General features: G+C 70.3%; 50 protein-coding genes (2 of these 50 only partly in view). 24 read left to right on the top strand and 26 right to left on the bottom strand.

Annotation, left to right across the window (positions count from 1 at the left end; genetic code table 11):
* The 3 genes in view from WCE37_RS07960 to WCE37_RS07950 are tightly spaced (each overlapping or abutting the next) and all read left to right on the top strand, a layout consistent with a single transcriptional unit that may run on beyond the window.
* Nucleotides 1–118 carry the final stretch of a lauroyl acyltransferase gene (locus tag WCE37_RS07960; RefSeq protein WP_343278876.1) on the top strand. Its footprint begins 809 nt before the window's first position, so only the last 118 of its 927 coding nucleotides appear in the window; its start codon lies off the left edge, out of view; the stop codon is at nt 116–118.
* Nucleotides 115–651 carry a PH domain-containing protein gene (locus tag WCE37_RS07955; RefSeq protein ID WP_343278875.1) on the top strand — a complete coding sequence of 179 codons (537 nt, stop codon included), beginning with the start codon at nt 115–117 and terminating at the stop codon, nt 649–651. The genes WCE37_RS07960 and WCE37_RS07955 overlap by 4 nt, the downstream gene beginning before the upstream one ends.
* Nucleotides 635–2,164, top strand: coding sequence for a PH domain-containing protein (locus tag WCE37_RS07950; RefSeq protein ID WP_343278874.1), 1,530 nt, complete (start codon nt 635–637; stop codon nt 2,162–2,164). Before WCE37_RS07955 ends, WCE37_RS07950 begins: the two co-directional genes overlap by 17 nt.
* Here the strand turns inward: WCE37_RS07950 and WCE37_RS07945 are convergent.
* Both WCE37_RS07945 and WCE37_RS07940 read right to left on the bottom strand, forming a co-directional pair.
* Nucleotides 2,141–3,040 (bottom strand): glycosyltransferase family 2 protein, encoded by a 900-nt coding sequence (locus tag WCE37_RS07945; protein ID WP_343278873.1) that lies wholly within the window; start codon nt 3,038–3,040, stop codon nt 2,141–2,143. The two genes, WCE37_RS07950 and WCE37_RS07945, sit on opposite strands and share 24 nt — an antisense overlap.
* A 106-nt stretch (nt 3,041–3,146) precedes the next feature.
* Nucleotides 3,147–4,211, bottom strand: a complete 1,065-nt coding sequence (locus WCE37_RS07940; protein WP_343278872.1) for a CDP-glycerol glycerophosphotransferase family protein — start codon at nt 4,209–4,211, stop codon at nt 3,147–3,149.
* Here WCE37_RS07940 and WCE37_RS07935 point away from each other — a divergent pair.
* From WCE37_RS07935 to WCE37_RS07925, 3 genes are all read left to right on the top strand, one after another.
* Entirely contained in the window at nt 4,207–5,022 is an 816-nt protein-coding gene (locus WCE37_RS07935) for a glycosyltransferase family 2 protein (protein WP_343255602.1), read from the top strand. The two genes, WCE37_RS07940 and WCE37_RS07935, sit on opposite strands and share 5 nt — an antisense overlap.
* A gap of 9 nt (nt 5,023–5,031) precedes the next feature.
* Nucleotides 5,032–6,966, top strand: coding sequence for an asparagine synthase (glutamine-hydrolyzing) (gene asnB, locus WCE37_RS07930; protein ID WP_343278871.1), 1,935 nt, complete (start codon nt 5,032–5,034; stop codon nt 6,964–6,966).
* An 89-nt stretch (nt 6,967–7,055) separates the two neighbouring features.
* Entirely contained in the window at nt 7,056–7,979 is a 924-nt protein-coding gene (locus tag WCE37_RS07925) for a glycosyltransferase family 2 protein (RefSeq protein ID WP_343276482.1), read from the top strand.
* Here WCE37_RS07925 and rsmB read toward each other — a convergent pair.
* Nucleotides 7,976–9,295, bottom strand: a complete 1,320-nt coding sequence (gene rsmB / locus WCE37_RS07920; protein ID WP_343276481.1) for a 16S rRNA (cytosine(967)-C(5))-methyltransferase RsmB — start codon at nt 9,293–9,295, stop codon at nt 7,976–7,978. The two genes, WCE37_RS07925 and rsmB, sit on opposite strands and share 4 nt — an antisense overlap.
* 83 nt (nt 9,296–9,378) lie before the next feature.
* Here rsmB and WCE37_RS07915 point away from each other — a divergent pair, with 83 nt between their 5' ends.
* Nucleotides 9,379–10,134, top strand: a complete 756-nt coding sequence (locus WCE37_RS07915) for a class I SAM-dependent methyltransferase (protein WP_343278870.1) — start codon at nt 9,379–9,381, stop codon at nt 10,132–10,134.
* On the opposite strand, the gene fmt is transcribed toward WCE37_RS07915, so the two are convergent.
* Both fmt and def read right to left on the bottom strand, forming a co-directional pair.
* Entirely contained in the window at nt 10,131–11,057 is a 927-nt protein-coding gene (gene fmt, locus WCE37_RS07910; RefSeq protein WP_343278869.1) for a methionyl-tRNA formyltransferase, read from the bottom strand. The two genes, WCE37_RS07915 and fmt, sit on opposite strands and share 4 nt — an antisense overlap.
* A 24-nt stretch (nt 11,058–11,081) precedes the next feature.
* Nucleotides 11,082–11,597: a peptide deformylase gene (gene def, locus WCE37_RS07905; RefSeq protein ID WP_343278868.1), complete on the bottom strand. Its 516-nt coding sequence runs from the start codon at nt 11,595–11,597 to the stop codon at nt 11,082–11,084.
* A gap of 140 nt (nt 11,598–11,737) precedes the next feature.
* On the opposite strand from def, the gene WCE37_RS07900 reads away from it, so the two are divergent.
* The 9 genes from WCE37_RS07900 (at nt 11,738) to WCE37_RS07860 (ending at nt 21,849) form a co-directional block, all read left to right on the top strand.
* The gene (locus WCE37_RS07900; protein WP_343278867.1) at nt 11,738–12,916 is read left to right on the top strand and encodes a LysM domain-containing protein; all 1,179 of its coding nucleotides are present in this window, start codon (nt 11,738–11,740) and stop codon (nt 12,914–12,916) included.
* 75 nt (nt 12,917–12,991) lie between these two features.
* Nucleotides 12,992–14,140 carry a DNA-processing protein DprA gene (dprA, locus tag WCE37_RS07895; protein WP_343278866.1) on the top strand — a complete coding sequence of 383 codons (1,149 nt, stop codon included), beginning with the start codon at nt 12,992–12,994 and terminating at the stop codon, nt 14,138–14,140.
* Nucleotides 14,141–14,167: 27 nt separating this feature from the next.
* Nucleotides 14,168–14,641: a DUF494 family protein gene (locus WCE37_RS07890; RefSeq protein ID WP_343255590.1), complete on the top strand. Its 474-nt coding sequence runs from the start codon at nt 14,168–14,170 to the stop codon at nt 14,639–14,641.
* Between the two features lie 217 nt (nt 14,642–14,858).
* On the top strand, nt 14,859–17,378 hold the full coding sequence (locus WCE37_RS07885) for a DNA topoisomerase I (RefSeq protein WP_343278865.1): 2,520 nt from the start codon (nt 14,859–14,861) through the stop codon (nt 17,376–17,378).
* Nucleotides 17,379–17,441: 63 nt separating this feature from the next.
* On the top strand, nt 17,442–18,212 hold the full coding sequence (locus WCE37_RS07880) for a hypothetical protein (RefSeq protein WP_343278864.1): 771 nt from the start codon (nt 17,442–17,444) through the stop codon (nt 18,210–18,212).
* A 30-nt stretch (nt 18,213–18,242) separates the two neighbouring features.
* Nucleotides 18,243–19,691 (top strand): peptidoglycan-binding protein, encoded by a 1,449-nt coding sequence (locus WCE37_RS07875; protein ID WP_343278861.1) that lies wholly within the window; start codon nt 18,243–18,245, stop codon nt 19,689–19,691.
* A gap of 59 nt (nt 19,692–19,750) precedes the next feature.
* Nucleotides 19,751–20,314 (top strand): Sua5/YciO/YrdC/YwlC family protein, encoded by a 564-nt coding sequence (locus WCE37_RS07870; RefSeq protein ID WP_343278860.1) that lies wholly within the window; start codon nt 19,751–19,753, stop codon nt 20,312–20,314.
* A gap of 48 nt (nt 20,315–20,362) precedes the next feature.
* Nucleotides 20,363–21,169 carry a DUF4124 domain-containing protein gene (locus WCE37_RS07865; RefSeq protein ID WP_343278859.1) on the top strand — a complete coding sequence of 269 codons (807 nt, stop codon included), beginning with the start codon at nt 20,363–20,365 and terminating at the stop codon, nt 21,167–21,169.
* Nucleotides 21,169–21,849: a DUF4124 domain-containing protein gene (locus WCE37_RS07860; protein WP_343278858.1), complete on the top strand. Its 681-nt coding sequence runs from the start codon at nt 21,169–21,171 to the stop codon at nt 21,847–21,849. The genes WCE37_RS07865 and WCE37_RS07860 overlap by 1 nt, the downstream gene beginning before the upstream one ends.
* On the opposite strand, the gene WCE37_RS07855 is transcribed toward WCE37_RS07860, so the two are convergent.
* The 3 genes from WCE37_RS07855 to WCE37_RS07845 form a co-directional block, all read right to left on the bottom strand.
* Nucleotides 21,846–23,399: an XVIPCD domain-containing protein gene (locus WCE37_RS07855; RefSeq protein ID WP_343278857.1), complete on the bottom strand. Its 1,554-nt coding sequence runs from the start codon at nt 23,397–23,399 to the stop codon at nt 21,846–21,848. The two genes, WCE37_RS07860 and WCE37_RS07855, sit on opposite strands and share 4 nt — an antisense overlap.
* Before the next feature lie 28 nt (nt 23,400–23,427).
* Nucleotides 23,428–24,057: a hypothetical protein gene (locus tag WCE37_RS07850; RefSeq protein WP_343278856.1), complete on the bottom strand. Its 630-nt coding sequence runs from the start codon at nt 24,055–24,057 to the stop codon at nt 23,428–23,430.
* Between the two features lie 85 nt (nt 24,058–24,142).
* The gene (locus WCE37_RS07845) at nt 24,143–24,952 is read right to left on the bottom strand and encodes a DNA-formamidopyrimidine glycosylase family protein (RefSeq protein ID WP_343278855.1); all 810 of its coding nucleotides are present in this window, start codon (nt 24,950–24,952) and stop codon (nt 24,143–24,145) included.
* A 180-nt stretch (nt 24,953–25,132) separates the two neighbouring features.
* On the opposite strand from WCE37_RS07845, the gene WCE37_RS07840 reads away from it, so the two are divergent.
* Nucleotides 25,133–25,861, top strand: a complete 729-nt coding sequence (locus WCE37_RS07840; RefSeq protein ID WP_343278854.1) for a DUF72 domain-containing protein — start codon at nt 25,133–25,135, stop codon at nt 25,859–25,861.
* 69 nt (nt 25,862–25,930) lie between these two features.
* On the top strand, nt 25,931–26,182 hold the full coding sequence (locus WCE37_RS07835; protein ID WP_343255579.1) for a hypothetical protein: 252 nt from the start codon (nt 25,931–25,933) through the stop codon (nt 26,180–26,182).
* Between the two features lie 111 nt (nt 26,183–26,293).
* On the opposite strand, the gene WCE37_RS07830 is transcribed toward WCE37_RS07835, so the two are convergent.
* From WCE37_RS07830 to WCE37_RS07805, 6 genes are all read right to left on the bottom strand, one after another.
* Nucleotides 26,294–26,857 (bottom strand): hypothetical protein, encoded by a 564-nt coding sequence (locus WCE37_RS07830; RefSeq protein ID WP_343278853.1) that lies wholly within the window; start codon nt 26,855–26,857, stop codon nt 26,294–26,296.
* Between the two features lie 20 nt (nt 26,858–26,877).
* A complete protein-coding gene (locus WCE37_RS07825; RefSeq protein WP_343278852.1) occupies nt 26,878–28,620 on the bottom strand; it encodes a VWA domain-containing protein in 1,743 nt (580 codons plus the stop codon).
* Nucleotides 28,621–28,846: 226 nt separating this feature from the next.
* Nucleotides 28,847–29,623 carry an SDR family oxidoreductase gene (locus WCE37_RS07820; RefSeq protein WP_343278851.1) on the bottom strand — a complete coding sequence of 259 codons (777 nt, stop codon included), beginning with the start codon at nt 29,621–29,623 and terminating at the stop codon, nt 28,847–28,849.
* A gap of 5 nt (nt 29,624–29,628) precedes the next feature.
* Nucleotides 29,629–31,521: a signal peptide peptidase SppA gene (gene sppA, locus WCE37_RS07815; RefSeq protein WP_343278850.1), complete on the bottom strand. Its 1,893-nt coding sequence runs from the start codon at nt 31,519–31,521 to the stop codon at nt 29,629–29,631.
* 97 nt (nt 31,522–31,618) lie between these two features.
* Nucleotides 31,619–33,004, bottom strand: coding sequence for an MATE family efflux transporter (locus tag WCE37_RS07810; RefSeq protein WP_343278849.1), 1,386 nt, complete (start codon nt 33,002–33,004; stop codon nt 31,619–31,621).
* On the bottom strand, nt 33,001–34,494 hold the full coding sequence (locus WCE37_RS07805; RefSeq protein WP_343278848.1) for a DUF3106 domain-containing protein: 1,494 nt from the start codon (nt 34,492–34,494) through the stop codon (nt 33,001–33,003). Before WCE37_RS07805 ends, WCE37_RS07810 begins: the two co-directional genes overlap by 4 nt.
* Before the next feature lie 440 nt (nt 34,495–34,934).
* Between WCE37_RS07805 and WCE37_RS07800 the strand changes: the two genes are divergently transcribed.
* A complete protein-coding gene (locus tag WCE37_RS07800; RefSeq protein WP_343278847.1) occupies nt 34,935–37,157 on the top strand; it encodes a primosomal protein N' in 2,223 nt (740 codons plus the stop codon).
* Nucleotides 37,158–37,238: 81 nt separating this feature from the next.
* Here the strand turns inward: WCE37_RS07800 and WCE37_RS07795 are convergent, their stop codons facing one another.
* Nucleotides 37,239–38,093 (bottom strand): NYN domain-containing protein, encoded by an 855-nt coding sequence (locus WCE37_RS07795; RefSeq protein ID WP_343278846.1) that lies wholly within the window; start codon nt 38,091–38,093, stop codon nt 37,239–37,241.
* 167 nt (nt 38,094–38,260) lie between these two features.
* On the opposite strand from WCE37_RS07795, the gene zupT reads away from it, so the two are divergent.
* Complete coding sequence (gene zupT, locus WCE37_RS07790; protein ID WP_343278845.1) at nt 38,261–39,070, top strand: zinc transporter ZupT; 810 nt, start codon at nt 38,261–38,263, stop codon at nt 39,068–39,070.
* Nucleotides 39,071–39,163: 93 nt separating this feature from the next.
* Here the strand turns inward: zupT and rpoH are convergent, their stop codons facing one another.
* From rpoH to rhlB, 10 genes are all read right to left on the bottom strand, one after another.
* A complete protein-coding gene (rpoH, locus tag WCE37_RS07785) occupies nt 39,164–40,042 on the bottom strand; it encodes an RNA polymerase sigma factor RpoH (protein WP_343255569.1) in 879 nt (292 codons plus the stop codon).
* A 179-nt stretch (nt 40,043–40,221) separates the two neighbouring features.
* Complete coding sequence (locus WCE37_RS07780) at nt 40,222–40,737, bottom strand: hypothetical protein (RefSeq protein WP_343278844.1); 516 nt, start codon at nt 40,735–40,737, stop codon at nt 40,222–40,224.
* Nucleotides 40,738–40,770: 33 nt separating this feature from the next.
* Nucleotides 40,771–41,289 (bottom strand): hypothetical protein, encoded by a 519-nt coding sequence (locus tag WCE37_RS07775; protein ID WP_343278843.1) that lies wholly within the window; start codon nt 41,287–41,289, stop codon nt 40,771–40,773.
* A gap of 37 nt (nt 41,290–41,326) precedes the next feature.
* Nucleotides 41,327–41,842 (bottom strand): hypothetical protein, encoded by a 516-nt coding sequence (locus WCE37_RS07770; protein WP_343278842.1) that lies wholly within the window; start codon nt 41,840–41,842, stop codon nt 41,327–41,329.
* Between the two features lie 97 nt (nt 41,843–41,939).
* Entirely contained in the window at nt 41,940–42,620 is a 681-nt protein-coding gene (locus tag WCE37_RS07765; protein ID WP_343278841.1) for a hypothetical protein, read from the bottom strand.
* On the bottom strand, nt 42,620–43,333 hold the full coding sequence (gene ung / locus WCE37_RS07760) for a uracil-DNA glycosylase (protein ID WP_343278840.1): 714 nt from the start codon (nt 43,331–43,333) through the stop codon (nt 42,620–42,622). Before ung ends, WCE37_RS07765 begins: the two co-directional genes overlap by 1 nt.
* Nucleotides 43,330–44,175 (bottom strand): response regulator, encoded by an 846-nt coding sequence (locus WCE37_RS07755; protein WP_343278839.1) that lies wholly within the window; start codon nt 44,173–44,175, stop codon nt 43,330–43,332. The genes ung and WCE37_RS07755 overlap by 4 nt, the downstream gene beginning before the upstream one ends.
* Before the next feature lie 2 nt (nt 44,176–44,177).
* Entirely contained in the window at nt 44,178–45,125 is a 948-nt protein-coding gene (ftsX, locus tag WCE37_RS07750; protein WP_343278838.1) for a permease-like cell division protein FtsX, read from the bottom strand.
* On the bottom strand, nt 45,118–45,810 hold the full coding sequence (locus tag WCE37_RS07745; protein WP_343278837.1) for an ATP-binding cassette domain-containing protein: 693 nt from the start codon (nt 45,808–45,810) through the stop codon (nt 45,118–45,120). Before WCE37_RS07745 ends, ftsX begins: the two co-directional genes overlap by 8 nt.
* Before the next feature lie 90 nt (nt 45,811–45,900).
* Nucleotides 45,901–47,721 carry an ATP-dependent RNA helicase RhlB gene (gene rhlB, locus WCE37_RS07740; protein WP_343278836.1) on the bottom strand — a complete coding sequence of 607 codons (1,821 nt, stop codon included), beginning with the start codon at nt 47,719–47,721 and terminating at the stop codon, nt 45,901–45,903.
* A gap of 203 nt (nt 47,722–47,924) precedes the next feature.
* On the opposite strand from rhlB, the gene trxA reads away from it, so the two are divergent.
* From trxA to WCE37_RS07720, 4 genes are all read left to right on the top strand, one after another.
* A complete protein-coding gene (gene trxA, locus WCE37_RS07735; RefSeq protein WP_343255562.1) occupies nt 47,925–48,266 on the top strand; it encodes a thioredoxin in 342 nt (113 codons plus the stop codon).
* A gap of 322 nt (nt 48,267–48,588) precedes the next feature.
* Entirely contained in the window at nt 48,589–50,403 is a 1,815-nt protein-coding gene (gene rho, locus WCE37_RS07730; RefSeq protein ID WP_343278835.1) for a transcription termination factor Rho, read from the top strand.
* Between the two features lie 219 nt (nt 50,404–50,622).
* Entirely contained in the window at nt 50,623–52,662 is a 2,040-nt protein-coding gene (locus tag WCE37_RS07725) for a choice-of-anchor V domain-containing protein (RefSeq protein WP_343278834.1), read from the top strand.
* A gap of 55 nt (nt 52,663–52,717) precedes the next feature.
* Nucleotides 52,718–53,575 carry an energy transducer TonB gene (locus WCE37_RS07720; RefSeq protein WP_343278833.1) on the top strand — a complete coding sequence of 286 codons (858 nt, stop codon included), beginning with the start codon at nt 52,718–52,720 and terminating at the stop codon, nt 53,573–53,575.
* A gap of 9 nt (nt 53,576–53,584) precedes the next feature.
* Here WCE37_RS07720 and WCE37_RS07715 read toward each other — a convergent pair whose 3' ends face one another.
* On the bottom strand, nt 53,585–56,279 hold the 3' portion of the coding sequence (locus WCE37_RS07715; protein WP_343278832.1) for an ankyrin repeat domain-containing protein. Its footprint extends 575 nt past the window's final position; the window shows 2,695 of its 3,270 coding nt (coding positions 576–3,270); its start codon lies beyond the right edge, outside the window; its stop codon occupies nt 53,585–53,587.

Genomic DNA, 56,279 nt, shown 5'->3' with positions numbered 1-56,279 from the left:
GGAACACATGGCACGGCGTGCGCCGGCGCAGTACCAGTGGACCTACAAGCGCTACAAGCTGCGCCCGCCCGGGAGCAACGAACCCAATCCCTATCGCGACCTGGAACGCCGGCGATGAGCGAAGACTTCATCCCGGTTCCGCCCGGCGACGCCGCAGCCACCGCGGCCCGCGACGGCTGGCAGCCGCTGCCGCCGCGCGCGCGGACCCTGTTCCTGCTCGCCAACGGCGCCGGCTGGGGCGGCCTGGCGCTGGCCAGCCTGGTGCCGATCGGGCTGCTGCTGCCCACGCCGCTGCCGGCACTGCCGGTCGCCGTCGCCAGCCTGTTGCTGCTTCCGGCCTGGGGCCTGTGGCTGGCCGTCCGACGCTACCGCCACACCCGCTGGCTGCTCGATGACACCGGCCTCGGCTATCGCCGCGGTCGCATGTGGCATGTCGAGACCCGCGTCCCGCGAACGCGCGTGCAGCACGTCGACCTCAAGCACGGACCGCTGGAGCGGCGCTTCCGGCTGGCCACCTTGGTGGTCCACACCGCTGGCACCCGCGACAGCGCGGTCGCGGTGGCCGGCCTTGATGCCGATGTTGCGGCAAGGCTGCGCGACCTCCTGGCGCAGCAGGTGGACGACGACGACGACGATGCCGGCACCGCCTGAACCCCGCGCACCGGTGGATGGCGACGAGCGCCGCCTGCACCCGTGGTCGTGGCTGTTCGTGCTGCTGCAGCAGCTGCGCCAGTTCATCGTGCCGCTGCTGGTGCTGGTATTCCTCGGCCGCGGCGATCGCTATGCGCTCTGGCCCCTGGTCGGCGTGGCGGTGCTCGCGGCGGCCTCGATCTGGCGCTACTTCACCTACCGCTACCACGTCGATGGCGATCGCCTGGTCGTGCGCGAGGGCTTGCTGGAGCGGCAGGTCCGGCAAATCCCGTTCGCGCGGATCCACAACGTGGCGCTGCACCAGACGCTGCTGCACCGCGTCTTCGGCGTCGCCGAGGTGCGGCTGGAATCGGCGGGCGGCAACAAGCCCGAGGCCGAGATGCGCGTGCTGCGCATGGGCGAGGCGCTGGCGCTGGAGCGGCTGATCCGCAGCCATGGCGCGGCAGCCGCGAATGCCGATCCCGATGCACTCGAAGGCGAAGGCGCGGCCGACCACGCCGACGGCAGGCTGCTGCTGTCGCTCCAGGGCGTCGAGCTGGTGCGCCTGGGGCTGGTCAGCAACCGCGGCATGGTGGTGGTGGCCGGCGCCTTCGCGGTGTCCTGGCAGGTGCTGCCCGACCACATGCTCTCGAGCGTGGTCCGGGACGCCGCGGACAGGATCTTCGGCTACGCCAGCGGCTTTGCCGACGGAATGATGGCGCGCGCGGCGGCGGTGGCCCTGGTGGTGGTCGCGGCGCTTGCACTGCTGCGGGTGCTTTCGGTCGCACTCGCGCTGCTGCAATACCACGGCTTCCGGCTGCTGCTGCAGGGCCGGCGCCTGACCGTCGAGCGCGGACTGCTCACCCGCCTGCGCACCAGCGCACCGCGGCGGCGCATCCAGTCCTGGTCCCTGCGCGAAGGCCTGCTCCACCGCCTGCTGCGGCGCCGTTCGCTGTACATCGACACCGTCGCCAGCGCCGGCGACGGCGGCGAGCAGCGCGGCCTGCGCGAACTGGCGCCGATCGCCACCCCGGAGGCCTGCGACGCCCTGGTGCGCGAGGTGCTCGCAGGCGCGGCACCGGCGTGGCCACCGGCGGGATGGCGGCGCGTGCATCCACGCACATGGCAGCGGCTGGCGCTGCCGGGACTGATGTTTGCCGGGATGGGTGCCCTCGCTGCCTGCTGGCATTTCGGCCCCGCGGGTCTGCTGGCCCTGGCCTGGGCGCCGTGGGCCGTGTACGCGGCGCGCCAGAACGCGCAGCGCGCGGGCTACGCGCTCGACGCGCGCATGGTGGCCGCGCGCTGGGGCTGGTGGTCGCGGCAGTGGCGCTTCGCAGAGATCGACAAGCTGCAGGCCCTGCGCCTGGAGCAGTCTCCGCTGGACCGCTGGTTCGGCATGGCGACGCTGTCGCTCGACACCGCCGGCGCCCGGCCCACGACCGTGCTGCGCCTGCGCTTCATGCCGGAGGTCGAGGCCCGCGCGCTGCACGGGCGACTGGCGGCAGAGCTGTCACGACTTCCATTGCGCTGGTGACGCCGACAGCGGAAGCGCGGAAGGCGCCGCGGAGCCGGACGGGGCCATGACCGGGCCCGGCCGGATGCCGAACTCGGTCCACGCCCGCCCGGTGCGCCGGGTCTCCGCACGCAGTGCGCGGTTGAAGGCGATGCCCTCGGCCGTCACGTAGCCCCGCGGGTGCTCAAGATGGACCGCGATCGCCCGATGACGGATGCGCTTGCCGCGGATACCGGCGTTTTCCAGCCGCTCGCCGAACTCGCGATCCTCGCCGCCGTAGCGCATGCGCTGGTCGAAACCATTGACCGACAGCACGTCCCGGGCCCAGCCGGACGCGTTGTGACCGTTCCAGCTCGCGCGCGCGGTGCTGACCGCGTCGAGCAGGCGCGCGGCAGTCGGGCCGGCAGTGAGCTTGCGGTCGCGAAGCGTGCGCGGCATGCCCCGGGCATGCAGCCAGCGCGCATCGAAGCAGCGCTGGTCGCGGATGTCATCGGCGGTGATCGCGTGGCTCGTCGCCATCGGCAGCTTGTGGTAACCGCCCGAGAGGAAGCGCCCCGGTGCGCGTTCGCGCAGGTGCGTGGACACGAAGTCCGCGCGCGGGATGCAGTCACCATCGGTGAACACCAGGTAGTCGGAACGTGCCGCCGCGATGGCCATGTTCAGCGCCTCGCACTTGCGGAAGCCGTCGTCGGGCTGCCAGAGGTGACGCACGGGCATCGGCAAAAGCGGCTGCAGCGCGAGCAGGCGTTGGCGGGTGCGGTCGTCGCTGCCGTCGTCGGCGACCAGCACTTCGAAATCGGCGCGATCCTGGGCGGCGAAGCCGAACAGCACCTTCTCCAGCCAGTCCGGCTGGTTGTAGGTGGTGAAAATGACGCTCGCGGCGGTCGCACGATTCATCGCAACATCATCACAGGGCCGGTGCATTCGAGCATATGCCCGGACGACAGTCCGATTGCAATGCCGGGGCGGCAACGCGCGGCCGATGCCGGACTGGTGCGCGGGCTCAACGCGCTGCCGGCCCCCAGTACCCCAGCTCCCTGCGAATCTGCAGGCCGCGGTACGCGGCGGCAAGCGGGCGCCTGCGCAAGCGACCCGGAGTGCCGGCCAACAGGGCATCGGTCGCCGCGATGACCCGCTGTGACGAACGACCGTCCCTGTACGGGTGGATCCGGTCGGCATAGGCCGCCAGCGCGTCCTGCAGCTCCGGCGTCGGCGCGAAGGCCCGCGCAAGCAGCACCGGCAGGGCCGCCGGATCGTCGAAATCGAGCATGTGCGGCTTCGGCGCGCGATTGCGGAAGGTCACCACCGGCCTGCGCTGGACCACGAACTCGCTGACCACCGAGGTGGTGTCGGCCACCAGCACGTCGGCCGCGCGTTCGGCGCTGACCAGCTGCTCGGTCTCGACGAAGGTGGCGTTGGCACCCGCCAGGGCGCGATAGCGTTCGACCAGCCCCGGCGGGCACTTCGGATGCAGGGTCAGCAGCCAGTACCGGTCGCCCGAGGCGACCTGCGCTGCGATCGCTTCGTACAGGTGCGGCGCGGCGCTCAGGCGCTCGGTGAAAGTGGAGGCGAACATCACCACCTCGCGCCCGCCGGCCTGCGCGCGCAGCCGCGCCGCCAGCGGATCCTCCGGCCCGAACAGGGGGTCGAGCTTGGGCCAGCCGGTTTCGGCCACCCTGAAGTGGCCTGCCCGCTCCGCCAGGGCCTGGAAGGGCCCGGTCGTGGCCGGCCCCTGGGTGCAATACAGGTCGAACAGGCCGCGCAGGCGGAAATGGCCGCGGGCGTCGCCGCGCTTCTCGACGTTGAAGCCGTGGAACAGCTGCACCTTGGCGCCAGCCACGAACGGCGGCACCCAATTGGCGGCGCTGAACACCGCGCGCGGACGCAGGCGCACCGCGTCGCGCGCGCTGCCGACCATGTGCACCGGCGCCGGCAGGCGCGATTCCGCGGCCCCGTCCACCAGCCAGGCATGCACGGCGTGCCCGGCGCCTTGCAGGGCATCGGCCAGCGGCTGCAGGATGGGCAGCCCGTAGCGCTCGGTCGCGAACAACAGGTAGTCCGCCATCAACACCTCCTCGAGCCAAGACCCCGCCGTTACGGCCTGCATTATCGCGTTCAACGAGGCCGACCGGATCGGTGACTGCCTGGCGTCGCTCGCATTCTGCGACGAGATCGTGGTCGTGGACTCGTTTTCCACCGATGCCACCGCCGACATTGCCCGGGCGGCGGGCGCGCGCGTGCTGCAGCGCGCATTCGATGGTTTCCGCAGCCAGAAGGCGTTTGCGGTCGAACAGGCCAGCCATGACTGGGTGCTGTGCCTGGACGCGGACGAACGCGTGGGCGACCAGCTGCGCGCGTCGATCCAGTCCGCGCGCGCCGGCGGGCTTCGGCACGCCGCCGGCTACCGCTTCGCGCGCCTGGACAACTACTTCGGCCGCTTCCTGCGCCATGGCAACGCCTATCCGGATCGCGTGCTGCGGATGTTCGACCGCCGTCGCGGCGGCTGGCGTGGCACCCGCGAAGTACACGAGGCAGCCAGCGTCGACGGCCCGGTCCACACCCTTGTCGGCGACCTCATCCACTACCCGTACCGCTCGCTGGAACAGCAGCTGGCCAAGACCGGCCGCTACGCGCGGATGATGGCCGAGCACGACTTCGCCCGCGGCAAGCGCGCATCGCTGGCAAAGCTGGTGCTGTCGCCGGGGTGGCGCTTCCTGCGAGGCTACGTGCTGCGCGCCGGGTTCCTCGACGGCTGGCACGGCCTGGTCTACGCCTATGTGCGCGCCAACTACGTGCGCCAGAAGACGATCATGCTGTGGCTGCTGCAGAACGGGCAGCCCGTGGCGACGCCGCCACCGGCCGGCCCGGCACAGGACTGAGGCGGCACCATGTGCGGAATCGCAGGCGCCTGGGCGCCCGGCCCGGAGGATCCCGGCGTGCTGCATGCGCTGGGCGCGGCGATGGGCGTGGCCATTGCGCATCGCGGCCCCGACGATGCGGGCACCTGGGCCGATGCCGAAGCCGGGCTGGTGCTCTCGCACCGCCGCCTGGCGATCCTCGACTTGAGCCCCGCGGGTCACCAGCCGATGGCGTCAAGCGACGGACGGTGGCAGCTGGCCTACAACGGCGAGGTCTACAACCACGCCGAGCTGCGTACCGAGCTGGCGGCACTCGGGGTCGCGTTCCGCGGACACTCCGACACCGAGGTGCTGCTGGAAGCGATCGCACGCTGGGGCGTGGACGCGGCGCTGGCGCGCGCCAACGGCATGTTCGCCTTCGCCGCCTGGGACACGCAGGCGCGCGAACTGTGGCTGGCGCGCGACCGCGTCGGCAAAAAGCCGCTCTATTACGGCTGGTGCGGCGACGGCAGCTTCGTCTTCGGCAGCGAACTGGCGGCGCTGCGCGCGCATCCCGCGCTGAAGGTTGAGGTCGATCCCGACGCGTTGGCGCTGCTGTTGCGCTTCGACTACATCCCGGCGCCGCACGCGATCCTGCGCGGCGTGCACAAGCTGGGCGCCGGCCGCCTGCTGCGCATCGACGGCGCGCGCCTCCGGGCCGGCGGCGCCGGCCACGACCCGGCACGCGACCAGCAGGCCTGGTGGAACGCCCGCGAGCGGCAGGAGGCCGCGATCAGGCACGGCTTCGACGGCGACGAGGCCGCAGCGACCGACGCCCTGGACGCCCTTCTGCGCGACGCGACCGCGCTGCGCATGGAGGCCGATGTACCGCTGGGGGCGTTCCTCTCTGGCGGCACCGACTCCTCCCTGGTGACCTCGCTGATGCAGGCGCAGTCGATGCGCCCGGTGCGCACCTTCTCGATCGGGTTCGACAACGCCGTCCACGATGAAAGCGCGCATGCCGCGGGCGTGGCCAAGCACCTCGGCACCGAGCACACCGCGCTGCACGTGGACGGCCATGCCGCGCTCGAGCTGGTGCCGTCGATGCCGCGGGTGTTCGACGAGCCGTTCGCCGACTCCTCGCAGCTGCCGATGACCCTGCTGTGCAGCCTCACACGCCGCCACGTCACCGTCGCGCTGTCCGGCGATGGCGGCGACGAGCTGTTCTTCGGCTACGGCCGCTACGCGCGCGCGCTGCGCAACCAGCGCATGGCCGAACGGATACCGGCGCCGATGCGTAGCCTGCTTGGCGATGACCGCGGCGAGGCCGCCCGCCTGGGCGGCGTGGCGGCGCTGCGCGCGGCGCTGGCGGCCACGGGCGTGCAGGACATCGCGCGCCAGCGCGTGCAGCGCTGGCGCAACCCCGAAGCCGTGGTTGCCGGCGCGCGCCGCAGGGCCACCGCCTACGACGATCCAGTAGCCGTGCCGCGCAACGGCACCCCGGCCGACACGCTGATGGCGCTCGACTTCGCCTGCTACCTGCCCGAGGACGTTCTCACCAAGGTCGACCGCGCGAGCATGGCCGCGTCGCTGGAGGCGCGCGCACCGCTGCTGGACTGGCGCGTGGCCGAATTCGCCTGGTCGCTGCCGCTGGACATGAAGTGGCGCGACGGCCAGCTCAAGCACCTGCCGAAGCGGCTGCTGGGCCGCTACCTGCCTGACGACCTGGTGCAGCGCCCGAAGTCCGGCTTCGGCGCCCCGGTAGGCGACTGGCTGCGTGGCCCGCTGCGCGAATGGGGCGAGGCCCAGCTCGACGAACGCCGGCTGCGCGAGGAAGGGCATTTCGATCCGGTGCCGGTACGCGCGCTGTGGAACGCGTTCCAGGCCGGCGAGCGCAAGTGGCACACCCACCTCTGGGGCGTGCTGATGTTCCAGGCCTGGCTGGAACACGGCGGCCGCCCCGGGGCGCCGTTGACACGGGCTTAACACTCGCAGCAACATGCTCACGCGCAGAGCGCGTTACCTGTCAGGGGGCAGGCGACGAGGCGACCACCTCCATACCGGCACGGCCCCGCATGCCTTTCCGCATCCCCCGCCCCCCCTCACGCACCCGGCATGCGCCACCGGCGTCCATCAGCCTGCTGGTGACGACCTACAACTGGAAGCAGGCGCTGCAGCGCGTGCTCGAAAGCGCGGCGCGGCAGACCCGCCTCCCGGACGAGGTGGTCGTCGCCGACGACGGCTCCCGCAGCGACACCGCGGACCTCGTGGCGTCACTCGCGCGGACCTATCCGGTGCCGCTGCACCATGTCTGGCAGCCCGACAGGGGCTTCCGCGTGGGCCGGGCGCGCAATCTCGCGATCGCCGCGGCCAGCGGTGACTACGTTCTCCTCCTGGACGGCGACATGGTGCTTGAGCGCCACTTCGTGGCCGACCATGCCCGCGCCGCCCGCCGCGGCAGTTTCGTCCAGGGCTCGCGCGTCCTGACCGGCCCCTGCTTCCGCGAACGCATGCTCGCGGATGCCGGCGAGAGGCCGACGCCGCTCGCGCGCGGCGTCACGCGGCGCCGCAACGCGCTGCGCTCGCTGCTGCTGTCGGGCGCGTGGCTGGCCGCCAACCCCACCACCGCGCCGCGCACCATCAAGACCTGCAACCAGGGCTGGTGGCGCAACGACCTGGTGCGCCTCAACGGCTTTGACGAGCGCATGGAGGGCTGGGGCCGCGAGGACGTGGAGCTGGCCTGGCGCGCGCACAACGCCGGCATGGAATGCAGGCAGCTGCGCTTCGCCGGGCTCGCCTACCACCTGCACCACGAGGAGCGACACCAGGAGGGCGCCAGCCCCAACGACCGCTACGTGGCCGAAACCCGGAGGCACCGGCTGACGCGCTGCACGCTCGGCCTTGACGCGCATCCCGTCGCGGTCGGCCGGATACCGCGGCACGACGGCTACGCGCCTGCCGCGACGGAAGACGCGGGCGCCGGCGTAGCCGCAGCCTAGGGCGCAGCCGCCCTGCGCAGACGCGCGACGTAAAAGCCGTCCATGCCGCCTTCGCCGGGCAGGCGCTGCCGCCCCGCGCCACTTTCGCGGCCGAAGCATGCGTCCAACGGTTCGACCGTGGCATCGGCATGGCGGGCGAGGAAGCCCGCGACCTGGCCCGCGTTCTCCGCGGGCAGGATCGAACAGGTGGCATAGAGCAGCACCCCGCCGGGGCGCAACATCGTCCAGGCCGCGTCGAGCAGCCTAGCCTGCAGCGTCACCAGGGCGTCGACGTCCGCGGCGCGCCGATGCAGCAATACGTCGGGCTGGCGGCGGACGATGCCGGTGGCCGTGCAGGGCGCGTCGACCAGGATGGCGTCGAAGGGCTCGCCGTCCCACCACGCGGCCGGATCGGTGGCGTCGGCCACGCGCGTCGCGGCGCCGGGATCGATGCCTTGGCCCAGGCCCAGCCGCCGCCAGGTGTCGCGCACCCGCGCCAGGCGCCGGGCGTCGACGTCGATGGCCAGCAGGCGCAGCGTGGGGTCGCGCTCGAGCAGGTGCGCGGACTTGCCTCCGGGCGCGGCGCAGGCGTCGAGCACGCGCGCGCCCGGCGCCGGCGCCAGGGCGTCGGCCACGGCCTGCGCGGCACCGTCCTGCACCGAGGCGTCGCCATCGGCGAACCCAGGCAGCGTGCCCACGGCGATGGACTGGGGCAGCCGCAGGGCGTCATCCAGCGTCGCCTCGGCCCCGGCCTGGATCCCGGCCGCGTGCAGGCGCGCGAGGTAGCCGTCGCGCGTCCCGCGGCGGCGGTTAACCCGCAACCAGGTCGGCGCCGGCTGCGCGCTGGCCGCGAAGATCGCGTCCGCGTCGTCCGGCCAGTCGGCGCGGATGCGGTCGCGCAGCCAACCGGGCCAGGCATCGGCCGGAGCCGCGGCGGGCAGGCCGTCGCGCTGCGCGCGGCGCAGCAGGGCATTGACCAGCTTCGCCTGGTGCGCGCGGCCGATGCCGCGCGCGGCATCGACGGTTTCAGCCACCGCCGCGTGCGGCGCCAGCCCGAGCGGGTCAAGCTGGGCGAAGCCGACGTGCAGCAGCGCGCGAAGGTCGCCATCGCGGCGGCCGGGCGGCTTCGCCATCCACGCCGACAGCGCGGCGTCGGCGCGCGCATGCTGGCGCAGCGCGGCGAAGCAGATCGCCTCCACCAGCGCGCGGTCGCGCACGTCCTCGATCGAATCAAGGTGCGCTGCGAGCTCGGCGCGCAGCGAGTGCCCGCGATGCAGCACCGCGTCGAGGATGCGCGCGGCCACCACGCGCGGCAGGCTGCCGGATGAAGTCTTCATCCCCGTATTGTCGCGCGATGCGGCGGCCCCGTGCGGGCGGCCATGCCAGACTGGAACGCTCCCGCCCATCGGCCGATCCGTCCATGTCCGACTCGCCAGCCCCGCCGCAGGACGCCGCCACCGGGCGCGCCGACAGCTTCCGCACCGGCTTCGACGGCCGCCGAATGCGCGAATACAAAGGCCTGCCGATCTACGCCGCGCCGGGCCTGCACGAAGCCGCCGCAGCGCTGCTGGGCGCCGCGGTCGAACCGGGCGCGCGGGTGCTGGAGTTCGGCGCCGGCAGCGGTGCGATGTCGCTGCGCCTGGACGACGCCGGCTACCGGGTCACGGCCAGCGACCTGTTCGCGGAAAGCTTCAGGCCCAGGCATGTCCCGTTCGTCGCGGCCGACCTCAACGGCCCGTTCGCGGCGCAGTGGCCGGAAGGCTTCGATGCGGTCATGGCGCTCGAGATCGTCGAGCACCTGGAGAATCCGCGGCACATGCTGCGGCAGATCCGCGCGCTGCTGCCGAAAGGCGGCCGGCTGGTGCTGTCGACGCCGAACATCGCCAATCCGGTCTCGCAGGCGCTGTTCCTGCGCCGCGGCGTGTTCCAGTGGTTCCGGGACGTGGACTACCGCGAGCAGGGCCATATCACCCCGCAGAGCCCCTGGATGCTGGAAAAGGCCCTCGAGGAGGCCGGCTTCGCGATCCGCGGCGAGCAGGCGGTGTCCAACCCGTTCCGGCGCGTGCGCAAGCTGGGCTGGCGCGTGCGCCTGTTGGCGCCGCTGTTCGCGCTGCTGGGCGGATTGCCGCCCACGCGCCGCGGCGAGGTCTGGCTGGTCGAGGCCGAAGCCGTCTAGGAGCCGGGCGCGAGCAGGTCGCGGCGCGCGTTGAGGTAGTCGGCCGCGGCGATCGCCTTGCCGCCGTCGCGCTGCAGCGTGCGGATGCGCAGCGCACCGGTGCCGCAGGCGACATCGATGCCGTCGCGACCGGCGGCCAGCACGGCGCCGGGGGTCGCGCCAACGGGCGCATCCACGGCGAGGGCCGCATGGATGCGCACGCGCTCGCCGGCCAGCGTGGCTTCCGCCACCGGCCAGGGATTGAAGGCGCGCACCTTGCGCGCCAGCGCTTCGGCCGGCTGCGACCAGTCCAGCTTCGCCTCGGCCTTGTCGAGCTTGTGGGCGTAGGTCACGCCCTGCTCCGGCTGCGGCTGCGGGACCGGGCGGATGCCGGCGCGCAGCAGGCCGAGGCCGTCGGACAGCACCTGCGCGCCAAGGGCGGCCAGGCGGTCGTGCAACTCGCCGCCGGTCTCCTCCCCGCCGATCGCCAGCGACTGCGACAGCAGCACCGGCCCGGTATCCAGGCCCTTTTCCATCTTCATCAGGCAGACGCCTGTCCGGGCATCGCCGGCCTCGATCGCACGCTGGATCGGCGCGGCTCCGCGCCAGCGCGGCAGCAGCGAGGCATGCACGTTCCAGCAGCCGTCTTCGGGAATATCGAGGATCTTCTGCGGCAGCAGCAGGCCGTACGCCACCACCACCATCAGGTCGGGCTTGAGCGCACGCAGCGCATCACGCGCCACCTGCGTCTTCAGGCTTTCGGGCTGCAGCACGGGGATGCCGCGCGCCAAGGCCTCGAGCTTCACCGGCGAAGCCTGCAGTCCGCGGCCACGCCCTGCGGGACGGTCGGGCTGGGTATAGACCGCGACCACTTCCGCCCTGGTGCAGGCCGCGCGCAGGGACGGCACTGCGAACTCCGGCGTGCCCGCGAACACGATCCTCATCGGACCGCGCCCGCGCCGCGGCGATCACTCGCCATGCCGGCGCAGCTTCTCGTATTTCTTCATCGCGCGGTCGCGCTTGAGCGGCGACAGGTAATCGATGAACAGCTTGCCGTCCAGGTGGTCGACCTCGTGCTGCACGCAGGTGGCCAGCAGGCCGTCGACCGTCATGGTGAACGGCTTGCCGTGGCGATCGAGCGCCTCGACCTCGATGCCGTCGGCGCGGGTGACGTCGGCGAAGATCCCGGGGATCGACAGGCAGCCTTCCTGGTGCACGCGCAACTCGTCCGAGCGCTCGCGGATGACCGGGTTGATGAACACCAGCGGCTGGTCGCGGCCCTCGGTGACGTCGATCACCATGAAGCGCTCGTGGACGTCGACCTGCGTGGCCGCCAGGCCGATGCCGGGTGCCTCGTACATGGTCTCGAACATGTCGTCGAGCAGGCGCTGGAAGGCGGGGTCGGCAACGCCGGCAGCCTCGCGTTCGGCGGCGACCTTGCGCAGGTTCGGGTGGGGGTGTTCGAGGATGGTGATCAGGGACATACAGGTGTGCGATAAAGGAGGCCGCCGTCACAACCGTGCGGCACGGCTTGCAATTGTAGCGCCAGCAGGCTTGCGCCGGATCGGTTCCTGTAGGCATAGTGCGGCCGCTATACGGGGAAATCTCCAAGGGGAGCAAGTAGATGGCAGGCAAGCTTCAGCGCCTTTCTCATGCGCTACGCACGGGTGTTGCGGTGGCGATGCTCACGGTGGCTACGTACGCGGCGGCCCAGGGCCTGCGCGGCGACCACCCTGATACCTATGTCGTCCAGCGTGGCGACACGCTGTGGGACATCTCGGGCCGCTTCCTCGAGAAGCCCTGGCTGTGGCCGGAAATCTGGCAGGCCAACCCGCAGATCGCCAACCCGCACCTGATCTACCCGGGTGACGTGATCAGCCTGGCGTACCTGAACCGCGTCGGCGTCAGCGTCACGCCGGGCCCGCGGACCGAGGCCGCGCCCGTCAACGCCGTGCCGCTGTCCGAGATCGAGCCCTTCCTCAAGGACCTGCGCGTGGTCGACGACTTCGACCACATGCCCTACGTGGTCGGCCTTGAAGAAGACCGCATGCGCGCCAGCCGCGGCCAGGTGGTCTACGTGCGCGGACTTGGCGACGCGTCGCCCGGCACCCGCTACGCGGTGCTGCGTCCGACCGTGCGCTACACCCACCTGCTGCGCGCCGGCATGTGCTGCGACACCTTCGGCCGTGACGAGCTCGACGCCACCGGCCGCCGCAGCGTTGACTGGGGCCAGTACTGGGCCAACGTGGTCATGCCCGACAAGGGCCAGGAAGTGCTGGGCCACGAGCTGATGCGCGTGACCGCCGGCACCCTGACCCGCGGCGAAGTGGGCGGCATCCAGGCCAGCACCCTGCTGCTCGACGAGGAGGGCCGCGAGGTCCGCATCGGCGACCGCGTGGTGGCGGTGGACGCCCAGCCCTACGACCTGCAGTTCTTCCCGCACCCGCCTGCGGTCCAGACCGACTACGGCAAGGCGCGCGTGCTGGCGGTGACCGACATGCTCACCTCCGGCGGCCCGCGCGACGTCATCGCGCTGTCGGTCGGCGCCCGCGAAGGCGTGGACAACGGCACCGTGTTCTCGATCTGGCGCGAAGGCAGCAACACCGTCGACCGCGTCGAGAAGGGCCTGGACCGCGACGAGGACACCGTGTTCTTCGAGAACAAGGTGCGCCTGCCCGACGAATTCGCCGGCCACGTGATGGTGTTCCGCACCTTCGACAAGGTCAGCTATGGCCTGGTCATGGACAGCATCAAGCCGAGCCGCGTCGGCTACCACCTTAAGCATCCGGACGCGACCTACTGACGCGCGGCCTTCCCTGACCTGCACACGCGACGGCGCCCGATGGCGCCGTCGTCGTATCCGGGCCAGGCTGGGGCCATGGACAGCGAAGACACCCTGGCATTGCTACGCCTGCTGGCTGCAGGCGGTCGCAGCGCCCCCCGCCGCAGATTGCTGGAGCACCACGGCAGTCCCCGCGCGGCGCTTGGCGCCGGACGCACCGCCTGGCGTGCCGCCGGCCTGGACTCCGCCCAGCAGGGCGCACTGTGCGCCCGCGGCGGTGGCCAGGACCTGCTGCAACGCCAGCGCTGGCTCGATGCCGGATCCGGGCGCAGGCTCATCGGCGTGCAGGATCCGGACTATCCACCCCTGCTGCGTCGCCTGGACACCGCGCCGCTGGCGCTCTGGGTCGTGGGCGACGCCAACCTGCTCTGGCATCCGGCGGTGGCCGTGGTCGGCAGCCGCGCCGCCAGCGCCGGCGGCCTGAGGAACGCCTACGACTTCGCCCGCGCCTTCGCCACGGCCGGCCTGTCGGTATGCAGCGGCATGGCCGCCGGAATCGACACCGCCGCCCACGAGGGCGCGCTCGCGGCGCCCGCCGGGCGCACCGTGGCCGTGCTCGGCACCGCCATCGACCAGCCCTACCCCCGGCGCAACGCCGGGCTCTACCAGGACATCGCCCGCACCGGGGCGGTTGTCAGCGAGCTGCCTCCGGGCTCGGCTTACGGGCGCGGCGCGTTCCCCAGCCGCAACCGGATCCTCATGGGCCTCTCGCTCGGCGTCGTGGTGGTGGAGGCGGCCCTGCGCTCGGGCGCCGCCATCACCGCCCGACTGGCCGGGGAGGCCGGGCGCGAGGTGTTCGCCATCCCGGGCTCGATCCACAACCCCAAGGCCCGCGGCTGCCACCGCCTGATCCGCGACGGCGCCGCCCTGGTGGAATCGCCCGCCGAAGTGGCGCAGGCGCTGGCTCCGCTTGCGATCAGCTACGGCGACGACTTGCGCGGGCGCCTGTCCGTCCCCATGGTTGGGGTCGGGAACAACGCCACGGCGGCCGGCAATGCCGACCCGCCTGCAGGCTCCGACCACCAGCGCTTGTGGCAGGCACTGGGACACGACCCCACCGGTATGGATGAACTGGTCTCACGCACCGCGTTGACGGTTGCGGAGCTAGGCAGCATGCTGCTGCTCATGGAGCTGGAGGGTCGTGTCGCGGTCGAGCATGGCCGGTATTCCCGAAAGTCTCAGTAACGCGCCCGCGGGCGCAGGCCGGGGGAAATGAAAGAAAGCATCCTGGACGTCCTGCTCTACCTGTTCGAACACTATTTCACCGAAGACGCGGACCTCGCCCGCGACCGCGATTCCCTCCAGAGCGGCCTGCTCCAGGCCGGGTTCAGTCCAGCGGAAACCAGCAAGGCCTTCGATTGGCTCGATGCGCTGGCCGCCCAACGGCCCGGGGACGGCCCGTCGCGCGCCAACGGTCCCACGCGCCTGTTCTCGACCCCGGAAGAGGCGAAGCTGGACGTGGAATGCCGGGGTTTCCTGATGTTCCTCGAGCAGCACGGCGTGATCGACGCCGATCGCCGCGAGCTGGTCGTCGACCGCGCCATGGCGCTCGACCAGGACGAACTCGACCTCGACGACCTCAAATGGGTGGTGCTGATGGTGCTGTTCAACCAGCCAGGCTCCGAGGCCGCGTACGCCTGGATGGAAACCCAGATGTTCCTGGACGAGCCTGAAACTGTGCACTGAGGCAGCGTCGCATCAGTACGCACGGGCGTTGTTCCTGCGAAACCGGCCACAATGCGGCCAGGGGAGTCCCTCCACGCCGCACTTGACAGTGCCATCGCCGCCGTGATTCCACTATAAAGAGCAGCATCGAACGCCCGGGGCACCTGTCCCGGGCGTCGGCGTCTACATCACCCCACATCAAGGCGCGGCGCCCGCCGTCCCCGGAACCCCAGCCGCAATGGCCAAGAACCTCCTCATTGTCGAGTCGCCCGCCAAGGCCAAGACGATCAACAAGTACCTCGGCAAGGATTTCCAGGTGCTGGCCTCCTACGGCCACGTCCGCGACCTGGTGCCCAAGGAGGGTGCGGTCGATCCGGAAAACGGTTTCCGGATGCGCTACGACCTGATCGACAAGAACGAGAAGCACGTCGAGGCGATCGCCAAGGCGGCCAAGAGCGCCGAAGGCATCTACCTCGCGACCGACCCGGACCGCGAGGGCGAGGCCATCAGCTGGCACATCGCCGAGATCCTGCGCGAGCGCGGCCTGCTCGAGGGCAAGGAGCTGCAGCGGGTGGTGTTCACCGAGATCACGCCGCGCGCGATCAAGGAAGCGATGCAGAAGCCGCGCGCCATCGCCGGCGACCTGGTCGATGCGCAGCAGGCGCGGCGCGCGCTGGACTACCTGGTCGGCTTCAACCTGTCGCCGGTGCTGTGGCGCAAGGTGCAGCGCGGACTGTCCGCAGGCCGCGTGCAATCGCCGGCGCTGCGCATGATCGTGGAGCGCGAGGAAGAGATCGAAGCCTTCATCGCCCGCGAATACTGGTCGATCGAAGCCGAATGCGCGCACCCGACGCAGGCCTTCAGCGCCAAGCTCACCAGGCTTGACGGCAAGAAGTTCGAGCAGTTCACCGTCACCGACGGCGACACCGCCGAGGACGCGCGCAGCCGCATCGTGTCCGCGGCGCAGGGCGCGCTGCACGTCACCGACGTCGCCAGCAAGGAGCGCAAGCGCCGCCCGGCGCCGCCGTTCACCACCTCCACCCTGCAGCAGGAGGCCTCGCGCAAGCTCGGCTTCACCACCCGCCGCACCATGCAGGTGGCGCAGAAGCTGTACGAGGGCGTGGCCATCGGCGACGAGGGCACCGTCGGCCTGATCAGCTACATGCGTACCGACTCGGTGAGCCTGTCGGCCGAGGCGCTGGGCGAGATCCGCGATGTCATCGCGCGCGACTTCGGCACCAGGGCGCTGCCGGACAAGCCCAATTTCTACCAGACCAAGTCGAAGAACGCGCAGGAGGCCCATGAGGCCGTGCGCCCGACCTCCGCGCTGCGCACCCCGGCGCAGGTCTCGCGTTTCCTGTCCGACGACGAGCGTCGCCTGTATGAACTGGTCTGGAAGCGCGCAGTGGCGTCGCAGATGGTGCCGGCGATCCTCAACACCGTGTCGGTGGACCTGGCCGCCGGCAGCGAGCACAGCTTCCGCGCCAGCGGCACCACGGTGATCGACCCCGGCTTCCTGGCCGTGTACGAGGAAGGCAAGGACAACAAGGGCAAGGACGACGACGACGAGGGCCGCAAGCTCCCGGCGATGAAGCCCGGTGACCGCGTGCCGCTCGACCGCATCCACGCCGACCAGCACTTCACCCAGCCGCCGCCGCGCTTCACCGAAGCCTCGCTGGTGAAGACGCTCGAGGAATACGGCATCGGCCGCCCCTCGACCTACGCCTCGATCATCCAGACCCTGCAGTTCCGCAAGTACGTCGAGATGGAAGGCCGCGCCTTCCGCCCCAGCGACGTCGGCCGCGCGGTGTCCAACTTCCTGAGCAGCCACTTCACCCGCTACGTCGACTACGACTTCACCGCGAAGCTCGAGGACGAGCTCGACGCGGTGTCGCGCGGCGAGGAGGAGTGGGTGCCGCTGATGGAAAAGTTCTGGGGTCCGTTCAAGGAACTGGTGGTGGAAAAGACCGAGTCGGTCGACCGCTCCCAGGCCACCGGCGCCCGCGAGCTCGGCACCGATCCCAAGACCGGCAAGCCGGTCAGCGTGCGCCTGGGCCGCTACGGACCGTACGCCGCCATCGGCAGCATGGCCGAAGGCGAAGAGGAGAAGCCGCGCTTCGCCTCGCTGCGCCCGGGCCAGAGCATGCACACCATCACCCTCGAGGCCGCGATCGACCTGTTCCGCCTGCCGCGGACGCTGGGCGAGGACAAGGACGAGGAAGTGAGCGTCGGCGTTGGCCGCTTCGGTCCCTTCGCCAAGCGCGGCAGCGTGTATGCCTCGCTCAAGAAGGAAGACGATCCGTACACGATCGACCTCGCGCGCGCGGTGTTCCTGATCGAAGAGAAGGAAGAGATCGCGCGCAACCGCATCATCAAGGCCTTCCCCGAAAGCGACATCCAGGTGCTCAACGGCCGCTACGGGCCGTACATCAGCGACGGCAAGCTCAACGGCAAGATCCCCAAGGATCGCGAGCCCGCTTCGCTGACGTTCGAGGAAGTGGTGAAGCTGCTGGAGGAGACCGGCAAGCCCGCACGCGGGCGCTTCGGCAAGAAGGCCGCGGCGAAGAAGGCGCCTGCGAAAAAGGCGGCGGCGAAGAAGGCACCCGCGAAGAAGGTGGCGAAAAAGGCAGCAAAGAAGGCCGCGACGAAGAAGACCGCGACTAAGAAAGCTGCGGTCAAGAAGGCGGTCTCAAAGAAAACCCCGGCCAGGAAAGCTGCCGCCGACAAAGCGGATCTGTCCGACAGCGCGCCGTTCTGATCCCGCACGCCCTGGCGTTCCAGCCGTGGTATATAACCGCGACTGGATCGACAAGGACGTGATATGGAAACGGTATTCCGTGCAATAGCTTTTGCCGGCATAGCAATGCTGGCTGCCTGTGGGATCGGTGCGACCGAAACCCACGCGGCCTCGTTCGCCGACACGACAGACGCCGCAGCTGGCGCGGTATCCGGCGATGGAAACGCCGCCAAAATCAGGGAAGCGCTGACCAGCGCCGACGGCTTGGCCATTGTTTCGGGCGATATCCGTCTGCAAATACGTTCAGCCGGGTGTGAGCCCTTCGTCGAAGGGCTTCTGGTCTGCGAGGACGACGTTCAATTGGACGTTGCAATGCCGCAAGTGAAGCTTCAGCAGACGCTGCATCCGGCGACGGTCATGCTGAAGGCCGGCTCCCTGGTATATCGCGGCCCACTGCATGCGGGCGAGCGGCCGGATGCTCATTCTTTCATCATCAGCGACGTCAACGCCGACGGCCGCGAAGACCTGATCCTCTGGTCGGGGCGGCATGGTGCCTACGGCGGACCCTCCTTCCAGGTCTACCTGTTCGACGAAGGCGATGGGCAGCTGCATTTGAGCGAGGCCTTCTCCGAGCTGACGGTCGGCTATATCGGCATCTTCGGCGTGGACGGTAGAACCGTCACGACCGATGCAAAGAGCGGCTGCTGTCTCCACGTTCAAGAGACCTACGTCATCGAGGAAAGCATCCCGGAGCTTGTGGCACGGGTCACGACCGAAGAAGAAGCCGATGGCACCGCCAAGGTGACCACCGAGCGGCTGCTCGACGGAAAGCTGCAGGTGGTCGACGACGAATGACAATGCGGTCCTGCATATGGAGATGCAGCAATGAACAATGGAGAAGGCCGCAGCACCGGGGGATTCGGGATCGATCGCGAATCGTCCGTCAACTTGATCGTGCGCACCGCATTGGACCATGGCGTGAGCGATCCGAAGCAGATCGCATACATGCTGGCAACCGCGCAACACGAAACCCGCGATTTTGCCGCGCCTGAGGAGGACTACGGTCGGAGCCAGGCCCGGAAGCTCGGATACAGCGGAGGCGAGGATTTTTACGGACGCGGGTACGTGCACCTTACCCACGACTACAACTACCGGAAGTTTGACGAACTGCTCGGCCTGGATGGAGAGCTTGTAAAGAACCCGGACCGGGCCAAAGAGCCTGAGCTCGCTGCACAGATCCTCGTCATCGGCATGCGCGACGGATTGTTCACCGGCAGGCGACTGGACAGGTATATCAACGGCGACTCGCAGGACGCATACAACGCGAGGCGTGTGGTCAACGGAATCACAAGTCAGGCTTGGACGATCAAGGCTGCGGAGGATTGCGAACGGTACGCCACAGCCTGGGAGCAGTCCGTTCCGATGCTCATCGAGAAGGCCAGGAAACAGGATCCGGTCGCAGCGCTTGACTGGAATCAGAGGCTGCAACAGACCCTTGACGGCATCGTGCCACGCGCGCCCGCTGTCTATTCCGAGATAGAAGACGGTCTCCCCGCCTACCTGCGCACAAACTTGGTACCTCAAGGCTCTGACGCCGCCAATGAACTGCGGCAGGGCGCTCGCGGCGAGCAAGTCCGCGCACTGCAGTCGGCCCTGGACGGGATTGGTATCCGGGACGGGCAAGGACGCGCGCTCACCGTCGACGGAATCTTTGGCTCCAGCACGCGCCAGGCGGTCGAGAACTTCCAGCTCTGGAATGGGCTCGAGACCAGCGGCGTAGTCGACCGGCTGACGCGTGAACTGCTGCACGATTCCCAGACCAGGACGGCAACCATGCGTCCCGGCGATGCCCACGACGCAGCGTCGGCTCCGGCACGCACACTTACCGACCCCACCAACCCCTCGCACCCCGACCATGAGATGTACGAGCGCATCCGCTCCGGCGTCCGCGCGATCGACGAGGCCAACGGCAAGCCCTACGACGAGGCGAGCGAGCGCATCAGCCGCAGCCTGCTGGCCCGCTGCAAGGGTGCCGACGCCTGTCCGGTTGCGGACGCGGCTGTCGCGCCCGGCATGACGCTGCGACGCGTCGACCATGTGCTGGTGAGTACCAGCGGCAACGTGTTCGCCATCGAAGGGCGGCTGGACGACCCGGCACACCGGCGGGCATCGGTGTCTGCGGCCGAAGCCGCGCTCGTCACCGTCGAGGAGTCCGACCGCCGGCTGGCGGTGGTGAACACGATCGGCGAGCGGGAGCAGGATGTCGTCCGGCAGCAAGCGGCTGCGCTCCGTCCGGGCCATCCGTCCGCGGGCCTGCCCTGCATGGCGGGGTAAGCTGTCGGCGCGGGCCGCAGCCGGCCGGCACCACGTCTTTCCGCAGCCCTGTTGCCCCGATGAACCGGTCACTACAAGTTGAAGCTGCCGCCGCCGCACTGCGCCGTGGTGGCGTCATCGCCTATCCAACCGAGGCGGTCTGGGGCCTTGGCTGCGACCCGTTCAACGAGGCCGCGGTCATGCGGTTGCTGGCGTTGAAGCAACGCGCGGTGGACAAGGGTCTGATCCTGATCGTCGCCGATGCCACGCAGCTCGAAGGCCTGGTCGACTGGGGTGCGCTGCCGGATGCACGCCGCGAAGAAGTCCATGCGTCATGGCCGGGTCCGCATACCTGGGTCATGCCCGCCACCGCGCGCGTGCCGCGCTGGATCACCGGCCAGCATGACGGCGTCGCCGTGCGCGTCACCGCGCACCCGCTGGTGGCCGGCCTCTGCGATGCCTTCGGCGGCGCACTTGTATCGACCAGCGCCAATTCAGCGGGTGCACCTCCGCCGCGCATACTCGCCGAGGCCGACGCCGCGCTGTTCGCGGGGCTCGATGCCGTGCTGGAAGGCGACACCGGCGGAATCGACCGCCCCACGCCCATCCGCGATGCCCTGACCGGCATGCCATTGCGCCTGTAGGAGGCGCACCGGCTTTCACCGGGGACGCGGCTGGCGCAAGATGCACCCATGATCCGGATCCGCTCCACTGCCGCCGTGTCCGCCATTCTTTTTGCGCTGGCCGTGCTGGCCATCGCGCCGCTGCCGGCCCAGGACGACGTCACCATCTATCGCTGCACCGATGCCGGCGGCCATGTGGTCATCGGAAACGTGCCCTGCGTCGACGGGACGCAACAGGACGTACGCAGCATGGTGCGCCCGGTGGACGGCGAGCCGTCGCCGGTGCCGGACGCCCCGCGCGCGCCCGAAGCGGCTTCGCCGCCAACCGTGCAATACGTGGTCGCACAGCCGCCGCAGCCTCTGTACGAGTGCGTACGCCCGGACGGCAGCGTCTACCAGAGCGACAGCGGCGACGGCGAGCCGCGCTGGGTGCCGCTGTGGACGACGGGATATCCCGTAGGCATCGGTGCCGGGCCTCGCGGTCGTCCCGGTCATGGCGGCCACGGTGACACCGGTGGCCACGGTCGCGGCGACATCGGCAGCCGCGGCCCGACCGTTTCCGCCGGCAACGGTCTGAGCGCACCGCCGATCAGCCGCATCAGCATTCCGCCCGACCCGCCGCGCCCGAATCCCGGCAGCCTCGGCTCACGTCCGCGTCCGCCACATGGCGGCCACGGCTGGCCGGGTGGCGCCGGCACGTGGGAGCGCGACGAATGCCACGTGCTGCCGGTGGCCGAGACCTGCGCCCGCCTGGCCGACCGCCGCGACGCTATCCGCACCCGCTTCTTCAATGCCCAGCAGCGCGAGCGCGATATCCTGCGCGTCGAGGAGCGTGGCCTCAACGCCCGCATCGACCGCGACTGCAGGACGTATTGATGTATCGATCCACCCCACGCTGCGTGGGCCGCCCAGGCCTTGCGACGCTGATCGTCATCGCCATCGCCGCGATCGCCATGACCTCTGCGGCGGCCGCGCCGCAGGTCGTGATCTACCGCTGCACCGACGCCAGCGGCGCGCTCACCGTGCAGAACGACGAGCCCTGCCCTGCCGGCAGCAGGCAGGAGCGCACGGTGGTGGAGCCGCCACCGCCGATGCCGGTCTACGTGCCGCTGCCACAGCCGCCCGCGGCAGCCGACCCGACCCCGGCCGCCGCGGAACCCGTGCCAGCTGCGGAACGGCCCGACGCACCGCCGCCGGCACGCATCGCCGACGCCGACCGACTGCCTCCGCCGCCGATTTACCGTTGCCACACTCCCGGCAACGACCGCTACGTCAGCGAATCATCCGAGCCACAGCCGCGCTGCGTCGCGATGCAGACCGTCGGCATCAACGGCGATCCCGGCCTCGCCGCCGGCGCCGCCTGCGAATGGCAGTACGATCGCTGCGAACGCATTCCCGACGGCGAGGCCTGCGACGGCTGGCGCCAGCGCGGGCGCGAGATCGAATCAGGCTGGCGCTACGCCCGCGGCGACGCCAAGGCGCCGCTGCAGGAAGAGTTCGCACGCGTGGCGACGATCCTCGGCGATACCACCTGCGGACTGCCGGCCACGCGCTAGTGCGGGACGAGCGCGGGCGCCTGGTACTGCGGCGCGAGATCGCGGCGCGACACTGCCAGAGGTTCCGGGCTCAAGCCTCCCACCGAAATGCCCGAAAGCTCCGGGCGCGGGCTTTCCAGCTGACGTGCGCTCTCAGCCAGCGACTGCGCCAGCGCCGGCACCGTATCCACCCACGCCCGCCGTTGCGCCGGATCGTGCAGGACGCCCTGCACCGCGAAAATCCGGCGGCCGCTGTCGCCAGCGACAACGTGGTCGATGCTCCGCAGCCCCTCGCGGGCGGCCGTCGCCGCCAGCGCAGCGGCCAGGCGCTCGCTGCCCGCGTCAGGCTCCCGCCCCAGTCGCGCATCGAGCGCGTGCACTCCATCCAGCGCCTGCCGGAACAGCGCATGGCCGCGATGTTTCGGATCGTGAAGCGGTGAAATCGCGGCATCCGCAGTCGGCATGGGCATGAAGGATGGCGATCGGTATTCGAAGCGCGCCGCGAGCGCCTCGTCACGCGACATCGCGTCGGTGCAGGGATCGACCACCACGCAGAGGCGCTCGCGCACGTAGCGTTCGCCAGGCTCCGAGGCCCCGATGGCGAACAGCCCGAACATGGCCTGCTCGGAGCGATGGATCACGCTCATGGTCGGATCGGCCGGGACCTCGCGCGTAGAAAGCAGCGGGCGATCCATCAGCGCGTTGAGATAGCCGACCATCACGTTGCCGGAGCGGATCTCAAGTCCGTTCGCACGATAGCCGCCGCCCACGTCGGAGTGCGAGCCCGCAACAGTGCTGCGACCGAAACGCCCGTCCGGCGTGACGCCGTCGCCGATCATCGTGGTGTGCGAAAACAGCCGCCGCCGTTCATCGGCGGCCAGCAGCGAATAGCCCGAGATCACCGACGATGGCAGGCGCAGATCGTAGTTTTTCGGCAGGCTGGTGGACACTGGATCGAACAGGGCAACCGCGTGTGCGGTTTGACCGGGTGGCACCAGCGGGGGTCTCGGGCTGGTGGCGACGAGTTCGCCGTTCGCGTCCTTGTGGAAGCTGAGGCCGGTGGGGTCGAGGATGCCGTATTGCTCGACGAGTCGCGCGAAACCGGGAATCAAGGTGGCGCCGCGACTGTAGCCGATGGACGCAATGTGGATTTCGGCGCCTGGGCTCTGCTCGAGCCAGCGGTGAGCTTGGTCTGCGAACTCCCTATACATCACGGTTATGCGCTCGCTGTAACTGAAGGCGATAAGGCCGTCCGCAATTCGCACCAATGGGTTTGGTTGTGTACCCGGACCGGGGACGTAACCACCCGCGATGCGACCCTCACCGAGCTTCATCAGCTCTTCCACCTGACGGTGGATCGCACCCACGTTTGTGGCTGCTTCGCCCACGCGGCGAACGTCATGTCCGGTACCGTCGAAACTGGCGACGTATAAATGGCTACCCGCGTCATCATGGCTGTACAGGATGGGCACCCGCATCTGTGCCACGTTCATCTCTGCGGCGTCAAAGAAACTCAAGTCCTCCGCGCCTGCTGGCCGCGTACTTATGCCGCCTGATTTCTTGCCACCCATGGCATCCAGCTCCTTCGGTCTCGCGGTGCTAGAACGATTCCGTATGAGCGAGGATCAAATCGCGCTCCATGGTGCTGAAGCGATTGCCGGGAATGCGCGGCTCCTTCAGCGGTATAGAAGCAAGCATGTAGACCCTGATCGTTCGATCGTTTACCTCCAGGAAAATGTCTGGATTTCTGAAAGTGGCGAACGAAGGAATTTTTTTCCGCGGCACGTTATGGCGCACCAACTGGTCCTTGAATATCTCGCCAAAATCGATCGATGTTTCGTGCGCAACACCGTCCTTCGATCTCCAGCTGACTTTCGCCGGCGGTGGGAAGTTTCGGAAGCCCAATCGCCCCCCCAGCCAATTCCTCCTGTAATCCGCCCCAAGACTCGCCGACGACCGCTGCAGCACTTCCGGATCATCCATGGCCTGCACCCGCCCGTCGTACACCACCTTGCATCCATAGGTATCGAAACAATGGATGCCCAGATTGTGTTTCTTGAACTTCAACGGCCACGGTGAATACAGCTCGCCGGAAGCCGCGGCTTCATCTCTTTGCGCGTCGGCAGATGCGTCGTTGCTCATGTTGGTCTGGCATCCCTGCAGCAGGAGGGGCGCGGCCAGGGCCATGGCGAGCACGGCGGCGGGCGCGGCGGGGCGGCATCGTCTCATCGGGCGCTTCCTTGCACGGTGTCCAACGGATGTAACACCTGCCCGTTGCGGCATGCAAGCGCGTGCGGCCGGGAATGGGGTCGGGTTATCCCTTTCCCCGCCGGGGCGCCGCTGGCCTTCCGGCAAGCGGCCTGGGCCGTGGCTGCTCCAGCCCCTCCGCCGCGTACAGCCGCTGGCAGGTGTCACACCAGAACGCCCGCCGCTGCGCCTGCCCCAGGTGCTTGCGATAGCTCAGCGGCGTGCCGTCGCGGGGACAAGCGGTCTTCGCATGCACCTGCCAGTGCTTCCTCAGCACGAAGTCCTTCTTCCAGCGGAGGAAGTCGAAGCTGTACTCGCGCGCCTGCGCCACCAGCTCCGACAGCTTGCGCGGCGGCAGCGCACCGATACGGCTTTCCGGATGCACGCGGATCCGGTGCAGCACCTCGTTCTTGATGATGTTGCCTACCCCCGCGAACACGTCCTGGTCGAGCAACACGTCGGCGGCCAGTGCGTCCGGCCGCGCCCGCAGCTTGCGCCGAGCGGCCGCAGCGTCCCAGTCATCGGACATCACGTCAGCGCTCCAGTCGTAGCTTTCATCGAGGTCGCCTTCGATGAAGCGCACCGAGCAGGCATAGAAGTTCAGCGCTTCGCCCTTGCTGAAACCCAGGGACAGCCGCGGCGGCGTGTCCTTGCCCTCGTTGATGCGGTAGCTGCCGAACAGCAGGAAGTGGATGCGCAGGCTGAAGCCGGCGAACTCGAGCAGGAAGTGCTTGCCCCAGCTGCGCACGGCCAGGACCTTGCGGTTGTGCATGCGGGCGATGTCCTGCGTGCTGTTGCCGGACACCCGCAGCACCTTGCGGCCGGCGAAGCGCGCGGCTTCCTCGCGCAGGATGACGATGGACGGGCCTTCGGGCATGGCGGGAGTATCACCGCGGGCGGTGAGGCCGGGATCAAGGGCGGCGCGCGACGGCCGGCGCGCAAGCAGCGCGGATGGCGCAGCACGTTCACGGGCCCCGGCCCGCGCAACTGCTATCGATGACACATCACCCGTCGAAGCCCCCACGTCGCCCGTCGCCCCATGTCGCGCCCACCTGTCATGCCTCCGGTCCGAACCGCCATCGCCGGCTGGTCCATCGCAAGCCAGCACCGCGATCTGTTCGGCGCCGGCGACAGCGTGCTCGCGCGCTACGCGACGCGTTTCAGCGCGGTCGAGATCAACTCCTCCTTCCACCGTCCCCACCGCCAAACGACCTATGTCCGTTGGGCAGCCAGCGTGCCCGATGGGTTCCGCTTCTCGGTCAAGCTGCCGAAGACGATCACGCACGAGCACCGCCTGCACGCGACGATGCCGCTGCTGGATGCCTTTCTCGAACAGGCCGGCGGCCTCGGCGACAAGCTCGGCTGCCTGCTCATGCAGCTGCCACCGGGCCTGCCGCACGACGCGCGTGTCGCCCACGCCTTCTTCGCCGCCCTGCGCCGGCGCTGGGCGGGCGGTGTCGCCTGCGAGCCACGCCACGCCAGCTGGTTCGGGCCAAAGATCGACGCCCTGTGGCAGCGCCACCGCATCGCACGCGTCGCCGCCGATCCCGCGCCGGTCGCGGGCGCTGCCGAACCCGGTGGCGACCCCGCGCTGCGCTACTGGCGCTGGCACGGTTCGCCACGCACGTACTACGGCGCCTACGACGCCGACGCCCTGGCCTCGCTGGCCGCACGCGTGACATCGACCTTGCCGCCGGGCGGCGAAGCCTGGGTGGTGTTCGACAACACCGCGCACGGACACGCGACGCCTAACGCCGCGGACTTCCAGGAGCTGCTGCGGGGCTGAGCGCCGTCGGATTCACGCCGATCCAATCCCGCCAACGCTAGGTTCAAGCGCACTCCCTGGAGCACCCGCATGACCACCGACCCCACCCCGCAGGAAATCCCCGGCCAGATCCCGCATCCCGCCCGTGATCCGATCCCCAACCAGCCGCACGATCCCGTTCCCAACCAGCCGCGGGACCCCATACCCGACCAGCCCATCGATCCCGTTCCCGACCGCCCCGTCGACCCTACCGCACCGCCGCCGCTGCGCGAGCCCGACCATCCGGAACCGGAGCCCGTGCGCGAGCCCAGCCCGCAGCCCGCGCCGGAGCCCATGCGCTGAGTTGACGTCTCCTTACGTGCACAACGCACCCGCCACGGGCTGGGGGGCCAACCCCAGACGTGGTAGACGCAGACATCGCAGCGAAGGCCAAGGCGCACCCAGCATCGCCGTTCAGTCCGCTGCACGGGTCCGGAAGCTGCCCTCGACCGTGACCGAGGCGGTGCCCGCGCGCTCCCGCGCCGAGAACGCGTAGCGACCCGTCAACTCGTCGCCCGAGGCAGCGGAAACCACCAGCTCGCCGTCCTCGATGGCGTAATCGACCGGACCAGGATGGATCTCGATGTTGCCGTCGAATTCGCCCTCGTCACCAAGCGCGTAGGTTCCGGGCGCTGGGGACGCGGTGTCACCGCGCGCAAGCGAGATCACGACCGGGCCGGACCCGCCGCCAGGCTGGCCGGAGAAACTGAGGTGGTAGCGACCATACCTGGCACCGGCCATGGCATTCACACCGTCCAGCGTCAACGCGTGATCGCCGGTCACGGTGGCCTGGAAACCGGGCCCCGCTGCTGGGCCGGGTGCGGCCGCCACGGTCGCCGCCGGCGCAGTGCCGTCGGGAGAACCGGCGGCGGCGTCATCGGCCGGTGCCGCGCCGCAGGCAACGAGCAGGCCGCAAATGCCCGCCGCAGCCAGCGCGCGCCCGAAGCGGCGGCGCGCAGCCGTAGGGTTCGGATGCATGTGTTTCATTCCGGTCTCCATCAGGGGTTCTCTCCAGGCGTTACTTTGATCGTCTCGCGCGCAAGTACCGTTGCTTTCTGCTTCTGCACATAGCGCACTTCATAGGTGCCCGCCGTCGCCGGCATCCGCAGCTGCAACGGACTTCCCTCGCGGGTGTAGGTGTAGCTCTCGTATGAGCCGCCAGCCGCAGCCGGCTTGGCCACGGTGATGAAGTCGCCGGAATAGTCGGGGCCGGTCCAAGCCACGGTGATCCTCGAACCGGCCGTGGCGGTCGAGGGGATCTCCTGGAGACTCGCCGCGACCGCGGTGATGGTGATCGCTTCCCGCGCCAGCACTTTGTGTCCCTGGGCCTGGATATAGCGCACCTCATAGGCCCCGGCATCCGCCGGCATCAGCAGCCGCAGCGGGTTTCCATCGCGGGTATATGTGTAGTTTTCGTAGGAACCGCCGCGCGCCTCGGGCTTGGCCACCGAAATGAAGTCGGCGGAATAATCCGGACCGGTCCAGGCCATGGTCAGCGTGGAGCCTGCTTCCGCAGTCGCGGGAACCTCCACGCTCGCCGTGATATCGGTGACCGCTATCGTTTCACGCACCAGCACCTTGCGTCCGCTGTCGAGGACATAGCGCACCTCATAGGTGCCCGGGTCCTTCGGCAACAGCAGCTGCAGGGGGTTTCCTTTCCTCGTGTAGGCGTAGTTCTCGTATGCCCCACCCGCTGCGTCGGGCCTGGCCACCGAAATGTAGTCGCCGGGCTGGTCGGGGCCGGTCCAGGCCACGCGCACCGTGGCGCCGGCCGCCCCTGTCGCTGGCGCGTCGATGCTGGCGTCCAGCGCGACGATGATCGGCAGCGTCAGGCTGGAACCGGTGATCTGGCCTTCCGCGCTCGCACCGTCGGATGCGCGCTGCACGGTGACGTCATGCACGCCGCGGGGCAGCTTCACCTTGATGGCGCCGGCTTCGGCTTGCTCGTGGAGGATCTCGCCGGTCGCACCATGGCGGACGGTCCACGTCAGGCCCTGTCGGATGGTCGGTCCCTTCTCCTGATCGGTCGCCGACAGGCTGATTTCCACGGTTGCGACGGGTGCCGGTTCGGCTGCCGGCGCCGGCTTGGCGGCGGGCGCGACCTGCGCGGCACTGATCTGATCGAGCGCTGCGCGCAGCTCGTCGGCATCGTCGGCAAGGAAGAAGCGGCCGCCAGTGGCCTCTGCAATGCAGCTGAGCTCACCCTTCGCGCCCGCTTCTTCCGCGCCCAGGCCGAAACCCACGGTGTGCACGGTAAGCCCGATGCCCATCTTCTCCAGATTGGCGGCGGCCTGGCAGGGATCCTTGTGGCAGGTCTCCTGGCCGTCGGAAACGAGGATCACCGTGGCCTGGTTCTCGGTGGATTTCAGTACCTCCGCCGCGTGCTCGACGGCCGCGGTCATCGGGGTCATGCCGACCGGATTGACGCTGGCAATGGCCTTGCCGATCGCAGCACGGTCGGTGCCCACCGGAACCAGGGTCTGGATGTCGCCGCAGTCGCCCTTCCGGTTATGTCCATAGACCACCAGCCCCAGGCGCCGCTCTGGCGGCAGGTCGTTCAACAGGCTCTGCACGACGTCGCGGGCGATGGTGATCTTGGGCACGCCATCGATCTGTCCCCACATCGAACCGGAGGCATCGAACACCAGGATGGTGTCGCTGGCCGCGGTTTGCCGGGCCTGGGCACTGGCCAGAGGAGCGGCCAGGCCGACGATGAGTGCGAGCGTCAGGTGTCGAAGCATGCTGGTTCCCTGTCTTTCGTTTGATGGACGACACCCCGCCATGGGCGGAACATGCCTGCGCGTGACCGGCAGGCATGGCGGCGCATCCAGCAGTACACGATGCCGGTTACGTAAAGCGGACATCCGGCCGCAGCCGGGCAGGGCTGGCGGCCAGGGTCGTGTTCGACAGCACCGCGCGCGGGCACGCGACCGCAAACGCCGCGGCATTCCGGGGCCTGCTGCCGAACTAGAACCCGTAGCGCAGGAATCCGCCGTCCACCGCGATGCATTCACCGGTGACGTAGGACGACGCCGGCAGGCACAGGAAGGCCACCGCGGCGGCCACTTCCTCGGGTTCACCGATGCGCCCCATCGGCGTGCGCAGCAGCACGTCGTCGAGGTAATCCGGATCGGCCAGCGCCGGCGAGGTGCGGCGGGTGCGGATGTACCAGGGCGCGACGCTGTTCACGCGCACGCCGTCCTCGGCCCATTCGCAGGCGAGGTTGCGGGTCATCTGGTGCAGCGCGGCCTTGCTCATGCCGTAGGGCGCGCCGGTGCGGACATGGACGGCGCCGGAGACGCTGCCCACGTTCACGATGCTGCTCACCGCGTGCTGCGTCAGCAGCGGATAGGCATAGCGGCTGAGTTCAAAGGCGCTGAACAGGTTGACCTCGAAAATCTCGCGCCACTCGTCTTCGGTGTAGTCGATCGAGGATTTGGCCAGGTTGCCGCCGGCGTTGTTGACGAGGATGTTGAGGCCCTCGCCCTGGTCCTCGACCCAGTCCAGCAGTTCGCGACGCTGTTCGTCGTCGGCGACGTCGGCGATCAGCCCGCGCACGTCGCCTTCGGGGTGCTCCTCGAGCAGCTCCTCGCGCGTGGCCTCGAGCGCGTCGCCGTCGCGCGCTGCGATCAGCACGCGCGCACCGAAGCCGAGCAGTTCTGAAGCGATCGCACGGCCGATGCCGGCGCTGCCGCCGGTGACCAGGGCCAGCTGTCCATCGAGGCGCCAGCGCGACCGGTCCATGTTGCTCACGGCATGCAGAAGCAGTGGGCCACGGCCTTCACCGGGTGGCCGCCGCGCGCCATCACCTGTTCGATGAAGCGCAGCTCGGCGACGAGGTCTGGAGCCACCCTGGCCAGCAGGCTCTGGGCCAGGCCGCTGCGGGCCATCACGCTGGCGCCGACGCGGCTTTCGGCCATGCCGGCGACGAAGTTCTCGAACGGCGTCATCGGCTTCTCGATGTAGCTCACGCCCCAGCCGTCCTCACCCAGCTCGGCGCGCGAGGCGGCGTTGGCCAGCGCGTCGCGCAGGCCGCCGAACTCGTCGACCAGGCCGCGCTCCTTCGCCTGTGCGCCGCTCCACACGCGGCCGCGGGCCACGGTGTCGATCTGTTCCACGCTGCGCTCGCGCGCGGTCGCCACCTTGCCGATGAAGTCGCGATAGCCCTTGTCGATCACGCTCTGGATCACCGTGCCCACCTCGGGCTGCAGCGGGCGTGTGGGATCGAAGGCGCCGGCGAAGCGGGTGGTGCCGACGCCGTCGGTGCGCACGCCGATCTTCTCGAGCGTGCGCGGGATGGTCGGGAACATGCCGAAGATGCCGATCGAGCCGGTGATGGTGGACGGGTCGGCGTAGATCGCGTCGGCGTCCATGCTGATCCAGTAGCCGCCGGACGCGGCCATGTCGCCCATCGACACCACGACCGGCTTGCCGGCCTGCTTCAGCGCGACCACTTCGCGGCGGATCTGCTCGGAGGCGAAGACCTCGCCGCCGGGGGAGTCCACGCGCAGCACCACGGCCTTGACCTTGTCGTCATCGCGCGCCGCGCGCAGCAGGGCCGAGGTGGACTCGCCGCCGACGCTGCCCGGGTTCTGCTTGCCGCCCATGATCGCGCCCTCGGCGACCACCACCGCGACCTGCGGCCGTGCGTCGGTCGCCGCCATCGGGCTGGTGACGTGCTTGAGGTAGGCGTCGTAGGCGATCTCGCGCACGCCGCTGTCGTTGTCTTCGTCGGTTTCGCCGCGCTCGGCGAGCAGCTGCTGCACCTCTTCCAGCGTCTTCAGGCCATCGACCAGCCTGGTGTCCAGTGCCAGCTTCGCCAAGTCGCCACCGGCGGCCTGCACGCCCTGCGGCAGGTCGTCGATGCCGGCCGCCAGCGCCGCGGGATCGATCCCGCGCGCGGTCGCGATGTCGCCCATGAAGCGCTGCCAGATGTCGTTCATCCAGTACAGGTCGGCTTCCTTGGCCTCGGGCGAGGCCTGGTCGAGGATGTAGGGTTCGGCCGCGGACTTGAATTCGCCGACCTTGAACAGGTGGATGTCGACGCCGAGCTTGTCCTGGAGGCCTTCGCGGTAGTACTGGCGATAGCGTCCCAGGCCCTCGAGCACCAGGCCGCCGTAGGGATCCATGTAGACCTCGTCGGCCTGCGCGGCCAGCAGGTACTGCGCCTGGCCGAAGTAGTCACCGTAGGCGACGACCTCCTTGCCGGCCTCGCGCAGCGTCCCGATGGCGTTGGCGAGTTCGCGCATCGATGCGTAGCCGGAGAACGCCATGCGATCGGTGCGCAGCAGCACGCGCTCGATGCGCTCGTCTTCGGCGGCCTTCTCGATCACGCGCAGCAGGTCGCGCAGGCGGACCTCGGGCGTGTCCTGGCCGGTCATCTTGCCGAACGCACGGCTGACCGGGTCGACGCTGAACTGCTCGACCAGGGCACCTTCGGGCGCGATCACAAGGGTGGTGCGATCAAGCAGCGGCTTGGCCCGCTCGGCGCTGAAGATCGCCGCCAGCACGAGCAGCACCAGCAGCAGGAACAGCAGGTTGAACACCAGGCGACGGGTGAAATTGAGCGCGTCCCAGGCACCCACGATCACGCGGGCGATGGGGCCGCGTCGACGCGGCGCGGTCGGGGGCAGTGCTGACATGGCGGACAACCGGGAAAAGGCAATGCGGCCAGTATCGCCGCTGGCGGCGGGCGGCGTCATCCGCCATCGGTCACTGTGCTTCCGCGGCCGGGCGCCGTCAGCCAGGGTTCCGCGGGGGCAGCCGGCCGCTGCTGCACAGGAAGCGCCCGGCCATCAGCACGGCGGCGACCGACAGCCCGGCGATCAGACCGATCCACATGCCGCGTGGGCCCATGCCCAGCCCCAGCCCGAGTCCGGCGCCAATCACCATGCCCACGCCCCAGTAGGCGAAGGCCGCCAGCAGCATCGGCACGCGCGTGTCCTTCAGCCCGCGCAGCGCGCCGGCGGACAGCACCTGGACGCCATCGGGGAACTGGAACGCCGCCGCGAACAGCAGCAGCGACGCGGCCAGCCCCGCCACCGCTTCGTCGGCGGTGTAGACCGCGGCGATCGCGTCGTGGCCGAGCACCAGCACCAGCGCCGACAGCGCCTGGGTGCCCAGCACCAGGGCCAGCCCGGCCAGCATCGTCCTGCGCACGCCCTCGCGACCGCCGCCGGTGCCCAGGGCATGACCCACGCGCACCGTGGTGGCTTCGGCCACGCCAAAGGGGATCATGAAACACAGGCTGGCGACGTTCATCGCAACCTGGTGGGCCGCGGCCTCGAACTGCCCAAGCCGGCCGATCAGCAGCGCGGTGACGATGAACAGCCCGCCCTCCATCGCCACCGTCACCCCGATCGGCAGGCCGGTGCGCAGCAGGTCGCTGATCGGTTCCCGGCGCGGCGGGTCGAAGTGCGCGAACAGGCCCAGCGAGGCGAAGCGCTTCGCACGCGCAAGGTAGACGGCGAACGCGGCCGCCTGCGCCCACATCATCACCGCCGACGCCAGGCCCAGGCCGCCAGCGCCCATCTCCGGCACGCCGAAGGCGCCAAAAGCGAATACATAGCCCAGCGGCACCAGCAGCAGCAGGCCGCCGAAGCCGAGCAGCATGGTCGGCAGCGTCCAGTGCAGGCCGTCGCTCAGGTAGCGCATCGCGAAATACAGGGTCAGCGCCGGCACGCCCCAGCGGATGCCGTGCAGGAAGTCGCGTGCACCCGGCTGGATGTCTTCGGCGATGCCCATCGGCGCCAGCGCCAGCGGTGCAAGGCTGAGGAAGGCGAACAGCAGCACGCCAAGCGCCAGCGCCAGCCACAGCGACTGCCGGAACAGCGGCGCGATGGCGTCGCGGCGACCGGAACCGTTGAGCTGCGACACCGAGGGCGGCAGCGCCATCAGCGTGCCCATCGGCACCATCATCGGCAGCCAGAACACGGCCGTGCCCACCGACACCGCGGCCAGGGTGGCGGTGCCGTGGCGACCGGCGATCACGCTGTCGACGAAGCCGATCAGCCCGGTCGAAAGGTGCCCTGCCACCAGCGGCAGGGCGAGCATGGCGGTGGTGCGCACCTCGCCCGCGAAGCCCGGGACAGGGGTCTCGCGCACCCTGTCCGGGACGGAGTTCATTGGACCGGTGCCACCCTGCGCCGCAGCCAGCGGCTGCGCTGGGCCGGCGGCGTTGCGAGCAGTTCGATGCGCAGCTCGGCGCGCTCCTGCGGGGGGGTACGCACGGCAAGCACGACGAGGTCGTCTCGCGCCTGCGGGTCGAGGCCGCGCAGGGCCTCCACCAACGCGGTGCGCGCATCCAGCGGCACCTGGGCGATCAGCGGATGCAGCTGGGGGTAGTCGGCGCCAAGGTCCGGCCCCAGCAGCCAGCCGTGGCGGTCGCTGGCGTCGAGGGCGTCGAAGCGAGCGCGCAGGGCGGCCTGCTCGTCCGGCGTGCGCAGGGCGTGCTGCGCTGCGGCGCCGCGCAGCGACTGGCGCTCCGCGACGGAGAGGTCGCGCCAGGCCAGCCAGCGCTCGCGGCGCTCACCGCGCTGTTCGTGCGGCAGTGCGTCCCAGCGATCACGGCGCTGCGCCAGCTGCGCAAGGGCCGTGGGGTCGAGTGCATCCAGGCGTTCTTCCGCCGGGGCCGCGGGTCGCTCCGCAGGAATCCGGATCGCCGCCGCGGCGGGGACCGAAGGCGGGTCGGTGGCGATGGCACTGGCTCCCGCGTCGGCACCTGCAACGGGGTCCGCATCGGCCTCACCCTCGGCCAGCAGCCAGGCGTGGAACGCGGGATCGGCGGCGGCCGCGTCGGCTTCGCCGGCATCCAGCAGCAGGGCCAGGTCCGGGTGCAGCGCGAGCGCGTCCTGTTCGGGGTAGCGACCGGCCGGCGCTTCGGCCGCGGGGAGTGCTTCCACCAGAATGCCGTCCGGCGCTTGGGCCAGGCCCGCGGGAAGTCCATCGAAGCGAACGAAGGTCGCGACCAGGCCCAGCACGGTGGCGGCCGCCACCAGCCACAGCGTCGTGCGAACGCCCCGGCCAGCGGGAGCGCGCGTCGGCGCGCCATCGCCAGGGCCGGGCGCCGCGCGCGCTGCCGCAGCCGATCGCGTCGACGGGGCCGGCTGCACGTGCGGCTGTGCCCGCAGCAGGTCCTGCACGGCTCGGCCCAGCGCTTGCCAAGCGTCGACATCGGCGTTGCCATCGGCGTCGCGGGGCAGCGCGCGCTGCAACCCCAGGCGATAGGTCGGTCGCGCGATGCCGAGGACGGTCGCAGCGTCGGACTCGGCCAGCCCTGCGACCAGGCGCAGCAGCAGGGCCGCGCGCGGACCGTGGCCAATCCGCGACAGCCATTCGAAGTCGGGCTCCCAGTGTGGGTCCGGCGGCGGCCGGCGCATCGCCGGTGCTGCCAGCAGCAGCGACCAGAAGCGGCGCGGCCATTCCCCGAACGGCGTCCGCCCCGCCTCGCGCGCGAACCGCTCCAGCGCCCAGGCCAAGGCGTCGTCGCCGGCCGCGCGGGAACCCGCAAGCAGCCATGCGAACGCATGGCCGCGGCGTTCGACACCGCGCAGGAACGCGCGCAGCGCAGTGGGTGCGGCGAGGTCGGCGGGGTCGGGCGGGCGTGGTGGGGTCATGGGGTCGGGCGCGTGGAGGGCGCCATCATAGCGGTGGCAGCGGCCGTGGCCGGCCCTTGACGGCGCGCACAGTTTGCGCTCCACCGCGGGCACTCGGCCGTTTCCCGCTGCCGAAGGTTGTTCACAGCGGTCACGCAAATGTCATTGACGGAACCTTCACGGCAACGTGGAGCATTGCGACAGTCATGTTTCACGGCCAAGTGACTGTATCCACTCGCTTTTCAGGCAATGGTGCTTTTTTAGCCAACGCTGCCTGAACGTTGTTCCCACGCGGTTTGGGGGTCCCGGCGCATGGACCATGCACAGACTTATCCACAGCTTGTGTGGATAAACAAAATTCCTTTGAGGTTCCGGTACTTGCAGCCTAATCGTAGTTTGCAAGGCAACATTGGCTCGCAACCGGCATGGGTGCCGCGGGGACGACTCGCTAGACTGCCGCGATGCCCGCCAACGTCCTGCGCGTCGCCCTGCCGCTGCCGATGCCGCGGCTGTTCGACTACCTCGCTCCCGGTGCCACAAACGCCTCCCCGGATGATGTCGGCAGGCGCGTTCGCGTCCCCTTCGGCCCGCGCGAACTCGTGGGCGTGGTGGCTGCCGCGGGCCCGGCCGCAGCGAACGCGCCGGCGCTGCGGGAGGCGCTGGCCTGGCTTGATCCCGGCCCGCTGTTCCATGGCGAGCTGCTGGCCACTGGCCAATGGCTGGCCCGCTACCTGCACGCGCCCCTGGGCGAAGTCCTGGCCACCGCACTGCCGGCGGCGCTGCGCCGTGGAGGCCCACTCCCGGACACCGTCGTCTGGGGCCGGGCGCTGACGGCAGCCGGCGCCACGGCGATCGGGGACCTGAAGCGCGGTGCACGCCCGCGGCGGCTGGCCGAAGCGCTGCGCGACGGCGTGGTCGCCGAAGACATGCTGGATGACGCCATCGAAGGCTGGCGCACGGCGGCGCGCAGCCTGGAGGCCCGCGGGCTGCTTGAGCGGGTGGCCATCACCGGGCCGGCGGCACCAGCCACGGGCGGACCCGCCCACGCGCCCAATGCGGAGCAGGCCGCCGCCCTGGAGTCGCTGCGCGCCGTCCAGGGCTTCGCCTCGGTGCTGCTCGAGGGCGTGACCGGCAGCGGCAAGACCGAGGTCTACCTGCAGGCCATCGCCGAGCGCTGCCTGGCCCACGGCCGGCAGGCGCTGGTGCTGGTGCCGGAGATCGGCCTGACGCCGCAGATGCTGGCGCGCTTCCGGGCGCGGCTGGGGGTACCGGTGCATGCCTTGCATTCGGGACTTTCCGACGGCGAACGCGCGCACGCCTGGGCGGCCGCATGGCGCGGCGAGGCGCAGGTGATCGTGGGCACGCGCTCGGCCGTCTTCGCGCCCCTGCCCCAGGCCGGGCTGATCGTGGTCGACGAAGAGCACGACGGCAGCTACAAGCAGCAGGACGGCATCCGCTACCACGCCCGCGACGTGGCCCTGGTGCGCGGCAAGGCGCTGGACATCCCGGTGCTGCTGGGCAGCGCGACGCCGTCGCTTGAAACCCTGCACAACGCGCGCGCCGGCCGCCATGCCCACCTGCAGCTGCGCCAGCGCGCAGGCGAAGCCAGGCCGCCGCGCGTGCGCGTGCATGACGTGCGCAAGCGGCCGCTGCACGCCGGGCTGTCGGACGAACTCCTGGCCGCGACCCGCCGCGCTCTCGACGCCGGGGGACAGGTGCTGGTGTTCAAGAACCGCCGCGGCTACGCGCCGGTGCTGCTCTGCCACGACTGCGGCTGGAGCGCGGCATGTTCGCGCTGCAGCACGCCCGAGCGTGCGATCCCGATGACCGTGCACGCTGGCGGCCGCCGGCTGCAGTGCCACCACTGCGGTTCACGGCGGCCGGTGCCGATGGCCTGTCCCGACTGCGCGGGCTTGGCGCTGCAGCCGCAGGGCGTGGGCACCGAACGCATCGAAGAACTGCTGGCCGCGCGCTTCGGCGACGTTCCGGTGCTGCGCATCGACAGCGCCAGCACCCGCCGCCGCGACGGCCTGGCGCGCGAACTGGCGAAGCTCGAGGACGGTCCCGGGATCCTCGTCGGCACACAGATGCTGGCCAAGGGCCACGACCTGCCGAAGCTGGTGCTGGTGTGCGTGGTCGGCATCGACGAGGGCCTGTTCTCGGCCGACTTCCGCGCCAGCGAGAAGCTGGCCCAGCTGCTGATCCAGGTGTCGGGCCGCGCCGGCCGCGCCGAGCGCCCGGGCGAGGTGCTGCTGCAGACCCACCATCCCGAGCATCCGCTGCTGGAGGTGCTGGTCAACGGCGGCTATCGCGCATTCGCCGACGCCGAACTTGCGCAGCGCGCCGCCGCCGGCTTCCCGCCGTTTGCGCACATGGCGCTGCTGCGCGCCGAAGCCCAGCAGGCGGGCTTGCCGGAGGCGTTCCTGCAGGGGGCGGCTGAAGCCTTCCAGCAAGCGCGCAATGCGCTGCCGCCTGCGCAGGCGCGAACGCTGCAGGTCATCGGCCCGATCCCGGCGCCGATGCCGCGTCGCGCCGGCATGCACCGCGCCCAGCTGCTGTTGTCATCGCCCGGGCGACCGGCGCTGCACGCGCTGCTCGATGCCGTGGTCGCGGCCTTGCACGCGCTGCCGGAAGCACGCCGCGTACGCTGGTCGCTCGACGTGGACCCCACCGACCTGTATTGAAACGCGACCTCTTCCCCGTGGGATCCGCCGTGTGTGGGAGAGGCTGCTCCATCCGCAGCCCCATGAAGGCGGTCTGGCAGGTCAGGGTTTGGGTGGGGTCTTGGCGCGCCTGGGGGCTTTGGCCGCGGGGGCCTTGGCTACGGGCACCTTGGCCGCGCCGGTGTTTTTCGCCGCCTCGGGCGCGGAGGCCGCGCTGGTCGCTGTCTGTTTGCGCCCGCGCGCGCTGCGGCTGCGCACCTCGATCACCTGCCCCTGGCGGCGCACTTCGAACAGGCCGATCGCCTCGATCAGGTCGCTGAGCTTGCGGTAGCCGTGGTTGCGCGAGTCGAACGAGCCCTGGTTGCCGATGTGGCTGCCGACCGCGCCGAGCTTCGACCAGCCGTCCTCGCCCTGGGTCGCGTCGACCGCGCCGCGCAGCAGGCGCACCAGGTCGGCGTCCTCCTGGAGCTGCAGCGTCGAGGGCGCCCGGCTTGCGTCGGAACCGCCGTCGTCCTCGGGCTCGCCAAGCTTCTCCAGGTACAGGAAGGTCGAACACGCCCGCACGAACGGCTCCGGCGTCTTCTCCTGCCCGAAACCGTACACCGCCACGCCGTCGTTGCGCAGTCGCATCACCAGCGGGGTGAAGTCGGCGTCGGACGAGACGATCGCGAAGCCGTCGAGGTTGCCCGCGTACAGCAGGTCCATGGCGTCGATCACCATCGCCATGTCCGAGGCGTTCTTGCCGGTGGTGTAGGCGAACTGCTGGATCGGGCGGATGGCCCAGGTATGCAGGCACTTCTCCCAGCCCACCAGGTGCTGGCTCTTCCAGTTGCCGTAGGCGCGGCGCACGTTGGCCACGCCGTGGCGCGCGATCTCGGCGAGGATCACTTCGATCTTCGACGCCGGCGCGTTGTCGGCGTCGATCAGCAGCGCGATGCGTTTTTCACGGTCGGACATGCGGGAGGATCCTCGACGGGCGCCGGAGCGGCGGGATGCGCGCACAATAGCAACCGGCGCACCGCCCTTCCCGCATGCGCAGGCCCTGGGCTACCTTGGCACGCCCACCACTCCACCGCCGGCGGCTGGCCCGTCGCTGCCATCGACCCGGGCAGGAGCCTCCACGCATGATCGAAGTCGCCACCGCAAACCTGCTCGTCGCGCTGGCGGTGACCACCGCGGCGGGCCTCGCCACCGGCGTCGGTGGCCTGCTGGTCTTCGCGCAGGCTCGGCCCAATGCGCGACTGCTCGCGTTCGGCCTGGCTTTCGCCGGCGGCGCGATGGTCTACGTGTCGCTGTCGGAGATCCTCAACAAGTCGATCGACTCCTTCAGCCAGGGCTATGGCGAGCGCCTGGGCTTCAGCTTCGGCACCATGGCCTTCCTCGCCGGCGTCGGCCTGATCATGCTGGTCGACCGCCTGGTGCCGAACCCGCACGAGCGGCTGGAAGCCGACGACCCTTTCTTCCGCGAGCACAACGCCGCCTACATCAAGCGCGTCGGCCTGCTGACCGCGCTTGCGATCACGGTGCACAACTTCCCGGAAGGCCTTGCGACTTTCTTCGCCACGCTGGAGAACCCGGGCGTGGGCATGCCGCTGGCCTTCGCCATCGCCATCCACAACGTGCCCGAAGGCATCGCGATCGCGGTGCCGGTCTACTTCGCCACCAACAGCAAGGGCTATGCCTTCGGCGCCTGCCTGCTCTCGGGTCTGGCCGAGCCGCTGGGCGCGATCATCGGCTATGCGCTGCTGCGGCCCTGGCTGTCGGACGCGGTGTTCGGCAGCGTGTTCGGGATTATCGCCGGGGTGATGGTGTTCCTGGCGCTGGACGAGCTGTTGCCGGCGGCCAAGCGCTACGCGAAGGGCCACGAGACCGTGTACGGGCTGGTGAGCGGCATGGCCGTGCTGGCGGTGAGCCTGGTGCTGTTCAAGTGGTGAGCGACGCCCTGCACCAGGGTCGCAGCGGATAAGCGCGGCGGAACGAAAAAGCCCGGCCTGCGCCGGGCTTTCCACGGGCGATCCGCGCCGCGATCAGGCCGCGAACAGCGCCTTCATCTTCTTCAGCGCGTTGGCCTCGACCTGGCGGATGCGCTCGGCGGACACGCCGTACTCGTCGGCCAGCTCCTGCAGGGTGACCTTGTTGTCGGCGTCCAGCCAGCGGCGCTTGACGATGTCGCGCGAGCGCTCGTCCAGGCGCGACATGCCCTCGCGCAGCAGTTCGAGCTGGCTGGACTGGCTGTCTTCGCGCTCGTAGGCCTGCGAAGGATCCTCGTCGCGCGACATCAGGTAGGCGGCCGGCGCCGGCGGCGCGCGCTCGTCATCCTCGTCGGCGGACATGTCGAAGCCGATGTCGCGCCCGGACAGGCGCGACTCCATCTCCAGCACCTCGCGCTCGGAGACGTTGAGGTCCTTGGCCACCGCGCTGACCTCGGCGGCGTTGAGCCAGCCCAGGCGCTTCTTGCTGCGGCGCAGATTGAAGAACAGCTTGCGCTGCGCCTTGGTGGTGGCGACCTTGACGATGCGCCAGTTCTTGATGATGTACTCGTGCATCTCGGCGCGGATCCAGTGCACCGCGAACGAGACCAGGCGCACGCCGACATCCGGGTCGAAGCGCTTCACCGCCTTCATCAGGCCGATGTTGCCCTCCTGGATCAGGTCGCCCAGCGGCAGGCCGTAGCCGTTGTAGCCGCGGGCCACGTGGACCACGAAGCGCAGGTGCGACATCACCAGGTCACGGGCGGCACCGAGGTCTTCCTCATCGTGGAAGCGACGGGCAAGCGCCTGTTCGTCTTCAACCGTGAGGATGGGGATCTGGTGCACCGCACCGATGTACGCGTCCAGCGAGCCGAGCGCGCTGGGAATCGGCAGGTTGTTGGGAACGAGCGGATAGCTGGGGGCGGTTGCAGTCATGGCAGCGATTTTAGCAGTGGTCTGTTAAGACTGCTAAACGATGGGAAAGTTCATTCATCCTACAGATAGAACAATAAACCGATTAAATCACGACTCGCCGCGCGCAGAACTCCAATTGCAGCCAGGAGGAAGCCGCGGGAGCGCGCCCCGGTCCGGTGCGGCCCAGGGCGCGCCGGCCATCAAAGGCCTCCGGCCGCATCCACCTCCCTGTACATGATGGTGCTCAGGTCGACGCCGGACGGCAGGTGGCAGCTGAAGTTGAGGGTCGCGCTGGCCGTCCCCTTGTCGACGCCGTTCCAGGTCAGCCAGGCGCTCCCGGCGGCCGGCACCACGATGCTGCCTGCGGTGTACGTCGGGGCGTCGGCGGTCCCTGCCACCAGCTGGCATTGGACCGTGACCGGCGGCGCCTCGCCGATCATCGCAAAGCGCGCGCTCACCGACGCGCCGCCGGGAGGAGCCGCAGAGTCGGCAGGCAGCGAGCACGATACGAAGACCGACGGGCCACCCTGGTTGGTGATGCCGATCGGGCGCTTGCGAAGCGTGGTGTCGAAGACCGGCAGCGGCGCCTCGCACACCGCCGTGGCACTGACGCGCTGCACGCGCTCGGTGGCGGCGCTGGCTGCAGGCGCGTGCAGCATTGCGAAAAGCCCCAGGGCACAGCTGGCGGCGGCGGACATGCGGCAAGGGAAGGACATGGGCATGAATCGGTTCTCCATGGCTGGGACGGCTCAGAGCCGGCCCGCGGAATCGGTCTGGGTGTAGGTGACGGTTTCCATGGCCACGCCGGGGGGCAGGTGGCAGTTGAAGGAATAGGTCCCGGAGGTGCTCCACTTGTTGATCTGCTGCCAGGCGACGCTGGCGCGGCCACCGGCGGGGATCGCCTGCTCCGCACCCACGTAGAACACCTGCGCGTCGCGCGTCCCGGACACCATGGTGCAGCTGACGCTGGCGGCGTCGCCGCTGCTCTTGAACGTGACCCGCACGGCGCCCGTAGTGGACTGGCCGTAATCGTCGGTGGCCAGCGTGCAGGAGACGAAAACCGGCTGGGCGCCCTGGTTCTGGACCGCGACCGGCCGCCTGCGCAGGTTGACGTTGAAGTGCGGCAGCGGCGCATCGCAAATGCCGGTGGCTGAAACATTGATGGTGCGCGTGGTCGCCGCGGACGCGTCGACGGGCTGCAGGAGGAGGGAGACGAACACGCACAGGCCGGCCGAAGCCAGGGCACGCGGGAAGCGGCGATCGATCATGGATGTGCTCCGGGATGCGGAAGGAAGGCTGGACATGTCAGATACCGCCGGCGCTGTCTTCTTCGCTGGCGTAGACCTTGGTCATCTGGACCCCCGGCGCCAGTGAACACATGAAGGCGAACAGGCCGTCCGCGCTCTGCTTGTCGAGGCCGCTCCAGGTGAACCAGGTCCTGCTGCCCGGCGCAATCGAGCGCGAGCGCACGTCGTACACCGGCAGGTCGGCGCTGCCGGTGACCACGGTGCAATTCACGGTGGCACTTGCCGCGGCCGTGGACGCGAAGTGGATTTCGACCCAGGCCTCGCCGACGTCGCCCACCGGATCGCTCGGCATCGCGCAGTTGACGAAGACGGGCAGGTTGCCGACGTTGTCGACCCTCAGCGGCGCCTTGCGCAGGTGGGCGTCGTAGACGGGCAGCGGCGCCTCGCAGATCCCGCTGGGACGGGTATAGCGGGAGCGCTGGGCGGCGGCCTCGGCATCGGGCACGTGCAGTCCGGCGGCCAAGGCCAGGACACAGCTGGCCGCCAACAGGGGCGGCATCGTGGAAGTGAGCATGGAACGGGTCTCCTCTCGGGTTGCGGACGCGCCAACCGGCGGCCCTGACCACTCCTATCGAGGAAAGCGCGCTGCTCCCGCCATCGTAGGCGGCGCTTCAGGCGCCGCGTCGCGCCAGCGCCCAGCGGTACAGGGCGACATCGCCGGCGTGGTGGCGTTCGATGCGGGCCTGCAGCTGCGGATCGATGTCGTAACCAGACTCCCCGCACTCCGGGTTCACCAGTTCGGCGGCGTCCACCGCCTCCCAGCCCAGGCGCTGCGCGAGGCGCTCGAGGTCGGCATGGTAGTGCTCGGTGATGCCGATGAAATCGAAACGCTCGGGGTCGAAGCCCCACAGGTACTGCCGGTAGACGTTGCGCATCTCCGGCCCAAGCGCGAAGCGTTCGAACGTCCACTGTTCGCGCAGCATCCGGTTGCGCAGCGGCTGGGCGGGGTCGTCGCCGTCGTAGTCGCGGCGCCAGAACGCGTAATGCGAGGCCAGGCGCTGCACGGGATCGCGCATCCAGGTGATCCAGCGCGCCGGCCGCCGGCCCAGCGCGATGCGGTATTTCAAGGCCAGGAAATGCCCATGGATGCAGGTCGCATCGACCGGGACGCCTCCGCGCAGCGCCAGGCCGCCACGCAAGGCGTGCTTGCGCCTGCGCAGCGCGCCGTACTGCATGGGCAGGTCGGCATAGTCATCGCGATAGCCGTCGCCATTGGCCGCGCGCAGGGTTTCGGCAAAGCTGGTCCCGGCGGTCTTGGGAAGGTGCAGGGACACCAGCAGCGGCATGTCCATCACATCGCCTCCAGCTCCGCCCTCGGCGGCAGCGACCAGTCCAGCGCCGCGCCGCCGCTGTGGGTGAGGTACGCGTTGGTCGCGGAGAAGTGCCCGCAGCCCAGGAAGCCGCGGTGCGCGGACAGTGGCGACGGGTGCGTGCTGCGCAGCACGCGGTGCCGGTTGGCGTCGATCACCTTGCCCTTCGCCTGCGCATACGCGCCCCAGAGCATGAACACCAGGCCGTCGCGCTCGCGGTTGAGCACATCGACCACGTGGTCGGTGAAGCCTTCCCAGCCTTTGCGCTGGTGCGAGCCCGGGCATCCTTCTTCGACCGTCAGCACGGCATTGAGCAGCAGCACGCCGCGGCGTGCCCAAGGCAGCAGGCAGCCATGGTCGGGGCGGGTCATGCCGAGGTCGCGCTGGATCTCCTTGTAGATGTTGTCCAGCGACGGCGGCACGCGCACGCCCGGACGGACGGAGAAACACAGGCCATGTGCCTGGCCGGCTCCGTGATAGGGATCCTGGCCGAGCACGACCACCCGCACGTCGTCGAAAGGCGTGGCGTCGAAGGCGGCGAAGATGTCCGGACCAGGAGGAAAGATCCGCACGCCGGCGGCCTGGCGCTCGCGCAGGAAGGCCGACAGCGCCAGCATGTCATCGCGCTCGAACCAGTCGCCTACCCGCGCCTTCCAGGATGACTCCAGGCGAACGCGGCCTGCCGCTTCGCTCATCCGTCGGCCACCGCGGTTTCGGGCAGGCGTGAAAGCCGCAGCTGGAACAGCGCCTTGGTCACCAGCAGCCGCTCCTCGATCGGCTTGAGCACGAGGTCGTTGGCGCCATCGCGCAGCAGCGCGGCCTGGTTTTCGGCATTGGCATCGCCGGTCATCACCAGCACCGGCAGCCGGCGCTTGGACCAGCCGAATTCGCCGCGGATCGCCTGCACCAGGTGGCCGCCGTCGAGCTCGCCCTTGAGGTAGACATCGGTCAGCACGAGGTCGATGCCCGGCGCCTCGCCGGCCGCGATGCGCTCGTGCAGGAACTCCAGCGCGGCTTCGACGCTGGTCAGGTGCACCACCTCCATCTGCTGCGCCTTGAGCATGCGCGTGGTCGCAAGCGCCACGGTGCGGCTGTCTTCGACGTACAGCACGCGGGCGCCGGGGATCGGCGCCGGCTGCACGTAGCCGCGGATGAATTCGGCCAGCGCGCGATGGCCGTGGGACTTGTCGAAGTAATCGGTGATGTCGTCGCTGAAGCGCCGGCCCTCGAGGTGCTCCTGGGCGTTGCCCGAGACCACGATCACCGGCACGTAGCGCTGGCCGGCCGCGGCTCGCACGGCCATGGCCAGCTGCTGGCCGTGCCCGTCGGGAAGGACCAGCGAGGTGGTGGCGAGATCGATGGGCGCGGCCGCCAGCGCGGCATGGGCTTCGGCCAGGCCGGCGCAGGATATGACCTCGGCCTGCGGCAACTGGTCGCGCAGCACGTCGCCGATCAGCTTGCGCACCAGGCGCGAACCGTCGACCACCATGATCCGTGGACTGCTGCCATCGAGATGGCGGATATCGGTCACGGTCACGGTCAGGTCTCCGTGGGCCGGGTCTGGCGAAGGAAGTGCCCGGTGACCGCCCCGGCGCCAAGCCAGCCGAGCACGGTCGCACCGGCGATGACCGCAAGTGCCTGGCGCGGCGTGAAGCCCGCCAGCGCGAAGCTGCTGCCATAGCTTGCGGCAAGCTCCGCCAGCGGCGCACGCAGGGCGGCACCGGCGGCCATCAGCAGCCCCAGCGCCAGCGCGCCCGAGGCCAGGCCGTACCAGGCACCCAGGTACAGGAATGGCCGGCGGATGAAGCCGTCGCTTGCGCCAAGCAGCTGCAGCACGCCGAGTTCGTCGCGTCGCGACTGGATGTCCAGGCGCACGGTGTTGCCGACCACCAGCAGCGCGCCCAGGCCGAGCAGCGCCGCCAGCACCCAGGCCACGCGGCCGCCAAAGCGCAGCCAGCCGTCCAGGCGCTGCCGCCATGCGGCGTCGTGCTGCACGAGCTCGGCCTCGGGCAGGGTGCGCAGGGAGTCGGCGAGCAGCACTTCGTCGCCGGCCGGCGTCAGCAGCAGCACATGCGGCAGCGGGTTGTCGCCAAGCAGGTCGATGGCCTCGTCCAGGCCGCTGCGTTCGCGCAACTCCTCCAGGCCCTGCGCCGGCGTGCGGTGCTCGACCACGCCGACGTCGGCGCGAGCGTCGAGCTCTGCCACCAGTTCGGCCACGCGCTCCGTTGCGATGTCCTGCTTGAGGAAGATGCTCAGCTGGCGCGACGCCTGGACGTCGCCGGCAAAGCGTTCGACGTTGGCAAGCACCAGCCAGAGTCCGAGCGGCAGCGCCAGCGCCACCGCCATCACGCCGATGGTGAGCGCGGTGGAGCCCGGCCTGCGCAACAGCCGGCCGAGGCTGGCGACGATGCTGTAGGCGTGGTGGTCGATCCAGGCACCCGGGCGCGAACGGGTCGAAGCCCTGGCGCGTGCGATCGGCTTACTCATCGGCCAGGTCCTCGGGCGCGATGTCGTCGGCCAGGCGGCCATGCTCGAGCACCAGCACGCGCTTCTTCATGCGCTTGACCAGGCCGAGGTCGTGGCTTGCGACCAGTACGCTGGTGCCCTGCCCGGGCAGCGCGGCGAACAGCGCCATGATCTCCGCGGCCAGGGTGGGGTCGAGGTTTCCGGTGGGTTCGTCGGCCACCAGCAGGCGCGGCTCGGCGACGATCGCCCGCGCGATGCCGACGCGCTGCTGTTCGCCCGCCGACAGCTCGCCGGGCAGGGCGTTGCCGCGCGCACCCAGGCCCAGGCGTTCCAGCACCGGGCGCACGCGCCGGCCGGCGTCGCCGCGGCGCATGCCGCGCAGCACCAGCGGCAGGGCGACGTTGTCGTGCACGCTGCGGTCGGCAAGCAGGCGGTGGTCCTGGAACACAACGCCGATCTCGCGCCGGTGCAGGGCGACGCGGCCACCGCGGACCTTGAGCAGGTTGCGCTCGCCGAACAGCACCGCGCCGCGGCTGGGCCGCTCGGACAGGTGGATGAGCCTGAGCAGGGTGCTCTTGCCGGCGCCGGAATGCCCGGTGACGAAGAGCATTTCACCGGCGTCAACGCCGAAGCTGACGCCATCCAGCGCGACGTGGCCGCCTGGATACTGCTTGCAGACGTTGTCGAAGCGCAGGACCTGCGGCATCGCAAAACTCGCGTCGTGTGGAGACACGAGTATCGCTTGATGGCCGCTTTGCGGCCAGACGTGCGGATCCGGTCGGGTGACCGGACCGGTTCAGTGCTGCGAGCGCGGCCCGCGCTTGACCAGCTTGCGCAGGCCCTGGCCGATGCGGCCGAACAGCGACGGCTCCTGCGCCGGTGCGGACGCCGCGGGCATCCCCGGCTGCTGGCCGGGGGCCGGCGCGGGCACCGGCTGGGCCTGCTGCTGCGGCTTCGGCTGCGGCCTGGGCCGCGGTGCACGCGCAGGCGGGGCGCCGGCTTCGGCGCTGCTCTTCGACGGCCCGCCTTCGTCCTGCCCGCCGCCTTCGACCTGCTGGCCCTCGGCGTTGACGCGACGACCGCCGCGACGACGACGACGCTTGCGCGGTGCGCGCTCTCCGTCGGCGCCGGCGACTTCTCCCGGAGCGGCGGCAGCAGGCGCGGCGGTTGCCGCCGGCGCTGGCGACGCCACGTTCGCGGCGGCCGCATCATCGGTCGCGGCCACGTCCGCACGCGGCTCGCGCGGCTTGCGCGGACCGCGCTCGGGCCGACCCTCGGCGCCGCTGCGCGGACCGCTGGGACGGCCGCCACCCTCGCGACGGCCGCCGCCGCGGCGGGCATCCTCGGCGGCACGCTGCTCGCGCGCCTCGCGGAAGATCTCGCTCACGCTCTCGCCGGCTTCGGGCTCGAGCTCCACGCCTTCGCGCGGCTTGCGCGGCAGCGCGGTCAGGAGCTCGGCGCTCACCGGCTCCGACGGGATCTTCTGCTCGATGAAGGCCTCGATCTCGGGCAGGCCGATCGCGTAGCGCTCGCAGGCAAAGCTGATCGCGTCGCCCTCCTCGCCCAGGCGCGCGGTGCGGCCGATGCGGTGGACATAGTCCTCGGCATCGAACGGCAGGTCGTAGTTGTAGACGTATTTGACGCCGTCGATGTGCAGGCCACGGGCGGCGACGTCGGTGGCGACCAGGATCTCGAGCTGGCCGGCCTGGAACTTCTTCAGCAGGCTTTCGCGCTTCTTCTGCGGCACGTCGCCCGACAGCACGCCGACGCGATAGCCGGCACGCTCAAGCGAGCGCGCAACGCGCTCGACGAACACCTTGGTGTTGACGAACACCATCGTGCGCGCGCCCTCGCCGCGGGACAGCAGCCCCAGCAGCAGCGGCAGCTTTTCCTCGTCGGACGGGTAATAGAGCTTCTGGCGCACGCGGGCCGCGGTGATGGTTTCGGTCTCGACCACCAGCTTCTGCGGCTCGTTCATGTGCTCGTAGGCCAACTCCAGCACGCGATGGCTCAGCGTGGCCGAATACAACAGGGTCTGGCGCTCGGTGCGCACCGGCATGCGGCGCAGCAGGAAGCGGATGTCCTTGATGAAGCCGAGGTCGAACATGCGGTCGGCCTCGTCGAGCACGCAGACTTCGCAGGCGTGCAGGCTGACCACCTTGTGCTGCTTGACGTAGTCGATCAGGCGGCCGGGGGTGGCGATGATGACGTCCACGCCTTCCTGCAGCAGCTGGCGCTGCTTGTCGTAGTCGACCCCGCCGTAGACCAGGGCGAAGCGCAGGCCCAGCTCGGGGCCGAACTTCACCGCGTCCTTGTGGATCTGGATCGCGAGCTCGCGGGTGGGCGCAAGGATCAGCGCGCGCGGGTCTTCGGGCTTGCGGTCGGCCAGCGCCGGGCGGGTCAGCAGGCGGTTCATCACCGCGACCAGGAAGGCCAGCGTCTTGCCGGTGCCGGTCTGGGCCTGGCCGGCGACGTCACCGCCGGGGAGTGCCACCGGCAGGCTCAGCGCCTGGATCGGCGTGAGGCGCGTGAACCCGGCGAGCGCCAGGCCGGCCTGCAGCCGCGGGTGGAGGTCAAAGGAAGAGAAGGTAAGGTCGGTAAGTGGTTTGTCGGTCATTCGTCGGAAGTCTGCGCGGCGTGGCGCGCTTGCGTGGAAGGCGGCAGCCAAGCAGACTGCCGTGGAGATGTCGCGGCGGCTTGCCCGCTCGAGGCCCGCCCCCTCCGACGGGGCAGCCACTTGAATCGGCCGCGAATCGCCCAAGCTTAGCAGCTACCGCGGCCGCCAACCGGCCCGCCCACCGGGGCCGGCCCGATCGCCCCATGCAGGAGACCCCCGTGACCCAAGCCGTCATCCACGCCAGCGATACCGATTTCGACGCCACCGTCCTCGCCTCCGAGGAGCCGGTGCTGGTCGACTTCTGGGCGCCCTGGTGCGGTCCGTGCAAGATGATCGCCCCCGCCCTGGACGAGCTCGCCGGCGAATACGCCGGACGCGCCAAGGTGGTGAAGATCGACATCGACCAGAACCGCGCCACCGCCCTGAAGTACCACGTGCGCTCGATCCCTATGCTGCTGCTGTTCAAGGGCGGCCAGGTCCAGGCCACCCAGATCGGCGCCGTCGGCAAGCCGGTCCTCGCCCAGATGATCGACAAGGCCCTCTGAGACCCGTCGTGCCTGACGCGCTGGCAGCATCCAGCGCGTCGCTGCCGTAGGAGCAGCCACAGCTGCGACCGGCACCGCGCGATCGGAGCGGACGCTCTGATCCACCGGGTCGCAGCCATGGCTGTTCCCGCGGCCGCTCCCCGTTCCCGTTTCCCGTTCGACCGCTGCGGCACCGCCAGGCCGGCGCTTGCCGCGCGCTCCACGGGATGCTAGTTTCACCGGTACCCCGGCGCGCTCCATCGCGCCGCACCTTCTGCAACACACCACCAGCCCATTCGCAGGCCGCCCGTCCAGGGCGCTCGCAGCAAGCGAGGTTCAGCACTTGTCAGACAATCCTTCCGATCCCGGCGAAACCGCCGTGAAGCGCGTGCGCAAGCCGCGCGTAACCAAGGCAGCCGCCGCCCAGGCCGACGCTCCCGGCGCGACCCAGGCAGAAAAGCCGGTCCAGGCCGAGCTCAAGGTCGACGCCCCCGCGCAGAAGCCCGCAGCCGATGCGCCCGCGGCAGCGGCGGCGCCCGCCACGCAGCCCCCGGCAAACGCCCAGGCTCCGGCCCCGGCGCCCGCTTCCTCCCAGTCGACGCCGCAGGCCGAAGCCGGCAGCGCGCAATCCGGAAGCGATGATCGCTCCGGCTCCCGGGACGGTGGCAGCCCGCGCCAGGCGCAGAGCAACCAGCAGCAGGGTGGCCAGCAGCACGGCCAGGCCCAGGGCGGCGACCAGCAGCAGCATGGCCAGGGCAACCGCCGGGACCGTTCGCGCAACCGTCGCGACCGCGACCGCCCGCGTGGCGATCGCCCACGCGACGACGGCCTGCCGACCGACAACAACGACCAGGCCAACCGCCTGCCGCCGCCGAACATCCCCGAGGGCTTCCCGCAGTACTCGCTGTCGGACCTCAAGCGGATGCCGGCGCAGAAGCTGCTCGACATCGCCGACCAGCTGAACATCCACGAAGGCGTGGCCCGCGCCCGCAAGCAGGACGTGATCTTCGCCCTGCTGAAGGTGCTGACCCGCCACGGCGAAGGCGTGGTCGCCGACGGCGTGCTGGAACTCCTGCCGGACGGCTTCGGCTTCCTGCGCGCGGCCGAGGCGAGCTACCTCGCCGGCCCCGACGACACCTACATCTCGCCCAGCCAGGTGCGCCGCTTCAACCTGCGCACCGGCGACCACCTGTCCGGCCGCATCCGCTGGCCCAAGGACGGCGAGCGCTACTTCGCGCTCAACGTGGTCGACACCATCAACGGCGAGCCGATCGAGGCGTCGAAGAACAAGGTGCTGTTCGAGAACCTGACGCCGCTGTTCCCGCGCAAGAAGTTCAAGCTCGAGCGCGGCGACGGCAGCAGCGAGGACATCGCCGGTCGCGTGCTCGACCTGATGGCCCCGCAGGGCAAGGGCCAGCGCGCGCTGATCGTGTCGCCGCCCAAGGCCGGCAAGACGATCATGATGCAGCAGATCGCAAGCGCCATTACCTACAACCATCCCGACGTGCACCTGATCGTGCTGCTGATCGACGAGCGGCCGGAAGAAGTCACCGAGATGCAGCGCACGGTGCGCGGCGAAGTGATCAGCTCGACCTTCGACGAGCCGGCCGCGCGCCACGTGCAGGTCGCCGAGATGGTGATCGAGCGCGCCAAGCGCCTGGTCGAGCACAAGAAGGACGTGGTGATCCTGCTGGACTCGATCACCCGCCTGGCCCGCGCCTACAACAACGTGTTGCCAAGCTCCGGCAAGGTGCTCACCGGCGGCGTCGACGCCAACGCGCTGCATCGCCCGAAGCGCTTCTTCGGCGCCGCGCGCAACGTCGAGGAAGGCGGCTCGCTGACCATCATCGCCACCGCCCTGGTCGACACCGGCAGCGCGATGGACAAGGTGATCTACGAAGAGTTCAAGGGCACCGGCAACTCGGAAGTGCACCTGGACCGCCGCATCACCGAGAAGCGCGTCTACCCGGCGATCAACGTCAACCAGTCGGGTACCCGCCGCGAGGATTACCTCATCGAGCCGGAGCTGCTGCAGAAGATCTGGATCCTGCGCAAGCTGCTGCACCCGATGGACGAGATCGCGGCAATGGAGTTCCTGCTCGACAAGATGAAGACCTCCAAGTCCAACGACGAGTTCTTCGCTTCGATGAAGCGCTGAGCCTGCGAAGATCCCACCGTTTGCCCAAGGGGCCCCGCGATCGCGGGGCCCTTTGCGTTTGCAACGTTCGCGCCGCGGATCACCTCCGCACCAGCCCTCGTCCAGCGACGTCATCGGGCATGCCCCGGCAGTGCACGCAGCCGCTGGGGTCGGCCCGGGCTGACGCACGCCCCATCGATGCGCAATACTCGGCGGCTTCGGGGCTAATCGGTGAGTTCAATGGGCAAGTGCCGGGTTCGCGCGTGTGCCGCCATCGTCATCCTGTCCGCCTGGGGCAGCGCCGACGCCAGTCGCTTCGGGCGCGACGGCTTCTCGGGCAATCCGGGCAGCAACGGCGGATCCACCTGCACCGCCTGCCACGCGCCCGGCGCAGCGACGCCCACGGTCACCATCAGCGGCCCGCAGGTCCTGGATGCCGGCACCATCGCCGACTACACCGTGACTATCAGCGGTGGTCCTGGCGTCACCGGCGGCCTCGGCGTGTCGGCATCGCGCGACGCCGGCAGCTTCAGCGCGACCGGCAAGGACGTGCACGTGATCGGCGGAGAGATCTCGCACAGGCAGCCCAAGGCCTTCGCCAACGGCAGCACCAGCTTCAGCTTCCGCTGGCAGGCGCCGGCCTGGAACGGGCCTGTGACCCTGTACGCCGCAGGCAACTCCAGCAATGGCCAGCTCGACCTGCTCGGCGACGGCATCGGCACCCGCCAGCTGACCGTCAACGTGCGGAACGGGGATTCCGGACCGCCACCGCCGATGCCGCCACCGCAGGCCGACGCCGTGCTCGAGCCCTTCGTGGGCGGGCTCGGACAGCCGGTGGTGATCACCCACGCCGGCGACGCGCGCCTGTTCGTGGCCGAGCAGCCGGGCCGCATCCGGGTGGTCGACAACGGCGTGGTGCTGCCCCTGCCCTTCCTCGACATCACTGCGCGCGTGGACGACTCGGGCAACGAGCAGGGCCTGCTCGGCCTGGCCTTCCATCCCGACTACGCGAGCAATGGCCACTTTTACGTCAACTACACCTGGGACCCGCCGGGCAGCGGCACGGACCGCACCCGCATCTCGCGCTTCACCGTCGGCGGCAATCCCGACGTCGCCGACCCGGCCTCCGAGCTGGTGCTGATGGAGTTCGAGCAGCCCTACAGCAACCACAACGGCGGTGACATCCAGTTCGGCCCGGACGGCTACCTCTACATCGCCTCGGGCGACGGCGGCAGCGGTGGCGATCCACACAACAACGCCCAGAACCCGAACCGCCTGCTGGGCAAGCTGCTGCGCATCGATGTCGACGGCGCCGGCGGCGGCAGCGCGCCCGACTGCAGCCTGGCCACGGGCGCGCACTACGGCATCCCGCCCGACAACGCCTATACCGACGGCGCCGGCGGAGCCGGCTGCGACGAGGTCTATGCGCTGGGCCTGCGCAACCCGTGGCGCATCGCCTTCGACTCGCTCACAGGCGACCTCTGGATCGCCGACGTCGGCCAGAACGCGTACGAGGAGATCAACCTCATCACCGCCGGCACTGGCGGCGGGCTCAACCTGGGCTGGCGCTGCTACGAGGGCGACCAGCCCTACAACGGCTCCGGCTGCAGCGGCGCGTACTTCGAGCCGCTGGTGACGACCTCCCATGCCGGCGGCAACTGCTCGATCACCGGTGGCCGCGTCTACCGGGGCTCGTCCCACCCGTCGCTGGCGGGGCGCTACTTCTTCACCGACTACTGCAATACCGCGGTGCGCTCGATCACCTTCGACGACGGCCAGCCACGGGTCGAAGACCCGATCCCCGCAGGCACGATCAGCCAGCCGGTCGCGTTCGGCGAGGACGTCGACGGCGAGCTGTACCTGGCCAGCCTGACCGGCACCCTGTACCGCATCGTCGGCACCGGCGACACGGTCGCGTCGCGGGTCATGACGCTGTCGGGGCAGTGCCTGCACCCGGCGCTCCCGGTATCCGGCGCGGGCCTGGCGGCCTGGCCCTGCACCGGCGCGGACCGGCAGCGCTGGGTGCTGCGAGGCGACGGGTCGCTGTACAACCCGGCATCGAACCGCTGTGCCACGGTGGCCGGGGCGCGGCATGGCGCCGCGGTGCAGCTCCAGGCCTGCAACGGCCAGGCCAGCCAGCGCTTCTCGTCGACGCCGGCCAGCGAGCTGCGCGTCAACGGCCTGTGCCTGGACCACTCGCGCACGATGCGCCGCAAGGTGCAGGCCTCGACCTGCAGCGGCATCGACAGCCAGGCCTGGGTGCTTTCGCCCGCGGACTGAACGCGGGCGACTGTGGCAAGCTCCCCGGCCTGACCCGGGGAAAGGGAGAGACCTGATGGAACGCACATGGACGCACCGCCTGGCCGGCGGACTGATGGTGCTGCTGCTCGCGCTGGCAGGACCGGCGCCGGCACAGACCCGCAGCGGGCTGATGAAGCAGCTTGAAGGCTCGATGCTGCTCAAGGGACGCATCGACGTGGCCGCAGACGGCTCGGTGACCGCCGTTTCGATCCAGGACAGCGAACGGGTCGACCCGCTCGCGCTCCAGCACGTCATGCGGCACGCGCCGAACTGGACCGTCAATCCCGCGACGGTGGACGGCGTTCCGGTGGCCTCCTCCACGCCCTTCTCGGTGCGACTGGTGGCACGCCGCATCGATGACGACCAGTACGGGGTTTCCATCACCGGGGCGTCGATCGAGGACGACCTGCCGGAAGAGGCGCGGCTGCAAAAGGGCGTCATGGAACCGCCGCGCTACCCGACCGACATGCTGCGCGCCGGCGCCAGCGGCATCGTTTACCTGATACTGCGCGTGGACGCGTCCGGCCAGGTGGTGGACACGCACGTCGAACAGGTGAATCTCACGGTCCTGGCCCGGCCCAGGGAAGCGGCGCAGGTCCGCTCGCGGCTGGCACAGGCGGCCGCGGACAAGGCCGGCAGCTGGACCTTCCATCCGCCAGCCATCGGGCCGCATGCCGGCAAGCCCGACTATGTGATGCGCATTCCCGTGGAGTTCACCCTCGGCGAGCCGACCGGCTACGGACAATGGAGCGTGCACGTCCCCGGCGAACAGACCAGGGCTCCGTGGACGGTCGAAGACGACGGCAACGCCCGCATGGCGGGCATCCCCGGCCGGGCGACGCTGGCGGGGACCGGACTGCGACTGCGCTCCGCGCTCGAACCGGGAAGCTGAGGCGCGGCCTCAGCTGCGGTCGCGCAGGAACCGGGCCATCGATACCCCGGCCTGCGCCGGGGCGAACTCGGCGGCGACATCGATGAAGCCACGCATCACCGCGATCTCGCGCGGGGTCCGGTTGAGGGCGTCGCGCAGGTCGGGGTCGCAGCCGGCGCGCAGCAGATGGCGGGCCAGGCGCAGCAGGCCGTGCAGCGCGGCCAGGTGCAGCGGACCGAAGCCGCGCGGGTCCTGCGCATCCAGGCGGGTGTCCTCGTCGAGCAGGCGGTCGACGGCCGACAGCACCACGTCCTCGTCGCAGGCGGTGCCGGGTTCGGCGCGTGCGCCGAGCAGCAGCAGCAGCGGAGTGACCCCGCCGGCGGCGATGGCGTCGGGCTCTGCGCCGGCCAGCAGCAGGGTGTCGAACAGGGCGAGCAGGCGCGGGCGGTCGCGCGCGGTGAAGCCGTAGAGCGCGGCGCAGTGGAGCGGCGTCAGGCCCTGTGCGTCGGCGGCCTGGATGTTGGCGCCGGCGGTGAGCAGGCGCGCGCAGACATCGGGCATGCCGAGCGCCGCGGCCAGCATCAGCACGGTCACGTCGCCGGGCAGGCGATGTTCCAACGCGGCCCTGGCCACGAGCAAGCGGTCGACGATCGCGACGTGGCGCATGCTGACCGCGGCCGAGAGCGGCGTGGCGCCGGTGTGCGCGGCGCGCTGGGGGTCGGCCCCGCGCTCGAGCAGCAGCTCAAGGGTCCCGGCGTGTCCGCCACCGGCGGCGCGCAGCAATGCGGTGCAGCCCTTGTCGTCGGCGGCATCGATCGGGAAGCCGAGTTCGAGCAGGCGGCGCACGGCGTCGCTGTCGCCGACCATGGCGGCGGCCGGCAGGTCGCTGGCCTGCAGCGGGCGCCGCGGCAGCGGCCAACCGCGCCAGTCGAGCCAGTCGGCGAGGTCGCGGCGTCCCGCTGAAAGCGCCACGCCGAGCGGGGTCTGGCCATCCGCGGCGCGCACGTCCGGCGAGGCGCCGCCCTGGACCAGCAGCTTGAGCGCTGGCTCGCGGGCGAGGGCTGCCGCCAGGTGCAGGGCGGTCATGCCATGGCCGTCGCGGTGGTCGAGGTCGACGCCGTCTGCAACCAGGCGCTCGAGCAGGCGCATCCAGCCCAGGCGCACGGCCAGCGCCGCCGCGGGCTCGCCGCATGTCGAAGGCGCGAACAGGTCGGCACCACGTTCGATGAGCTCCAGCGCGAACTGCTCCAGGCCACGACCGGCCTGGTCCTCGCGCACGCAGGCTTCGAGGAAACGCGCCAGGCCACCGGCACCAGCCGGCGACGCGCCGCCACGCAGCAGGGCCTGGGTGGCGGCAAGGGCCTTGGTCCCCCGCCCGAGCAGCTGCATCAGCGCGGTGTCGCCAGGCTCGTTGCGGGCGTCGGGATCGGCGCCGTTGAGCAGCAGCCAGTCGATCCGCGCCGGCGCCGGCACGGCGTCGCCGTCCACCAGCAGGCCGCCGAGTTCGGCCGGGGACAGCAGCTGGGCCAGCGGCTCGAGGCCTTCGAAGCGCCCCTCGCCCAGCTGTTCGCGCAGCACCTCCAGCGGCGCGCGGTCGGCCGGCAGCTCGCTGTCGTCGCCGCGCACGCTGGCCGGCAGCGGGTGCTCGGGGTCGAGCGTGGCCACCATCGCCCAGCGGCCGCCGGCGGCGGCGTGGTCGACCGGACGCTTGCCCGTGGCATCGGCGAGTCCGGCGTCGACCCCGAGCTCCAGCAGGCGCGAGGCCAGCGCCGCGGTGCCGCGCCCGCCCAGGCAGGCCAGGTGCAGGGCGTTGCGACCCTCGCCATCGACCGCATGCAGGTCGGCGCGGCCGGCGAGCAGGTCCAGCGCGGCGGTATGTCCGCCCACAGCGGCCTCGTGCAGCGGGCTCCGGCCGTGCCGGTCGCGGGCGTCGGCGTCGGCACCGGCTTCGATCAGCGCAGCCATGGTTTCGACATGGCCGGCTAGCGCCGCTTCGTGCAGGGCGCTGCGACCCTGCGCATCGCGGGCATCCAGCTTCGCCTTGTGCTTGAGCAGCAGCGCGACGCCCGCGACGTCGTCGTCCTCGCCGCCGGCCGCGGCCAGCAGCGGCGGCGACCCGCCTTCGGGTTCCGTGCGCGCGCCCCGCTCCAGCAGGAAGCGCGCGATTCGCCAGTTGCCACAGCCGCAGGCGATCCCGAGCGGCGTTACCCCTTCGAGGTTGTGCGCGTCGACCTCGGCGGCGGCGTCATGCAGCAGGGCGGCGACGCCCGGATCGGAACTGCGCGCAGCGTGGTGCAGCGGCGTATTGCCATCGCGGTCGGCGGCGCGCGGATCGGCGCCGTTGGCCAGCAGTGTCATGACCGCCTCGGGGCGACCGTGCCAGCTGTCGCGGGTGGCCGCCAGCAGTGGCGTCAGCCCGGCGTGGGCGTGGTTGAGGTCGACGCCGCCCGTGATCAGGGCGCGCAGCAGGCGCAGGTCGGGCAGCACCGCTGCAAGCACCGGCAGCGCCCGCTGGTCGCGGCCGTCCGGGTCGGGCAGCGCCCGCGGATCGGCGCCCTCGCCAAGCAGGGCCAGCGCGCGCTCGACGCGGCCGCTGCGCGCGGCAGCGTAGAGGGCGACCGCGGGATCGGCATCGGCGTCGTCGACCTCCGGGGTGTTTCTCGGCTCCGGCATCTCGAACACTTCAAGCTCGGCTACGGGCAGCGGCGTGCGCACCAGGGCCAGG

Source organism: Luteimonas sp. MJ250 (genome assembly GCF_039548455.1).
In the GTDB taxonomy this organism is placed as follows: Bacteria; Pseudomonadota; Gammaproteobacteria; order Xanthomonadales; family Xanthomonadaceae; genus Luteimonas.
This window is presented reverse-complemented; position numbering and strand designations above follow the sequence as displayed.

Excerpts from the sequence above, each read along its gene's own strand:
- WCE37_RS07955 (WP_343278875.1), top strand. The coding sequence starts at position 115 with ATGAGCGAAGACTTCATCCCGGTTCCGCCCGGCGACGCCGCAGCCACC.
- WCE37_RS07950 (WP_343278874.1), top strand. The coding sequence starts at position 635 with ATGCCGGCACCGCCTGAACCCCGCGCACCGGTGGATGGCGACGAGCGC.
- WCE37_RS07945 (WP_343278873.1), bottom strand. The coding sequence starts at position 3,040 with ATGAATCGTGCGACCGCCGCGAGCGTCATTTTCACCACCTACAACCAG.
- asnB (WP_343278871.1), top strand. The coding sequence starts at position 5,032 with ATGTGCGGAATCGCAGGCGCCTGGGCGCCCGGCCCGGAGGATCCCGGC.
- WCE37_RS07925 (WP_343276482.1), top strand. The coding sequence starts at position 7,056 with ATGCCTTTCCGCATCCCCCGCCCCCCCTCACGCACCCGGCATGCGCCA.
- rsmB (WP_343276481.1), bottom strand. The coding sequence starts at position 9,295 with ATGAAGACTTCATCCGGCAGCCTGCCGCGCGTGGTGGCCGCGCGCATC.
- WCE37_RS07915 (WP_343278870.1), top strand. The coding sequence starts at position 9,379 with ATGTCCGACTCGCCAGCCCCGCCGCAGGACGCCGCCACCGGGCGCGCC.
- fmt (WP_343278869.1), bottom strand. The coding sequence starts at position 11,057 with ATGAGGATCGTGTTCGCGGGCACGCCGGAGTTCGCAGTGCCGTCCCTG.
- def (WP_343278868.1), bottom strand. The coding sequence starts at position 11,597 with ATGTCCCTGATCACCATCCTCGAACACCCCCACCCGAACCTGCGCAAG.
- WCE37_RS07900 (WP_343278867.1), top strand. The coding sequence starts at position 11,738 with ATGGCAGGCAAGCTTCAGCGCCTTTCTCATGCGCTACGCACGGGTGTT.
- dprA (WP_343278866.1), top strand. The coding sequence starts at position 12,992 with ATGGACAGCGAAGACACCCTGGCATTGCTACGCCTGCTGGCTGCAGGC.
- WCE37_RS07890 (WP_343255590.1), top strand. The coding sequence starts at position 14,168 with ATGAAAGAAAGCATCCTGGACGTCCTGCTCTACCTGTTCGAACACTAT.
- WCE37_RS07885 (WP_343278865.1), top strand. The coding sequence starts at position 14,859 with ATGGCCAAGAACCTCCTCATTGTCGAGTCGCCCGCCAAGGCCAAGACG.
- WCE37_RS07880 (WP_343278864.1), top strand. The coding sequence starts at position 17,442 with ATGGAAACGGTATTCCGTGCAATAGCTTTTGCCGGCATAGCAATGCTG.
- WCE37_RS07875 (WP_343278861.1), top strand. The coding sequence starts at position 18,243 with ATGAACAATGGAGAAGGCCGCAGCACCGGGGGATTCGGGATCGATCGC.
- WCE37_RS07870 (WP_343278860.1), top strand. The coding sequence starts at position 19,751 with ATGAACCGGTCACTACAAGTTGAAGCTGCCGCCGCCGCACTGCGCCGT.
- WCE37_RS07865 (WP_343278859.1), top strand. The coding sequence starts at position 20,363 with ATGATCCGGATCCGCTCCACTGCCGCCGTGTCCGCCATTCTTTTTGCG.
- WCE37_RS07860 (WP_343278858.1), top strand. The coding sequence starts at position 21,169 with ATGTATCGATCCACCCCACGCTGCGTGGGCCGCCCAGGCCTTGCGACG.
- WCE37_RS07855 (WP_343278857.1), bottom strand. The coding sequence starts at position 23,399 with ATGGGTGGCAAGAAATCAGGCGGCATAAGTACGCGGCCAGCAGGCGCG.
- WCE37_RS07850 (WP_343278856.1), bottom strand. The coding sequence starts at position 24,057 with ATGAGACGATGCCGCCCCGCCGCGCCCGCCGCCGTGCTCGCCATGGCC.
- WCE37_RS07845 (WP_343278855.1), bottom strand. The coding sequence starts at position 24,952 with ATGCCCGAAGGCCCGTCCATCGTCATCCTGCGCGAGGAAGCCGCGCGC.
- WCE37_RS07840 (WP_343278854.1), top strand. The coding sequence starts at position 25,133 with ATGCCTCCGGTCCGAACCGCCATCGCCGGCTGGTCCATCGCAAGCCAG.
- WCE37_RS07835 (WP_343255579.1), top strand. The coding sequence starts at position 25,931 with ATGACCACCGACCCCACCCCGCAGGAAATCCCCGGCCAGATCCCGCAT.
- WCE37_RS07830 (WP_343278853.1), bottom strand. The coding sequence starts at position 26,857 with ATGCATCCGAACCCTACGGCTGCGCGCCGCCGCTTCGGGCGCGCGCTG.
- WCE37_RS07825 (WP_343278852.1), bottom strand. The coding sequence starts at position 28,620 with ATGCTTCGACACCTGACGCTCGCACTCATCGTCGGCCTGGCCGCTCCT.
- WCE37_RS07820 (WP_343278851.1), bottom strand. The coding sequence starts at position 29,623 with ATGGACCGGTCGCGCTGGCGCCTCGATGGACAGCTGGCCCTGGTCACC.
- sppA (WP_343278850.1), bottom strand. The coding sequence starts at position 31,521 with ATGTCAGCACTGCCCCCGACCGCGCCGCGTCGACGCGGCCCCATCGCC.
- WCE37_RS07810 (WP_343278849.1), bottom strand. The coding sequence starts at position 33,004 with ATGAACTCCGTCCCGGACAGGGTGCGCGAGACCCCTGTCCCGGGCTTC.
- WCE37_RS07805 (WP_343278848.1), bottom strand. The coding sequence starts at position 34,494 with ATGACCCCACCACGCCCGCCCGACCCCGCCGACCTCGCCGCACCCACT.
- WCE37_RS07800 (WP_343278847.1), top strand. The coding sequence starts at position 34,935 with ATGCCCGCCAACGTCCTGCGCGTCGCCCTGCCGCTGCCGATGCCGCGG.
- WCE37_RS07795 (WP_343278846.1), bottom strand. The coding sequence starts at position 38,093 with ATGTCCGACCGTGAAAAACGCATCGCGCTGCTGATCGACGCCGACAAC.
- zupT (WP_343278845.1), top strand. The coding sequence starts at position 38,261 with ATGATCGAAGTCGCCACCGCAAACCTGCTCGTCGCGCTGGCGGTGACC.
- rpoH (WP_343255569.1), bottom strand. The coding sequence starts at position 40,042 with ATGACTGCAACCGCCCCCAGCTATCCGCTCGTTCCCAACAACCTGCCG.
- WCE37_RS07780 (WP_343278844.1), bottom strand. The coding sequence starts at position 40,737 with ATGTCCTTCCCTTGCCGCATGTCCGCCGCCGCCAGCTGTGCCCTGGGG.
- WCE37_RS07775 (WP_343278843.1), bottom strand. The coding sequence starts at position 41,289 with ATGATCGATCGCCGCTTCCCGCGTGCCCTGGCTTCGGCCGGCCTGTGC.
- WCE37_RS07770 (WP_343278842.1), bottom strand. The coding sequence starts at position 41,842 with ATGCTCACTTCCACGATGCCGCCCCTGTTGGCGGCCAGCTGTGTCCTG.
- WCE37_RS07765 (WP_343278841.1), bottom strand. The coding sequence starts at position 42,620 with ATGGACATGCCGCTGCTGGTGTCCCTGCACCTTCCCAAGACCGCCGGG.
- ung (WP_343278840.1), bottom strand. The coding sequence starts at position 43,333 with ATGAGCGAAGCGGCAGGCCGCGTTCGCCTGGAGTCATCCTGGAAGGCG.
- ftsX (WP_343278838.1), bottom strand. The coding sequence starts at position 45,125 with ATGAGTAAGCCGATCGCACGCGCCAGGGCTTCGACCCGTTCGCGCCCG.
- WCE37_RS07745 (WP_343278837.1), bottom strand. The coding sequence starts at position 45,810 with ATGCCGCAGGTCCTGCGCTTCGACAACGTCTGCAAGCAGTATCCAGGC.
- rhlB (WP_343278836.1), bottom strand. The coding sequence starts at position 47,721 with ATGACCGACAAACCACTTACCGACCTTACCTTCTCTTCCTTTGACCTC.
- trxA (WP_343255562.1), top strand. The coding sequence starts at position 47,925 with ATGCAGGAGACCCCCGTGACCCAAGCCGTCATCCACGCCAGCGATACC.
- WCE37_RS07725 (WP_343278834.1), top strand. The coding sequence starts at position 50,623 with ATGGGCAAGTGCCGGGTTCGCGCGTGTGCCGCCATCGTCATCCTGTCC.
- WCE37_RS07720 (WP_343278833.1), top strand. The coding sequence starts at position 52,718 with ATGGAACGCACATGGACGCACCGCCTGGCCGGCGGACTGATGGTGCTG.